The 57671-nt window shown below is 58.5% G+C and carries 47 protein-coding genes (2 of these 47 cut by a window edge); 14 read left to right on the top strand and 33 right to left on the bottom strand.

Annotation, left to right across the window (positions count from 1 at the left end; all coding sequences use genetic code 11):
- The 15 genes from DW732_RS07375 to DW732_RS07305 form a co-directional block, all read right to left on the bottom strand.
- On the bottom strand, positions 1-323 hold the 5' portion of the coding sequence (locus DW732_RS07375) for a helix-turn-helix transcriptional regulator (RefSeq protein WP_118099182.1). It extends 310 nt beyond the left edge of the window; 323 of the gene's 633 nt are visible here — the first part of the coding sequence; the start codon lies at positions 321-323; its stop codon lies beyond the left edge, outside the window.
- A gap of 31 nt (positions 324-354) precedes the next feature.
- Entirely contained in the window at positions 355-1038 is a 684-nt protein-coding gene (locus DW732_RS07370) for a DUF3990 domain-containing protein (protein ID WP_118099179.1), read from the bottom strand.
- A gap of 94 nt (positions 1039-1132) precedes the next feature.
- Positions 1133-1723 carry a ribosome biogenesis GTP-binding protein YihA/YsxC gene (gene yihA / locus DW732_RS07365; RefSeq protein ID WP_055252447.1) on the bottom strand — a complete coding sequence of 197 codons (591 nt, stop codon included), beginning with the start codon at positions 1721-1723 and terminating at the stop codon, positions 1133-1135.
- Positions 1724-1765: 42 nt separating this feature from the next.
- Positions 1766-2503 (bottom strand): 5'-methylthioadenosine/S-adenosylhomocysteine nucleosidase, encoded by a 738-nt coding sequence (mtnN, locus tag DW732_RS07360; protein ID WP_118099178.1) that lies wholly within the window; start codon positions 2501-2503, stop codon positions 1766-1768.
- A 79-nt stretch (positions 2504-2582) separates the two neighbouring features.
- Positions 2583-3701: a serine hydrolase gene (locus DW732_RS07355; protein WP_118099177.1), complete on the bottom strand. Its 1119-nt coding sequence runs from the start codon at positions 3699-3701 to the stop codon at positions 2583-2585.
- Positions 3702-4016: 315 nt separating this feature from the next.
- Positions 4017-4835 (bottom strand): pyruvate formate-lyase-activating protein, encoded by an 819-nt coding sequence (gene pflA, locus DW732_RS07350; RefSeq protein ID WP_118099176.1) that lies wholly within the window; start codon positions 4833-4835, stop codon positions 4017-4019.
- Positions 4836-5023: 188 nt separating this feature from the next.
- Positions 5024-5878: a DegV family protein gene (locus DW732_RS07345; protein WP_117743234.1), complete on the bottom strand. Its 855-nt coding sequence runs from the start codon at positions 5876-5878 to the stop codon at positions 5024-5026.
- 277 nt (positions 5879-6155) lie between these two features.
- Positions 6156-7598 carry a glycoside hydrolase family 32 protein gene (locus tag DW732_RS07340; RefSeq protein ID WP_158553143.1) on the bottom strand — a complete coding sequence of 481 codons (1443 nt, stop codon included), beginning with the start codon at positions 7596-7598 and terminating at the stop codon, positions 6156-6158.
- A 101-nt stretch (positions 7599-7699) separates the two neighbouring features.
- Entirely contained in the window at positions 7700-9151 is a 1452-nt protein-coding gene (locus DW732_RS07335; protein ID WP_118099175.1) for a PTS transporter subunit EIIC, read from the bottom strand.
- A gap of 45 nt (positions 9152-9196) precedes the next feature.
- On the bottom strand, positions 9197-10579 hold the full coding sequence (locus DW732_RS07330) for a family 43 glycosylhydrolase (RefSeq protein ID WP_118099174.1): 1383 nt from the start codon (positions 10577-10579) through the stop codon (positions 9197-9199).
- 184 nt (positions 10580-10763) lie between these two features.
- Entirely contained in the window at positions 10764-11774 is a 1011-nt protein-coding gene (locus tag DW732_RS07325) for a LacI family DNA-binding transcriptional regulator (RefSeq protein ID WP_225093894.1), read from the bottom strand.
- Between the two features lie 411 nt (positions 11775-12185).
- Positions 12186-12437 carry an autonomous glycyl radical cofactor GrcA3 gene (gene grcA3 / locus DW732_RS07320; protein WP_055252439.1) on the bottom strand — a complete coding sequence of 84 codons (252 nt, stop codon included), beginning with the start codon at positions 12435-12437 and terminating at the stop codon, positions 12186-12188.
- 85 nt (positions 12438-12522) lie between these two features.
- Positions 12523-14574, bottom strand: a complete 2052-nt coding sequence (gene pflB, locus DW732_RS07315; protein ID WP_117735726.1) for a formate C-acetyltransferase — start codon at positions 14572-14574, stop codon at positions 12523-12525.
- Between the two features lie 468 nt (positions 14575-15042).
- Entirely contained in the window at positions 15043-16059 is a 1017-nt protein-coding gene (locus tag DW732_RS07310; protein WP_118099173.1) for a 2-keto-3-deoxygluconate permease, read from the bottom strand.
- Between the two features lie 108 nt (positions 16060-16167).
- A complete protein-coding gene (locus tag DW732_RS07305) occupies positions 16168-16917 on the bottom strand; it encodes an SDR family NAD(P)-dependent oxidoreductase (RefSeq protein ID WP_118099172.1) in 750 nt (249 codons plus the stop codon).
- Positions 16918-17167: 250 nt separating this feature from the next.
- On the opposite strand from DW732_RS07305, the gene DW732_RS07300 reads away from it, so the two are divergent.
- The 6 genes from DW732_RS07300 to DW732_RS07275 all read left to right on the top strand — a co-directional run bounded on the left by DW732_RS07300 (position 17168) and on the right by DW732_RS07275 (position 25438).
- On the top strand, positions 17168-17617 hold the full coding sequence (locus tag DW732_RS07300; RefSeq protein WP_118099171.1) for a MarR family winged helix-turn-helix transcriptional regulator: 450 nt from the start codon (positions 17168-17170) through the stop codon (positions 17615-17617).
- Entirely contained in the window at positions 17614-19980 is a 2367-nt protein-coding gene (locus tag DW732_RS07295) for an ABC transporter ATP-binding protein (RefSeq protein ID WP_118099170.1), read from the top strand. Before DW732_RS07300 ends, DW732_RS07295 begins: the two co-directional genes overlap by 4 nt.
- Positions 19980-21836: an ABC transporter ATP-binding protein gene (locus tag DW732_RS07290; protein WP_118099169.1), complete on the top strand. Its 1857-nt coding sequence runs from the start codon at positions 19980-19982 to the stop codon at positions 21834-21836. The genes DW732_RS07295 and DW732_RS07290 overlap by 1 nt, the downstream gene beginning before the upstream one ends.
- A gap of 569 nt (positions 21837-22405) precedes the next feature.
- Complete coding sequence (locus DW732_RS07285) at positions 22406-23437, top strand: 3-deoxy-7-phosphoheptulonate synthase (RefSeq protein WP_118099168.1); 1032 nt, start codon at positions 22406-22408, stop codon at positions 23435-23437.
- Between the two features lie 377 nt (positions 23438-23814).
- A complete protein-coding gene (locus tag DW732_RS07280; RefSeq protein WP_158567377.1) occupies positions 23815-24465 on the top strand; it encodes a GNAT family N-acetyltransferase in 651 nt (216 codons plus the stop codon).
- A gap of 781 nt (positions 24466-25246) precedes the next feature.
- On the top strand, positions 25247-25438 hold the full coding sequence (locus DW732_RS07275) for a hypothetical protein (protein WP_055252464.1): 192 nt from the start codon (positions 25247-25249) through the stop codon (positions 25436-25438).
- Positions 25439-25474: 36 nt separating this feature from the next.
- On the opposite strand, the gene DW732_RS07270 is transcribed toward DW732_RS07275, so the two are convergent.
- The 5 genes from DW732_RS07270 to ptcA all read right to left on the bottom strand — a co-directional run bounded on the left by DW732_RS07270 (position 25475) and on the right by ptcA (position 31645).
- Positions 25475-26884 carry an APC family permease gene (locus DW732_RS07270; protein ID WP_118099166.1) on the bottom strand — a complete coding sequence of 470 codons (1410 nt, stop codon included), beginning with the start codon at positions 26882-26884 and terminating at the stop codon, positions 25475-25477.
- Positions 26874-27056: a hypothetical protein gene (locus DW732_RS07265; RefSeq protein ID WP_055252462.1), complete on the bottom strand. Its 183-nt coding sequence runs from the start codon at positions 27054-27056 to the stop codon at positions 26874-26876. Before DW732_RS07265 ends, DW732_RS07270 begins: the two co-directional genes overlap by 11 nt.
- 367 nt (positions 27057-27423) lie before the next feature.
- Positions 27424-28629 (bottom strand): agmatine deiminase family protein, encoded by a 1206-nt coding sequence (locus DW732_RS07260; protein WP_117794095.1) that lies wholly within the window; start codon positions 28627-28629, stop codon positions 27424-27426.
- Positions 28630-28999: 370 nt separating this feature from the next.
- Entirely contained in the window at positions 29000-30439 is a 1440-nt protein-coding gene (locus tag DW732_RS07255) for an APC family permease (RefSeq protein WP_118099165.1), read from the bottom strand.
- A gap of 132 nt (positions 30440-30571) precedes the next feature.
- Positions 30572-31645 (bottom strand): putrescine carbamoyltransferase, encoded by a 1074-nt coding sequence (ptcA, locus tag DW732_RS07250; protein WP_055252459.1) that lies wholly within the window; start codon positions 31643-31645, stop codon positions 30572-30574.
- Between the two features lie 329 nt (positions 31646-31974).
- On the opposite strand from ptcA, the gene DW732_RS07245 reads away from it, so the two are divergent.
- Positions 31975-32940, top strand: coding sequence for a response regulator transcription factor (locus DW732_RS07245; RefSeq protein WP_158567376.1), 966 nt, complete (start codon positions 31975-31977; stop codon positions 32938-32940).
- Between the two features lie 141 nt (positions 32941-33081).
- Here the strand turns inward: DW732_RS07245 and DW732_RS07240 are convergent, their stop codons facing one another.
- Together DW732_RS07240 and DW732_RS07235 are read right to left on the bottom strand one after the other, a co-directional pair.
- On the bottom strand, positions 33082-35304 hold the full coding sequence (locus DW732_RS07240; RefSeq protein WP_118099163.1) for an ABC transporter permease: 2223 nt from the start codon (positions 35302-35304) through the stop codon (positions 33082-33084).
- Complete coding sequence (locus tag DW732_RS07235) at positions 35294-36079, bottom strand: ABC transporter ATP-binding protein (protein ID WP_118099162.1); 786 nt, start codon at positions 36077-36079, stop codon at positions 35294-35296. Before DW732_RS07235 ends, DW732_RS07240 begins: the two co-directional genes overlap by 11 nt.
- Before the next feature lie 249 nt (positions 36080-36328).
- On the opposite strand from DW732_RS07235, the gene vsr reads away from it, so the two are divergent.
- Positions 36329-37306: a DNA mismatch endonuclease Vsr gene (gene vsr, locus DW732_RS07230; protein WP_118099161.1), complete on the top strand. Its 978-nt coding sequence runs from the start codon at positions 36329-36331 to the stop codon at positions 37304-37306.
- Between the two features lie 705 nt (positions 37307-38011).
- Here vsr and DW732_RS07220 read toward each other — a convergent pair.
- Positions 38012-38869 (bottom strand): class II fructose-bisphosphate aldolase, encoded by an 858-nt coding sequence (locus tag DW732_RS07220; protein WP_022095149.1) that lies wholly within the window; start codon positions 38867-38869, stop codon positions 38012-38014.
- Positions 38870-39204: 335 nt separating this feature from the next.
- Between DW732_RS07220 and DW732_RS07215 the strand changes: the two genes are divergently transcribed.
- Positions 39205-40008 carry a DeoR/GlpR family DNA-binding transcription regulator gene (locus DW732_RS07215; protein WP_118099159.1) on the top strand — a complete coding sequence of 268 codons (804 nt, stop codon included), beginning with the start codon at positions 39205-39207 and terminating at the stop codon, positions 40006-40008.
- Between the two features lie 65 nt (positions 40009-40073).
- Here DW732_RS07215 and DW732_RS07210 read toward each other — a convergent pair whose 3' ends face one another.
- Together DW732_RS07210 and DW732_RS07205 are read right to left on the bottom strand one after the other, a co-directional pair.
- Entirely contained in the window at positions 40074-41234 is a 1161-nt protein-coding gene (locus DW732_RS07210) for an FprA family A-type flavoprotein (RefSeq protein ID WP_118099158.1), read from the bottom strand.
- A gap of 129 nt (positions 41235-41363) precedes the next feature.
- Positions 41364-42350 carry a LacI family DNA-binding transcriptional regulator gene (locus DW732_RS07205; protein ID WP_118099181.1) on the bottom strand — a complete coding sequence of 329 codons (987 nt, stop codon included), beginning with the start codon at positions 42348-42350 and terminating at the stop codon, positions 41364-41366.
- 383 nt (positions 42351-42733) lie between these two features.
- Here DW732_RS07205 and DW732_RS07200 point away from each other — a divergent pair, with 383 nt between their 5' ends.
- Entirely contained in the window at positions 42734-43939 is a 1206-nt protein-coding gene (locus tag DW732_RS07200) for a galactokinase family protein (protein ID WP_117735475.1), read from the top strand.
- Complete coding sequence (locus DW732_RS07195; RefSeq protein ID WP_199407117.1) at positions 43930-45558, top strand: UDP-glucose--hexose-1-phosphate uridylyltransferase; 1629 nt, start codon at positions 43930-43932, stop codon at positions 45556-45558. Before DW732_RS07200 ends, DW732_RS07195 begins: the two co-directional genes overlap by 10 nt.
- Positions 45559-45799: 241 nt before the next feature.
- Here DW732_RS07195 and DW732_RS07190 read toward each other — a convergent pair whose 3' ends face one another.
- The 7 genes from DW732_RS07190 to DW732_RS07160 all read right to left on the bottom strand — a co-directional run bounded on the left by DW732_RS07190 (position 45800) and on the right by DW732_RS07160 (position 51954).
- The gene (locus tag DW732_RS07190) at positions 45800-46735 is read right to left on the bottom strand and encodes a hexose kinase (protein WP_117743286.1); all 936 of its coding nucleotides are present in this window, start codon (positions 46733-46735) and stop codon (positions 45800-45802) included.
- Between the two features lie 53 nt (positions 46736-46788).
- On the bottom strand, positions 46789-47670 hold the full coding sequence (locus tag DW732_RS07185; protein WP_117743256.1) for an aldose 1-epimerase family protein: 882 nt from the start codon (positions 47668-47670) through the stop codon (positions 46789-46791).
- Positions 47671-47789: 119 nt separating this feature from the next.
- On the bottom strand, positions 47790-48314 hold the full coding sequence (gene lacB / locus DW732_RS07180) for a galactose-6-phosphate isomerase subunit LacB (RefSeq protein WP_117743257.1): 525 nt from the start codon (positions 48312-48314) through the stop codon (positions 47790-47792).
- A gap of 63 nt (positions 48315-48377) precedes the next feature.
- Entirely contained in the window at positions 48378-48806 is a 429-nt protein-coding gene (lacA, locus tag DW732_RS07175; RefSeq protein ID WP_117735479.1) for a galactose-6-phosphate isomerase subunit LacA, read from the bottom strand.
- A 307-nt stretch (positions 48807-49113) separates the two neighbouring features.
- Positions 49114-50127 carry a hypothetical protein gene (locus DW732_RS07170; protein WP_117743258.1) on the bottom strand — a complete coding sequence of 338 codons (1014 nt, stop codon included), beginning with the start codon at positions 50125-50127 and terminating at the stop codon, positions 49114-49116.
- A gap of 269 nt (positions 50128-50396) precedes the next feature.
- On the bottom strand, positions 50397-50735 hold the full coding sequence (locus DW732_RS07165) for a PTS lactose/cellobiose transporter subunit IIA (protein WP_055252615.1): 339 nt from the start codon (positions 50733-50735) through the stop codon (positions 50397-50399).
- A 214-nt stretch (positions 50736-50949) separates the two neighbouring features.
- Positions 50950-51954, bottom strand: a complete 1005-nt coding sequence (locus tag DW732_RS07160) for a LacI family DNA-binding transcriptional regulator (protein WP_117743259.1) — start codon at positions 51952-51954, stop codon at positions 50950-50952.
- Positions 51955-52311: 357 nt separating this feature from the next.
- On the opposite strand from DW732_RS07160, the gene DW732_RS07155 reads away from it, so the two are divergent.
- A complete protein-coding gene (locus DW732_RS07155) occupies positions 52312-54081 on the top strand; it encodes a lactose/cellobiose PTS transporter subunit IIB (RefSeq protein ID WP_118099157.1) in 1770 nt (589 codons plus the stop codon).
- A 66-nt stretch (positions 54082-54147) separates the two neighbouring features.
- Entirely contained in the window at positions 54148-55590 is a 1443-nt protein-coding gene (gene lacG, locus DW732_RS07150; protein WP_118099156.1) for a 6-phospho-beta-galactosidase, read from the top strand.
- A gap of 259 nt (positions 55591-55849) precedes the next feature.
- On the opposite strand, the gene DW732_RS07145 is transcribed toward lacG (DW732_RS07150), so the two are convergent.
- The gene (locus tag DW732_RS07145; protein WP_233539395.1) at positions 55850-56878 is read right to left on the bottom strand and encodes a LacI family DNA-binding transcriptional regulator; all 1029 of its coding nucleotides are present in this window, start codon (positions 56876-56878) and stop codon (positions 55850-55852) included.
- Positions 56879-57222: 344 nt separating this feature from the next.
- On the opposite strand from DW732_RS07145, the gene lacG (DW732_RS07140) reads away from it, so the two are divergent.
- A protein-coding gene (lacG, locus tag DW732_RS07140) for a 6-phospho-beta-galactosidase (RefSeq protein WP_006234822.1) crosses the window boundary here: on the top strand, positions 57223-57671 show its start. 1000 nt of this gene lie beyond the right edge of the window; the window shows 449 of its 1449 coding nt (coding positions 1-449); its start codon is at positions 57223-57225; the stop codon falls past the right edge of the window.

The following is a 57671-nucleotide window of genomic DNA, read 5'->3' as shown; positions in this document are numbered from 1 at the left end:
AGCACATCGAATGGAACGACATGCAGCAAATCTTCGAAAGACTCTCCTAGGCGCCACTGCAGGTATGCCAGTATCCAGCCCGCCCAATATTCCGGCGTCTTCTCAAATCGATAGGCGCAGTCCGGTATAGGCCCGTTTTGATAGCCCGACCTTTCGGCGATAAGCGCGAACAGCTCAACGCCCGATTTTCCCGACACTACCCATGCGTTGCCGCGTTCGAACTCGCGAGCTACGCCGCTCAGGCAAAAGAGTTCAGCAACTTCCGATCCTTCTGCTCCGTAATCGTTAACGGCATAGTCGAAGCAATCCCCGAGGTTGTTCATTGCGTCCTCAAGGTAATAGACGGGATATGTCCTACTCGGCCCACGATCCGTTAACTCTTGGATCATTTAAATCAACCCTCCCTGACATCAAATCCCTAATGTCAACACCCTCGGTGTCAAATCCGTTTACCGTATCCAGGTACTTACGTCGAGCGTTCTGTTCTCGCTCAAATCGTTTGGGATAAAACTCAGCTCCCGAGGCCTGCTTCCAATCGCGAAACCTGATCGCCGAGAACGCGCGCTCACTCATAAGCGCATATTGAATGCCCAAATCCCCCAAAAACATAATGCGCTGCAATTGCCTGAGCGAAATCATGCCGTTAACGAACTGTCTTGCAAACGAAAAGTAGGAATCGTCAGCGCGATAGCCTCGAATAACGTCATAAGGAGATGTATCAATTAAGCAGTTATCAAGTAGATAGCGAAGCCCCTCGCGTGCTGCTGGCGTTGAAACATTGAACTCTCTGTTATTCGCCAGAATTGCAAGCCAGTTGAGAATCGAGAACTCACCTGATTCCAAATCCAAAATCGCAAGGCCATCTAAATCAAGCTCATATCGATTGGCAATGCCATCAGACTCGATCCGGCATGCCCATTCCATTGCCATTTCCTCATGAGGCGTGCAATAAAACCCGCGCCCATAGTCATTGAATTGCCTACATTTATCCAACGATGGATGCTCGACGACAACCTCCGACCCGTGCCATAGCTCCATAGCAACCTCCAAAAAAATATCACCTCAGTGATAGTTTACCAATAACTATCACTGAGGTGATATAGATAAGAGCTTTTGAGGGGTTGTAGCTCGATTAGAGGCAGGCCTCGGCAATGCGGCGCTTGAGTTCGTCGATGCCGGTACCGGTCTGGGAGCTTGTGATGATCACGTTTTCAGCCGGAACGTTGAGCTGCTTTTTGATAGCTGCTGCCTGGCGGGCCTGCTGGGTGCGGCTGAGTTTGTCGGCCTTGGTGAGGCAGACGATAAAGTTGAACTCGTTGCCCTGCAGGTAGTCGATCATGTCATGGTCGAGCTTGCTCGGGTCATGGCGAATATCCACCAGCGACACAACCAGGTTAAAGCTGCGCTCGGAGTCGAAGAAGTCGCCGATGAGCTCGGCCCAACGATCGCGCTCTGCCTTGGAACGACGGGCGAAACCGTAGCCCGGCAGGTCCACAAAGTGCACGTCGTCGGCCTCGAAGAAATTGATGTTGCTCGTCTTGCCCGGCGTGCTCGAAACCTTAACCAGGTTCTTGCGGCCAAAGAGCTTGTTCATGATCGACGACTTACCCACATTGGAGCGGCCCACAAAGCTCACCTCAGGACAGGTGGACTCGGGAATCTGCGAAACCTTGCCGTAGCTGGCAACAAACTTGGCAAGCTGGTAGTTAATGGAATCGGCCATGGATACTCCTTGGTCGTAGGTTCTTACAATAGAGATGCACGATTACGCAGCAGCGATGCGGCGGACGATATCGAGCGTCATACCGCTCGCGGTGCGGGCGTACTCGTCCAAATCGAACTCGCGCTCGCAAAACGCGTCATATGCCTCGTCACAATTATCGCTGATAGCGCGCAGCACCAGGCAATCGACACCATTCTTGGCCGCGATGTGCGCAATTGCCGCGCCCTCCATCTCGACGCAATCGGCATGCGTGGCCTCAATCGCAGCGTTACGCATGGCGTCACCCGTTACAAAGCGGTCACCCGTGGCGATAGTGCCACACAGGAACTGCTTGGGGTCCTTCTCCGCAGAATTCTCATCCGCCGAGGCATCCACAAATCCATGCTCGGCAAGCACGGCGGCGGCAACATCAGCCAACGCCGGCGCCGAGACAAACTCCTCGAGCCCCGGCGCGGACTCGGCGATGAGTGCCGTATCGGTATCCAGATAGCGCAGGCACTTGCCTATAACCACGTCGTTAATATGCAGTTTAGGGTTAAGGCCACCCGAAATGCCCGAAAACACAACGGCCTGCGGGGCGTATTTGCTGATGAGATGCTGCGTTGCGGCAGCGGCGTTCACGGTACCCATGCCAGCGGTCGTGGCAACCACCGTCAGACCGTCGAGCTCACCGCTTACAACGGTCAAACCCGCCTCATGCGACACATGAGCGCTGTTCAGTTCTTCTTTAATCTGCGCAACCTCTTTTTCGAGTGCGCCTATGATCGCGATGGTTGCCATGCCATCCCCCAAATCCGTGCAAATTGCTTATCCACGGTATGGTACCAGCATTTTGGTTCTTTCACTTTTTACGAAGTCGCTAGGCCAACGAGGACCGCACATCATAGAGCACCTTTGCAATCGCGGCCACAGCCTCGCTCGACTGGTCGCTCCACGGCATCGACGTCATGATGCTCATAACGTACCTATGGCCGTCGACGTCGATCAGTCCGGCATCGCATGTCGAATAGTAACCGTCCTCGCTGATCCAACCCGCCTTGTTGCGCACCAAGGCCTGATCGTCCGCAATGCCATCGCGAATAAATGAGCGCGATGTTGATGCCAGAAGGCCCGACAACCACTGTGAAGTCTCGGTATCTGCGCTCAGATACTCGCTCATCTCGCGCCATAACTTGGCCGAGGTGCGCGGGCAATAGGTGGGAAAATCACTCATCGGATCCAGTGTCGTTTCGTCATCAACACCCAGATTGGCAATCCAATCCTCATAGCCATCATGGTCAAACGCCACGCGTAACGCGATAAACGAATCGTTGTCCGAGTTAACGACGGCATTCTCGATAAGGTCGCGCACCGTCTGCCAGCCCATGCTGTCACCACCATACGTGGCTAAAGGCCAATCGAGCGACACCTGCCCCGATTCGACCAACGTCTCGCAAGTATAGAGCGCATACAGCGCCTTGTAAGTGCTCGCTCCATACACCTCGACATCGGCGTTATACGTCGCGCCCTTACCGCTCGACAGATCGTAAAACACCACGCCCACATCGCCCAGCTCCTGCGCCTGATCAAGGGCATCTTGGAGCGCGGCGAGGCTCTCATCCTCCAGGGCGGGGATCTGGTCATCAACCAGTGAGAAGGTCTGCACGGTATCGCCTGAGGGGATATCGTTAAAGTCCGCCTTCGAAAGCCTCGTCTTGAGGCTCGCTGTCGACAGGGTTTGACTTGCGGTGACTTTAGATTCAGAGACCTTTTTGTTTTGCGCCTGTACCGTTGACGCATCTGAGTGTGTCATTCGCTCCGACGCGTAGGTTTTGGCGGTAATTCCGAGGATAATAACTGCCGACGTTAGCATTCCAATGGCGGCAATCTTCCTCACGCGGATGCGAGCGTCAGCAAGGCCACGCGAAGGCGTGCCCTTCGTCTCATATCTGCTGCCATGTTGCGGCACATACTCGTCCCGCGATGCGATGTTTCGCACGTGGTCTCCTGACTGCTACCGTTTATATACGAGCAGCATGATACCGAGCAGGCATTTCTTTCCAAAGATATTCAGCGGCGTTTAAGGTGTCTTTAAAGAAACCACAAGCGTTTTTATCCAAATGGCACGATTCTGTTGCGCATCTCTGCCCAAAACGCAGTTGCGGTGAAATAGTTCCTGTTTGGGCGGCATAAGCCGATGCACAAGAACTATTCCACCGCAACTTGACGGGGCTCTTTGGCAATCAACTTGGTGCCCGGGGGCACTCATTTAAGTCTGTCCCCAATGAGTGCCCTTGGGAGCGAAAATGGCTCGCTAGCCGATGGCGATTTTGAGTTCGGCGCGGCGCTTTTTCATGCCCGTCATGACGGCGTTGCGCAGCTCGGGCATGCGCGCGGTATCCATCTGGGGCACGCCCTCAAGCTTATAGGGAATGCCCAGTTGCTCGTACTTGGCGACACCCATGGTGTGATACGGCAGCATTTCCAGGCCCACCACGTTGTGCCATGGAGCGATCAGACGACCGAGCGCCTCGCACTCCTCCACCGTGTCGGTAATGCCGGGCACCACCACGTGGCGGATAACGACCTTGATCTTGCGACGTGCAAGCTCATCGCCAAACGCCAAGATGCGTGCGGGATCGCAACCGGTCAGCTTTTTATGCTCAGCCGGATCGGCATGCTTGATGTCGAGCAGCACCATGTCGGTCTCGTTGAGAACGGCATCGAACTTCTCGGGATGGTTGGGATCGAACGCATAGCCGCAGCTGTCCAAGCAGGTATGCACGCGGCCATCGGGGTTGTTGTGCATTGCACGGAACAGGTCGGCCAAAAACTCAGGCTGTAGGAGCGGCTCGCCGCCGGACACCGTAATTCCGCCGCTGCGATAGAACTCGTGGTTACTCTGGAACTCATCCATGAGGTGCTCGACGGTCACCATCGTGCCGCCGTTGACCGACCAGGTATCGGGATTGTGGCAATACGCGCAGCGCATGGGACAGCCTTGGACAAACACCACAAAGCGGATGCCGGGTCCGTCGACCGTTCCCATCGTCTCGATTGAATGCACGCGGCCAAGGGCAAACGCAGAGTCCTCGGGACGAGCGTCCACACCCTCAAGCGTCATTTCTGCCATTCGCGCTACCTTGCCTCTCCTTGGGTGCAACCAATTAAAATGCCAGAGCCATTCTAGCCCATACGCATGATGGTGAAATGGTTTAGCGGTCAATTGGATTGTTCTATTTGACCCCACGCAAGAGCGGCGGGAGGGTTATCGCAACCCGCCCGCCGCCGTGGCAATAGAAATCGATAGACGCCAGGCCTTTACGCCTTGAGTGTGAGCACCGCGCCGAAGGCGGTCGGGCCGCAATGGCTCGAGATGACGCCGCCGACCTGAGTCCAGGTAACGTCCTTAAAGCCCAGGCCGTGCGCATAGACTTCCATGTCGTCGCGCAATTCCTCGGAAAGGCCTACCGAATACGCCAGGCCAATATGCGAGTAGTCGATCTCGCCCTTCTCTACCATGTGATCAATAAAGGCACGGGCGCACTTGAGCATAGAGCCGCGGAACTTCTTGGTCGCCACGAACTTACCACCCGTCACCTCAATGCAGGGCTTAATCTTGAGCAGATGGGCGCCCAGGAACGCGACGTTGGACAAGCGACCGCCCGCCTTAAGGAAGGCAAGGTCCGTAGGAACAAAGCCCAGCAGCACGCGGTCCATGACGGAGTTCGTAAATGCAAAGATTTCGTCGACGGTGACATCGGGGTGAGCCTCGATGTATTTGGCGGTCTCGACGACAACGAGCGACTGGCCCACCGAGACAAAGCGCGTGTCCATGGAGAACACGTAGTCGCGCCCCTGAGCCGCAATCTTAGAGGACTGATGCGAACAGGTCGTGGCCTCGGAATATGCAAGATGCAAAATAGTCGCGTCGGGTTGCTCGGCATGGATGCGGTCGTACACATACGCAAAATCCGCTGGCGAACAGCCACTGGTCTTGGGCATCACACCAAACTCGTTGCAGCGCGAATAAATCTCGAGCGGATCGATCGAGCCGTCCTCGACGGTCTCGTCACCAATCGTGACATGCATGGGCACGCGCACGATGCCGTAGCGCTCGCAGAGCTCTGGCGTCACATCCGACCCAGACTCAACCACGATTACATACTTGCCCATTCTTATCACGACCCATCTCGACGTTGGTTTTTTAATATATGACGCACGTCCACCGTCCTGCTGTAGAACGGCCTCCAAGCGCCAAAGAGACGCCGTCCCTTGCACACAACAAAGGACAGCGTCTCCCTGGAAAACTCCGTGCTTATCTGAGATTCTACACGGTTTATTAAGGAGTGTTACTTATTCCGCAAACGGTCGCTATACGCGATAAGCGGTAGCTGGCCGCGGCAACTGCGACACATTCCGCCCAACAAGTCCAATCGTGCTCCATGCACGGTTAATGAGCGAGGCGGTAGAAATCCATCGACGCCGCACCCTCGGCGTTCAGCGCCATCGCCGGAACCGCCGGCGAATAGGTACGGCTCGTAAGTGCCGCCTCGCCACCGTTGGCAAAAATCTCGACCATCGTAGTGTCCGAAAGCACGCGCAGGTCGCGAAGTTCGCCGAGCTCGATCGACCTCTGGTCGCGTCCATAGCCTTCGTCGCCCATATCGAGGGCAAGCATCCCGTCCGTATAACGCACAAAGACACCCTTGCGGATTTCGAGCTCGATCATCTTGGCTCCCTCGCAGGAAACCACGACATCAAACAGGCGTCCCGGCTCCTCAACGGTCTCACCGCCTACAGCACGAACGCAATCGCCGCGCATCCTCTCAATCTCGTGCGCCGGCCACTGGCAGAGCTTGCCGCCGCGCATGCTCAGCTCTCTCGGCATCGTCAGCGCGCACTGCCACCCGCGCGCCGCCGTCGGGCTTTCTGTCGTCGCATCGGGGCAACCCGACCATCCGATCATCAAACGCCGACCCGCAGCGTCCTCAAAGGACTGCGGGGCATAGAAATCAAAACCGGCATCGACCATCGGGGGCATGCCCTTCCCGACGATTTTAAAGCTCGGCGCCTCCCAATCGGCCTCGATGGGGAACCACACGCACTGATGCGGATTGCGGTAACGCCAACCATCGGCAGGCACACCCTGCGGACAGCAAACGAGAATAAGCTCGCCATCGAGCTCAAACAGATCGGGGCACTCCCACATAAAGCCAAACTTCTCGCCCAACTCAATGCGCGTCGCATAGCTCCAGTCCTCAAGATTGCGCGAGGTATAGACAAGCACGCAGCCACGGTCGTCTTTCGTACGAGCGCCCAGAACCATGTAGTAGATACCGTCGTGTTCAAGGATCTTGGGGTCGCGCACGTGCGTACCGATATCGTCGGGGTAATCGACCGGCCCAACAGCTATGCGCTTCTCGCCCAATTCGTCGGGATTCTCGGCAACCATATGAATCTGGTTTTGCTCACGGCCCGTCAACACGTAGTCGTAATCATCACGGTCAAAATGCTTAACGTTGCCGGTATAGAAGTAGTGAATCTTGCCATCACGTACAAAGGCAGAACCAGAATACGCTCCACTCGAATCCAAATCGGAATCGGGGAACAGCACGGGACCGTGATTCTCGTACGTCACAAAATCCTTTGTCGCCAGATGGTTCCAAAGCACTGGACCGCCATGCGCAGCATCGAACGGATCGTATTGATGATAGATGTGATACGTATCACCAATCTGAACCAAACCATTGGGGTCGTTGAGCCAGCCAAGCTCAGGCTCCACATGGAACAAAAGCCTATCGGGGTCGGACGCGATGCGAGCCGCCGTCTCATCCTGTCCGGCACGCCACTGCTCATAGTCCGCACGCATCACCTTGTTTTTTTGATTAAACATCGCCATTGACCTTCTCGTCTATAGGAAAGGACGCTCGACTCACACGAGCCGAACGCCCTTCCCCAAATGGACTTATCCGCACATTACGCTGAACGGCTCAACTAGAAGCTAACGTCGAAGCCAGCGCCAGCGCCCTCTTCATCGGTGGTCGGCACGCCTTTTGCCTTGTTGTAGGCAAAGATCAAGACGATCGGCACGATGAAGGCGATGAGATTGCCAGCCACATACCACACGAGCGTCTCGGGCGTAACGATGAGCAGGCCAAGCACGCCGGTCAGACCCTGACCGATGGCGCGCACCTCAAAGAGCTTCACGAAGGCACCGCCGCAGCCTGCACCGATGCAAGCGCAGATGAACGGGATGATCGAGTAGCGCATGTTTGCAGCAAAGATTGCGGGCTCGGAGATACCGACCAGCGTCGGGATAAAGGACGACATGCAGATGTTGCGCTCTTTGGAATGCTTCTTGTGAATGAGGTACATGCCGATGGCGCCGCCGCCCTGGGCGATGATGGAAACCGACCAGATTGCCTGGATGTAGTTGAAGCCAGTCGTGGCAACGAGGTTTGCCTCGATACCCTGGATGAACTGATGCGTACCGGTAACGACGAGCGGCTGCAGGAATGCGGCAAAGACAAAGGCACCGAAGACGCCCATCCTGTTGTACAGGATATCGATTACGCCGGCGAGGACGTCGCCGATCAGGTTGCCGAGCGGGCCGAACACGGTGAACAGGGCGACGTTAGCAAGAATCAGGGTAACGGTCGGAACAAAGACGAACGAAACGACCTCGGGGATGTACTTCTGGGCAATCTTCTCGACCTTGGCCATAAACCAGGCAGTCAGGATTGCAGGGAACACGCCGCCCTGGAAAGCAACCATGGGAATGGAGAGCGGACCGAAGTTCCAGTACTCAGCACCCGTCGGGTCCATAACGAACGTGTTACGGTTCATAAGGCTCGGGTGAACCATGACGATACCGACGAGGATGCCCAGGATCGGGTTACCGCCAAAACGCTTGACCGCGCTGTACATAACCAGGACAGGTAGGTAGTCGAAGGTGGCGGCGATAATGGCAAAGAAGCTTGCGAGGTTCTTGAGGAACTCGCTGTGATCGGCGAGGCTGCCCTCCATGCCAAAGAGGCCGTTGGCAACGATCAGCGACTTAAGGCCGATGATGATAGCAGCGCCGACGAAAGCGGGAATGATGGGGATAAAGATGTCCGAGAATACCTTGAGGACCGAGAAGAACTTGCCCTTCTTGTCCGCCTCGGCGCCCTTGACCTCGGAAGCGCTGATCTCCTTAACGCCCGTCAGAGCCATAAACTCATCGTAAACCTTGTTGACGGTACCGGTACCGAAGATGATCATGAGCTGGCCGCTGTTGTACAGCACGCCCTTGACGCCATCGATGTTCTCGAGCTCGGCCTTGTTGTACTTGCTCGTATCCTTGAGCACCAGACGCAGACGCGTAACGCAATGCGTGGCGCCCTCGATGTTCTCCAGACCGCCGACGTTATCGACGACTTGCTGAGACACTACTTTGTAGTCCATGTTCCTCTCCATTCCCTTACGAAATCATAAGACGTTTTGATGCCATTACAGAGACGCGATCGTTGCATTTGCGCACTTAAGCGTACCGTCGGTGACCGTCAGCGCCACACCCTGGCCCTGCTTATTGCAGAATCGAGCGTTAAGCGCAACATCATCGACAAAGATGGTCGCGATATCGTCGTCAACGACCAGGCGCACATGATGAGTGCCCTCGCCCTTAAAGAACAACGGACGCTCGAGGCCCATGTTGTTGACCTGGAACCACGGATACTGGGGGGCCGCCGTAAACTCGAGCTTGCCCTCACGCAGGTTGGCGCGGAACTCATAGGCAAGACCGGACTCGGCGTCCTCGGCAAGCTTCACCGAGAAGCCGGCAGCGTCACCGGCGAGCTCGATGTCGGCATCGAGCATATAGGTGGAACCGGCATCCGCGGCGAGCACCTGCTCGACCTTGCCCGACTCGCAGGAGAGCTCAAAGGCCTCGACTGCCTTAGCCTCGCCAAAGGCGCCAAGCATGCTGTCAGGAAGCTTGGTGCCGAGCGTTCCGTCGGCACGCTGAACGATCTCGAGGGGCATAAAGGTGCCACCCCACAGGTAAGAGCTGGGGTCGCCGCCCTCGTCACGCGTAGGAACCCAACCAAAGAGAACGCGGCGCTCGCCGTCAAATGCGGTACGCGCGGCATAGTACGCGCGGCCATCGAAGGAATCGTCCGCAGGAGTGATCCAAGGACCGTTGATAGAGCGAGACATGCGGTAACGGGTCTTGTTGCCATCACTGTACTCGGAGAACACCAGATACCACCAGTCGCCCATCTTAAAGAGATCAGGCATCTCGAACATGGTGTACAGGCCCGGATTCCACCAGTCGCCCTGGAACTCCCAGGTATCCAGGTCCTTGGAGGTGAACTTGACCAGACGACCGGTCATCAGACGCTTGTCCTCGCCCACACGCGCGCCGAGGATGAGCATGTACTCTTCGTTCTCCTCATCCCAAAGCACAAAGGGATCGCGCCAGTTGCGGTCATCGTAACCCTCCTGGGGCGGAAGCAGCGTCTCGGCGATGTTCTTCTCCCACTTGACGGCGTCGTCACTCGTTGCGTGAAGAAGAACCTGCTTCATCAAGCGTGCCTTGACCTTATCGCGATTGCAACCAGTGTAGAGCGCATGGTACTTGTCGCCCACCTTAAACACCGTGCCGGCATAAACATACTGGTCGACTTCCTCGTCGCCGCCACGCTCAAGGCTCTCGCCAAAGTCTTTGTAATTGACGAAGTCCTTGGTTGTCGCGAGTGCCCAGCCAAACGGCTCTCCGAAAGGTCCGGGGTTTCGCGTGTCACGCTGATGATAGAGATAGAACGTGCCGTCCTCGCCGTACGGCATGATGTCGCCTACCCAAATTCCCTCAGGCTGGTAATACACCTTGTGCATCCGAGACTTCCTTTCTCACGAGATACTAACTCGGTACAACTGCAAGATATGTCAATCGTTTTCATATGTCAAACGTTTTCACACCAATACGTCTTTTCGCAGTTCCAGTCGTCGGCAAACGGTTGACATATGCCGGCGAACGGTCATCAGAGGTGTTTGAGGAATTCTTTTGGCACGGGATGAACTACGCGGTTTTACCCTCAATGAGTTCAACGGGGAGCTTGATATTCGATTCGGGCTTTTCGCCGTTAATAAGAGCAATGATGGATTGCGCCGCGAGCTCTCCGATGCGATCGATATCTTGGCGAACGGTTGTTAAGTCAGGCATAAACGTCATAGTGCGGCGGGCACCATCCGCGCCCACGACCTTAATATCGCCCGGAGCGCTCAAGCCGCGCTGCTTCATCACGTTAAGACAGATAGCCGCCATCGTGTCGTCTCCCGCAAAGATGCCGTCAATATCGGGGTTCTCATCGAGGATCTTCGCAACGACCGCGCTCTTTTCGTCGTCGGGCTTAACGAACTCGACCTCACGGACAAGCGCGGGCAAACCGGCCTGCTCAACAACATCGAGGTAGGCATCGGTACGCTTATTGGCAGGCATGCGCATGCGGCTATTGCTGCGCAGGCACAGGATGCGCGAACACCCGTCATCGATCAGGCGACGCGTGGCAAGTTCGCCGATACTATAGCTGTCGCTCGCAATCTGAACAGAGGCCTCGCCAAGGTCGCAGTCGATACCAACCAGACTCAAACCCATCTCGGCATACGCCTCGGCACCGATATTAAGCGAGTTGACGATGACGCCATCAACCATATTGCGTCGAAGCATGTCGATATAAGAGCGCTCAAGCTCGGGTCGATTGGCGCTATTGCACAGCAGCATCTTAAAACCGTTTTCGGCCAGGGTATGCTCAATGACTTGAACCACTTGGGCATGAAACGGACTGCTGACATAGGGGACGATCATACCGATAAGATTCAGGCGACCGTTGAGCATGGCACGGGCGATATCGTTGGGCGTATAGTTGATGCGCTTCATCGCGGCATGGACCTTATCGCGGGTCTCTTGGCTAATATAGCCGCGATTATTAAGCACGCGAGATACCGTAGTAGGCGAAACCCCCGCCACCGCCGCAACTTCCTTGATGCCAGGCTTAGCCGTATCCTTAGAACGAGCACTCTCGCGAGCCATAGCACCCTCCCCCATCAACATGTCATACGTTTACATACGAACAAAGCATACCCCAACAAGAGCGGGAAGACGGTAACAGTACAAGTAAGTAAACGACTCATCCAAATAATTAGGAGAGTTCCGCCTAAAGGGTGACTACACAGGACCCAGCCAAGGCTGTTTGGGCTACCTCCCAAAATATTCCGCAGGACGCAAAGAGGCTCGCCGCACGAAGTGCGCAGCGAGCCTCTTTGCATGTCCGAGGACACCAATTTTGATTTAGCGTGGTTCCCTAAAGGGCGACAACGCAGGAGACCCGGCAAGGCCGGGAGCACTTTGTCTCGCAAACATTCCGCAGCCGCGAAGCGGCGAGGACGTTTGAGAGGCAAAGTGCGTAGGCCTTGCCGGGTCTCCGGTGGGAGTTGAGTCCCTTTAGAACTTGTTGTGGAAGGTACGCGAAATGACCTCGTCCTGCTGCTCCTTGGTGAGCGTGTGGAAGTTCACGGCGTAGCCGGAAACGCGGATGGTCAGCTGCGGATACTTCTCGGGGTGAGCCTGAGCGTCGAGCAGCGTCTCACGGTTAAAGACGTTGATGTTCAGGTGGTGGCCACCCTTCTCGGCGTAAGCGTCGAGCATGTGGACCAGGTTATCGGCCTGAGTCTCGGAAACTTCAGAAACCTTCATAATGTGTCTCCTTCGATTGATAGGCGCCGGCCGAAACCGGCGCGCCAATCAGTAATCGTTATTGTTAGTATAGCACTAACAATAGTTACTCGCCTAGCTGATCAAGGTCGATATCGCCAAAGAACACCTGGTCCTCCTTGCCGAGCGCACCCGGGATGATGGAGAAGGTGTTGGAGATGCCGTCCTGAGCATCGCGGAACGGGAGCTTGGAAACCGAAGACAGCGAGGCGATGGCGCCGAGGCTATCGCGCTTGTGCATGGGGTTAGCACCCGGGGCGAAGGGCTGGCCAGCCTTGCGGCCATCAGGCGTAGAACCGGTCTTCTTGCCGTACACGACGTTGGAAGTAATGGTCAGAACCGAGGTCGTGGGCACGGAGTTGCGGTAGGTGTCGTTCATGCGGATGTACTCCATGAACTGGTGCACAACGTCGTGAGCGATCTGGTCGACGCGGTCGTCGTCGTTACCGTACTTGGGGAACTCGCCCTCGGTCTCGAAGTCGACGATGATGCCATTCTCGTCACGGACGGGGTGGACCTTGGCGTACTTGATGGCGGACAGGGAGTCAGCCACGACGGAAAGGCCAGCGATGCCCGTAGCGAACCAGCGGTGCACGTGCTTGTCGTGCAGAGCCATCTGGATACGCTCGTAGCAATACTTGTCGTGCATGTAGTGAATGATGTTCAGCGAGTTGACGTACACACCAGCGAGCCACTTCATCATGTCGTTGTACTTTGCCACAACGTCATCGTAATCGAGCGTGTCGCCCTCGACGGCGCGGTACTTGGGGCCGACCTGCTTCTTGGAGACCTCGTCAACACCGCCGTTGAGCGCGTAGAGCAGGCACTTGGCCAGGTTGGCGCGGGCGCCGAAGAACTGCATCTCCTTGCCGATGCGCATGGAGGACACGCAGCAGGCAATGCCGTAGTCATCGCCGTGGTAGACGCGCATGAGGTCGTCGTTCTCGTATTGAATCGAGGAGCTGGCGACAGAAGTCTTGGCGCAGAACTTCTTGAAGTTCTCGGGCAGACGGGTCGACCACAGAACGGTCATGTTGGGCTCGGGGCTGGTGCCCATGTTCTCGAGCGTGTGCAGGTAGCGGTAGCTCATCTTGGTAACGAGCGTACGGCCGTCGACACCCATGCCGCCGATGGACTCGGTGACCCACTGCGGATCGCCGGTAAACAGGGCCTGGTACTCGGGGGTACGGGCAAACTTGACCATGCGGAGCTTCATGATGAAGTGATCCACGAACTCCTGGATCTGCTCCTCGGTGAAGGTGCCGTTGGCAAGGTCGCGCTCAGCGTAAATGTCGATGAACGTGGAGGTACGGCCGATGGACATAGCGGCGCCGTTCTGCTCCTTGACGGCAGCGAGGTAGGCGAAGTACATCCACTGGATGGCCTCCTGCGTGTTGGTAGCAGGCTTGGAGATATCGAAACCATAGGTCTCGGCCATCATCTTGAGCTCGCCGAGGGCACGGATCTGCTCCTGCAGCTCCTCACGATCGCGGATGTTGTCGGCAGTCATGACCGTCGGGGTGGAAGCCTTCTGGGCCTCCTTGTCCTTGATCAGGTAGTCGACACCGTACAGGGCGACACGACGGTAGTCGCCGATGATGCGGCCGCGGCCATAGCCATCGGGCAGACCGGTGATGATGTGGGCCGAACGGCAAGCGCGCATCTCGGGGGTGTAGACATCGAAGACGCCCGCGTTGTGGGTCTTGCGCTCGAAGGTGTAGCGCTCGACAACGTTCTCGTCGATCTTGTAGCCGTGCTGGCTAGCAGCCTGGCAAGCGATGCGGATACCGCCGTTGACGTGCAACGCGCGCTTGAGCGGCTTGTCGGTCTGGAGGCCGACGATGGTCTCCTTCTCACGATGGGCGTTATCGATGTAGCCAGCGGGATGGCTCACGATACCCGTGACGGTCTTGGTGTCCATATCGAGGACGCCGCCCTGCTCGCGCTCCTTGAGCAGCAGGTCGAGAACCTCGCCCCACAGCTCCTTGGTACGCTCGGTCGGGCCGGCGAGGAACGACTCGTCGCCCTCGTAGGGGGTGTAGTTCTTCTGGATGAAGTCTCGGACGTCAACCTCTCCCGTCCAGATGCCTTCCTTGAAGCCTTCCCATGCCTCCTGCATTGTGTAACCACGCTCCTAGTTACGTATTATGCGGCGCTCTCACACCGCTGCTTATTGAATTCTTGAATATTCGACCTGCATGACCGGCTTCATTCGCCTTTCATCGCGCGTTAGCGCAGGGAAAAACGTTTATTCACCTTGGTCTTGCAACCCTAAACCCAAGATTTCACCCGTCTGTGAAGGATAACATAGCCACCCCCTTCATCAGGGCTGTTATATGTTCCTTTTTTTATACCATTAGTCCTTTTTTGACAAATCCGCAGGAAACGCACGCGTCATCAGCTACCGTTCACCGAATTGTTTGATATTTCCCCTTGCCTTTATACGTCCTTCACTCTAGCTGTTATGCCAGCTTTAGCAGGGTAAAGTGTCCTAGAGACCCTTCAGAAACTGAAGGGCGGCCACGGGATTTTCCCCGCGGCCGCCCTGTGGCGTGGCTAGTTTTTTAGCTTTGATTGCCGCTTGGCATTAAGCGGCTGAGGCGGCGCTGCCGGTCGCTGCCTTGCTGTTGCTCTGCTGGCCCTGAAAATGCTTGTAGCACCAGCTGGTGACCAGCGGGGTCAAAATGGCCGTCACGATAGCGCAGGCTGCAACCTGAGCCGTAGCCGTCGCGAGCACCGCACCGCCGTACATGGCCTCGTTGACGCTAGCCATGGCAGCAGGCGTGGCCACATTGGCTCCGGCGCAGCTGGAGATTGCCGCACCTGCGACACCGGTGCCACCGGTAAGCTTATCGACCGCAACAACGGGGACAGCGAAGACCACCGAGCAGATCACGCCGAGCAGAATGCCGGGAAGACCGCCGTTGATAAGCTGACCAAAAGTCATGGTCGAGCCCATGGCAAAGAAGACGAGCACGATGATGGCGGAAAGTGCCGGTGCCATCATCTTCTTAAAGCTCGGGAAGAGGTTACCCAGAATAATGCCGACGACGATCGGCAGGATGGCGCCCACGAGCGACCAGCCGATCGGAGCCTGGCCGGCGGCGCCGAGCACGATCATCGTGACCGGAGGGCCGACAACCAGCGTAGTGATGGCGACGGCGCCACGCTCGGCCTCGTTGCCCATGGTGCCCATCAATCCAGCGTACATAGCGTTGTTGGCACCCGTGCAAGCGGCCAGCATCACCATGGCCGAGATGCCAAACAGGTTGTCGTTGAACACATAAAGGATGAGCAGCGACACGGCGACAACCACGATCTGCTTGACGGCAATGATAATGGCACCGCGGGCAGCGGCAGCAGGAGCGCTCTTAAACGAAATCGTCGCACCGACGATGAGCAAAAAAGCGCCCACAAGCGGGCCGGCGCCCTGCTGGGTCATACCGAGCGTAAAGCTGCCGAGCGTTTTAAACAGGTCGGGGAACAGCGTGTTGAGCAGGCAACCCAAAAAAAGCGGCACCAGGATATTGGCGCCCGGGATGGAGGACATCTTAAAGAACGGCTCTTTTGTTGCCGGCGCCTCCACCGCAGTCGATTCACTCATTTATATCTCCTTTTGATGCGTGTGACACGCGGCCACACGCTCCTGAGTCAGAAAGAAGGCGACGGTCCCGAGTCGCAGGAGCCGTCGCCGAATTATCGCCGCGGGGTATTACCCGTCCAGGACGATGCCGCCGTCGCAGTCGCCGATCTCGCCGTTCACGAAGCTGGCGAGGTCGGAAGCAAAGAACAGCACCATCTGTGCAGGCTCGCTAGCCTGGGCAGCGCGGCCCAGGGGAATACCGTTGATGATGCGCTGAGAGTTCTCATCAGAGAGAATCGAGGTCATGTCGGTAAGGGTAAGCGACGGGCACACGGCGTTGCAGCGGATGCCGAACTTGCCGCCTTCCTTGGCGACCGCCTTGGTTAGGCCGTTGACGCCGGCCTTGGAGCTTGCGTAGGCAGCAGTGCCGAGCAGGCCGCCGCCGATCTTGCCGGCCACGGAGCTCACGTTGACGATGGTGCCGGCGTGGGCCATCTTAAAGTGCGGGTACACGGCATTCATCATGGTAAAGGTGCCGTTGAGGTTGATGTCGATGGTGCGGCGCCACTCGGTGTCGTCGATCTCGTCGAACTTCTTGGTGCTGATGACACCGGCGCAGTTGATCAGAATGTTGGTCTGGGGCAGGTCCGCGAAGATCTGCTCGACGGTCTCGCGCGCCTTGGACGCATCGGCGACATCGAGCTGGTAGAACTTGTTGCCCTCTCCAAGCTCGGCCACCGCGGCCTCGCCCTTGGCAGCGTTCCTTGCGATGAGCGCGACGTGTCCGCCGCCCGCAACGATACCCTTGGCAATCTCGAGGCCAATGCCCTGAGTGCCGCCGGTAACGATCGCGGTTTTGCCCGTGAAGTCAAATGCCATGACTCCAACCCCCTTGATTCAGGTGTCTCCTTGCGGGAAGTTGGAGCATCGCGCGTGGCGTTACTTGAATCCCAATCGTCATGGTGGTGACAACCCCTCGCCCAACCGCGTGCATGATAATTCTTTGAAACGCTTCATCAATTGAATGATTTTAAGTCTTTATGCGCTCTTTATATTGCTCACCGCATGAGGCCCGCGTATGTGGGTATCATCTTCCACCGAAAATAGTTTCTAATGTTAGGGGTTTTCGGTGGAAGATACCGATTTCCATGAGCTTGGGCGTCGGCTCTTTACCGAGTTTGGCAGCATTCACCAGCGCATTTCGCGCTTTGCCGACCAGGCCCTGAGCGGCGAAATGGCCGTCATGCGCGCCCTCATGCTCGCTGGTGGTTCGCTCACACCGAGCGAACTCGCTGATCGTGCCTGGGTCTCGAGCGCCCGCATCGCCAATATCCTGCGCGCTCTCGAAGCCAAGGGCTGGGTCGAGCGCGAGCACTCAAAGACCGACCGTCGTCGCGTACACGTCACGGTGACCGACAAGGGATTCCAGGATCTCGAAATCAAACGTCGGGAATTCGAGAACCGCACCGCGGCTTTCCTCGAGCAGCTCGGCGAAACAGATACCCAAGAGATGGTGCGCCTTCTTAGACGCGCCAACGAAATTATCGACCGCAATCAAGAAAGGAGAGATGCCGAGTGAGGATTCTCAAGCTCTTTAAAGAGCATATTCTGGCACTGTTCACAGCTATCGTACTTATCGTAATCAGCTGCAATGCCGACCTAGCGCTACCTACGTATATGAGTGACATCGTCGATGTGGGCGTGCAGCAAGGCGGCATCGCCTCGCCCGTACCCGACACCATTCGCGCCGAATCGCTCGATGACCTCAAGCTCTTTATGAGCGCCAAGGATGCCAAGGCTGTGGAGGCCGTGTTTAGCAAGGCGAACAAGAACGGCATTCGAACGTACAAGGGAACAGAGGAAGAGCGCGCCGATGGCGGCAAGATTGCTGACATTATGAGCCTGCCCGAGACCGTCGTCCTTTCGCTCAACCAGGGCATCGATGCCAGCTCCATGGGCGACATGATGGGCACGTCCAGTGAGAAAGATAACAGCGCCGCCCAGGCCATGCCCACGCCCGAGCAAATGGCAGCGATGACGCCCGAGCAGCTCGCCGAAATGCAGCAGAAGGCCGCAGCGGCACAGAACATGCAAAAGCAGATTGATGCCGACGGCGGTAAGATCACCATGAAGAGCCTACGTCTGGGCATCGAGGGCGGTCTGGTAGACCAAAGCAAGCTCGTCGAAGGTGCCAACGAGATGGCGGACAAAATGGGCTCCATGTCGGGTTCCATCGTCACGCAGCGCGCCGTGACCTACGTGCAGGACGAGTACAAGGCACAGGGTATCGACCCCGCCGACGTGCAGAACTCCTACCTGGGCCGTATGGCGACCACGATGTTTGGCCTGTGCTTGGTGTCGCTTGTCGCCACCATCCTGACCGGCGCCGTGGCCTCGCGCACTGCTTGCTCCATCGCCCGCGACCTGCGCCGCGAGACCTTCAACAAGGTCATGCACTTTTCGCCGGCCGAGGTGGGCAAGTTTAGCCAGGCCTCGCTCATCACCCGCTGCACCAACGACATTCAGCAGATCCAGATGGCGGCGACCCTGTTCATCCGCATGTGCCTCATGGCGCCCGTCATGGGCATCGTCGCGGTCATGCGCGTCCTGGCCAACCACACCGGCCTGGAATGGACCATCGCCGTGGCCATCATCGCGGTCTCGGCCGTCGTCGGCGTGCTCATGGGCCTCACCATGCCCAAGTTCAAAAAGATGCAGAGCTTTGTGGACCGCGTGAACCTTACCGCGCGCGAGCTGCTCGACGGCCTTATGCCCATCCGCTCGTTTAACCGCGAGGAGCACGAGCTCGAGCGTTTTGACAAGGCATCACTCGATCTGATGACCACGCAGCTCTACACCAACCGCGCCATGAGCTTTATGATGCCGCTCATGATGCTCGTCATGAACTGCATCACCGTGCTTATCGTCTGGTTTGGCGCACAAGGCGTGTCCGACGGCGTGATGCAGGTCGGCAACATGATGGCGTTTATCTCCTACACCATGCAGATCGTCATGGCGTTTATGATCCTCACCATGGTTTCGGTCATCCTGCCCCGCGCCGAGGTCGCAGCCGAGCGCGTGGAAGAGGTCATCACCTGCCCCACAAGCATCAACGACCCCGTCTCGCCCAAGCTGCCCGCGGCAAGCGCGCCGCGCGGTGAGCTCACCTTCCGCGACGTGAGCTTCCAGTACCCCGATGCCCGCGCCGATGTCATCAGCGGCGTGAACTTCACCACGCACGCCGGCCAGATGCTCGGCATCATTGGCTCCACGGGCTCGGGCAAGTCCACGCTCGTGCAGCTGATTCCGCGCCTGTACGACGTGACGGGCGGCAGCATTTCGCTCGACGGTATCGACGTGCGCGATATGACCCTTTCCGAGCTGCGCCGTCGCATCGGTTACATCCCGCAGCAGGGTCGTCTGTTCTCGGGCACCGTCGAGAGCAACCTCAAGTTTGCCGGCGATATGGTGAGTGACGAGGATATGCGCCAGGCCGCATGCATCGCCCAGGCCGAGGACTTTATCGCCGAGCGCGAGGGCGGTTACGACTCCCCCATCAGCCAGGGCGGCTCCAATGTCTCGGGCGGTCAGCGCCAGCGTCTGGCCATCGCCCGCGCATTGGCCAAAAAGCCCGAGGTTGTGGTGTTCGATGACTCGTTTAGTGCCCTCGACTACAAGACCGACGCGCGCCTGCGCGAGGAGCTGGCCAAAAACGTTACCGACGCCGCGCTCGTGGTCGTGGCCCAGCGCATCGCGACTATCATGCACGCCGACCAGATTATCGTGCTCGACGACGGTCACGTGGTGGGCACCGGTACGCACGAGGAGCTGCTGCACAGCTGCCCGGCGTACCTGGAGATCGCACAGTCGCAGCTTTCCGCCGAAGAGCTGGGGCTTACCCAAGAAGAAATTGCAGCCGTCACGGAAGGAGGCGAGCGCTAATGGCAGACGAGACCAAGACTCAGATTCCCAAGCCCACCCGCCAGCGTGGTCCCATGGGCCGCATGGGCGGTATGCGTCGCGGCGAAAAGGCCAAGGACTTTAAGGGCACCATGAAGCAGCTGCTCGGCTATATCGGCCAACACAAGGTTGCCGTGTTTGCCGCCGTCGCCTTTGCCGTGTGCTCGGTCATCTTTAACATTGTGGGGCCCAAGGTGCTCGGCCAGGTTACGACCAAGCTGTTCGAAGGCCTGGTTGCCAAGGTCAACGGTACCGGCGATGTCGACTTTAACTGGATCGCCAAGACGCTCGGCTTTTTGCTCTGCCTGTACCTGGCGAGCTCTGCCTGCAGCCTGATCCAGGGCTGGCTCATGACCGGCGTTACGCAAAAGATCTGCTACCGCATGCGCAAGGAGATCGCCGCCAAGATCGCCGTCGTACCGATGAGCTACTTCAACGGCCACAGCAAGGGCGACGTGCTCAGCCGCATTACCAACGACGTCGATACGCTCGGCCAGTCGCTCAACCAGAGCGTGACGCAGCTCATCACGTCCATCACGCAGATTATCGGCGTGCTCGTCATGATGCTGTCGATCAGCCTGCCGCTCACCGGCGTCACCGTGCTCACGCTGCCGGCCGCCGCGATTATCTTGATGGTGATGATTCACTTCTCGCAGCCGTACTTCCGCGAGCAGCAGCAGGTCCTGGGCACCGTCAACGGCATTATCGAGGAGGACTTTGCCGGCCAGAACGTCATTCAGGTGTTCGACCGCGCCGAGGCCTCAATCGAGGAGTTCGATAAGGAGAACGACCGTCTCTTTATTAGCGGCTGGCGCTCGCAGTTCCTGTCGGGCCTGATGATGCCGCTTATGAGCTTGGTGGGCAACATGGGCTACGTGGGCGTTGTCGTGGTAGGCGCACAGCTCGCACTGACCGGCAATGCCACGCCCGGTGACATCCAGAGCTTTATCCAGTACGTGCGCAACTTTACGCAACCCGTGCAGCAGCTGGGCAACGTGAGTAACACGATGCAGTCGATGGCCGCCGCCACCGAGCGCGTCTTTGAGTTCTTGGCAGCGCCCGAGGAGGAGCAGAAGGTCGACGCACAGATCCCCGAGAAGCGCCCTGGCCACGTGGAGTTTGACCATGTCAAGTTTGGCTACACGCCGGACAAGACCATCATCCACGACTTTAGCTGCGAGGCGCAGCCCGGCCAGACCATCGCCATCGTCGGTCCCACCGGCGCTGGAAAGACCACGCTCATCAAGCTGCTGCAGCGTTTCTACGATGTGGACGACGGTTCGCTACGCGTCGAGGGCATCGACGTGCGCGACTGGGACCGCGCGGCACTTCGCGGCGAGTTTGCCATGGTGCTGCAGGATACCTGGCTGTTTAACGGCACCATCCGCGAGAACATCCGCTACGGACGCCCCGACGCGAGCGATGCCGAGGTCGAGGCAGCTGCACGCGCAGCGCGCTGCGATCACTTTATCCATACGCTCGCCGGCGGCTACGACTTTATGATCAATGAGGAAGGCACGAACCTGTCGCAGGGCCAGCGCCAGCTCGTGACCATCGCTCGCGCCATTTTGGCCGACCGCCCGGCGCTGATTCTGGACGAGGCGACCTCCAACGTGGATACCCGCACCGAGGAGCTCATTCAGCGCGCCATGGATGCGCTGATGCAGGGCCGCACCAGCTTTGTCATCGCGCACCGCCTGTCCACGATCCGCAACGCCGACGTGATCTTGGTAATTCGCGACGGCGACATCGTCGAGAAGGGCACGCACGATGAGCTGCTCGCCCAAGGCGGCTTCTACGCCGACCTGTACAACTCGCAGTTCGACGAAGCGGCGTAAATTCTGCCGCAGGGAACGAATAACGCCCGAGAACGGGGGCGCAGGACAACCTGCGCCCCCGTTTTGTGTCCTTTGGGCCTCGAAACGCCTCCCCTGGAACCTGATTGACGCTCTCCCTCAAGACCCCGTGGGCAAAAAATGGCAAATATGAGTACTGTCACCTTTTTAGTAACAGCCAAAACTGCCCCAAACGACGTCTTTGCGGCCTAGATATGCCTTCAAATTGATCAAAACGCCCGGTAGCATGCTTCTGCGTGCCAACGTTAATGAACATATCTACTGTTGTGTCTAATATCTTATAAGGTCGATATGATACTAAGCTAGCAACAGTACTCATATTTGCCATTTTTTGTCCACGGGGTATGCCACAGAAGATCCAACTTGCTCCAGCATGTCGTACGCCGGCCCCCCCTTCCGGCGAGTGCCGACATTTCCCCAGATAAAACCGACCGAAATAAACCTGTCCCTTTTCGGTAGGTTTCGCTTGCACTTTAGCGTGCGACAGCGGATAATGCCGAGCATTCGAGAATTCGCCAATTGTTGCCGTTAATTGATAAAGGAGGCCCCGTATGGCCATGGAATTCAAACGCAGGCTGCCGATCCCCATGGAGATCCGCGAGGAAATGCCGCTTTCCGCCGAGCTTACTGCCAAGAAGCAGGCATTCGATGCCGAGGTCGCCAAGGTCTTTGCCGGCGAGGACGCACGCAAGGTGCTCATCATTGGCCCGTGCTCTGCCGATCGCGAGGACTCGGTGCTCGAGTACATGAACCGCCTGGCCAAAACCGCCGAGGACGTCAAGGACAAGCTCATCATCATCCCGCGTGTTTACACCAACAAGCCGCGCACCAAGGGCACCGGCTACAAGGGCCTGCTGCACAACCCCGACCCCGAGGCGCCCGATGACCTGCTCGAAGGCGTTAAGGCCATCCGCCACATGCACCTGCGTGTCATCGAGGAGACCGGCTTCTTTACCGCCGATGAGATGCTCTACCCGTCGAACTACCAGTACCTCATCGACCTGCTGAGCTATGTCGCCGTGGGTGCGCGCTCGGTTGAGAACCAGGAGCATCGCCTGGTATCGAGCGGCATTTCGGTGCCTGTGGGCATGAAGAACCCCACCGCCGGCTCTACCACCGTAATGCTCAACTCCATTTACGCCGCGCAGGCGCACCAGAGCTTCATCTTCCGTAACTGGGAAGTCGAGTGCGATGGCAACCCGCTCGCACACGCCGTCATGCGTGGCTACATCGGTCTCGACGGTCGCACCTACCCCAACTACCACTACGAGCACCTCGAGCGCTTGGCTGAGCGCTACACCGAGCATGCCGGCTATGCCAACCCGGCGGCGGTCATCGACTGCAACCACGACAACTCAGGTAAGCGCCCGCTGGAGCAGTACCGCATCTGCAAGGAGGTGCTCGACAGCTGCCGCCGCAACGAGTCCATCTCCAAGCTGGTCAAGGGCTTTATGATCGAGTCCTACCTTGAGGACGGCAACCAGCCGGTTGACGGCGGCGTCTTTGGCAAGTCGATTACCGACCCGTGCCTGGGCTGGGAAAAGACCGACTACCTCATCCACGAGATCGCGGAGCGTGTTTAGTTACGCGGGCCGCATTTGAGACAATCTGACGTTCAACTTCAAGGGCGCGACCAGAAGGTCAGCGCCCTTTCGTTTCACGTCACCTTGTCTCAAATGCGACCCGCTCGCTGTCCGTCCTCTACCTGCGGCGTTGCCTTGCTCCGGATGCGGCAGTTGGGGACGTTCCTTTCCTGCCGGCAGTCTGGGACATTCCTTGGGGTAGTCGTTGGGGACGCTCTTGTTTGACTAGTCGTTTAAGAACGTCCCCAATGACTATCCTCGTGATCCCTTTTCCTCCGCCCCCGAAGGATCGGGGCTCGTCTGCCGAATGGTTGCTGCAGCGGCGGTGCGCCCATGTCACACTCAAAGGTGGCCTGACCCTACCTGGAAGGAGCCCCATGAGCCTTGACAACGTAACCCTGCGCGCCGCGACCCTCGACGACCTTGCCGGCATCGCCGCCATCTACAACCAGCTGTGGTGCAACACGCTACGCAACCGCGGCGACGTCGAAGCTGCCGATTTCTGCGCGCGCTTCAACATCGCTATGCAGCTGCAGCGCTCCCCCATCGCGCTTGTCGCCGAGGCCGAGGGCCGCATTATCGCCGCCTGCTGCATCGGCATCTTCGAGGACGGCAAGCCGCGCACCAATCCCGCATGGGAGCCCTCCTACGACGAGATGCTCGCCCAGGCAACCGAGATGGCAAAGACCGCCGATGCCAAACTCGAGGGCTCGCTCTTTGGCGACAGTCGCGAAAAGGCCACGGCCGACCGCTTTGCCGCCACGGGCAACGAGTATGCCCAGGGCCAGCTCAACCTGATCATCATTGTGCCCGAGTGGCAGGGCAAGGGACTCGGCCGCGCGCTCATCGACCTTGCGCGCGCCGAGCTCGGCAAGACAGGCTGCACCAAATTCTTCCTGATGAGCGACTGCAACTCTGACTGGCAGTTCTACGAGCACCTCAACATGAAGCGCATCCTGGAGGATCACAGCCAAGACACCGGCGATGGCTTTATCGTCTACATGTACGGAGGCGACACGCAGGATTAGCCTGAGTGCCGCCTCATGGCTTTCTCCAAAACAGCCCAAACCAATCAGCCACGCCAAAAGGGACATGCCAAAAAGGGACAGGTTTATTTTGGCAGGTTTTATCTGGGCAAACGCCAACCGCCGCGAGGAAGTTGCCTTCCCTCGCGGCGGTCTTCTAACAGCCAAAACCAAGTGAGTAGACTTTTTGCAGGAGGCCGAGCACACCCCAAATCGCCACAGCGCTGACCTGCGGTTTTATTGAGCACTTGTCGTGATGTGCTCGGCAGATCCAAAAAAGCCTACTCACTTGGTTTTGAGGCGCTCCAGATAGGCAAAAAAACGCCGCGAAAGGGGTCCGATCCTCTTCGCGGCGGTTGTTCGCGCTGGTTTTGAGGCGGTTTTGCTTGCTTGCTACTCGCTGTAGCGGGCAGCGATGGCAGTTCGCACCATGCCGGCGCTCATAAGGCAGGCCCCCGACGACTACAGCAGCACACGCCATAATCTGACAGTATCATTTGCCATAATCTGACAGTATCATTTGCCATAATCTTGCAGTAGTGTTTTCCATAATCTAATAGTAGCCCAGTTCAGAGGCGTTATTGGATGGTAACCTATAACCGTTTTAGAACGTCCCCAACGACTGCCTGGGAGCGATAACAGGTATTATCTGGTCAAACCCCAAATCCACCACAAAGGTGCCTGTCCCCTTTGTGGTGGTTTGGAGCTCTCCGCGGCGGGATGTTAGACTTGCGGCGTACACATTCGCGCTAAAACACGGGTCGCATGCAGGAAAGGAGATGCCATGGCGCCTATCGCACTGCTCAAAATACTCGTTGCCCCTGCCGCCAAGGCCATCGTCCACCTGAGCGACTCACTTACCTACAATGACGTCCCCTGTGTCGTCGAGGAGCGTTCGGACAGCTGCCCCTACCTGGGCCACGTCCCCTACTTTGCGCCTAAGCTCGTTTCCGATCCCGAGCACCGCGAACAGTAATCCAAGATGCACCAAGCGCTGCGCAACTCGCGGCGCTTACTGTTTTGGTGCAAAGTAACCTGACCCCCGTGCACCAACGCCGGGATTGTCGACGCTTCGGCCGCGGCGCGATATGAGGCGCGAAACCTCGCCCAGCAACACACCAATCACCACGCCCACGAGGATCGGCAACTTTGCCATCTCGGCAGGTGAGCTGTTGAGCGGCACAATCGTAGCAACAATCGAAAGCACGAGCTCCACCACGGGAATCGCAAGCGCCACCGCAAGCACCTTGCCCTCGAAAGGCGCACGGAACACACGCGAGCGATTATCGTGCTTGCGCAGGCGCCAAAACGCTGGGAACATCGGGATATAGCTCATGAGCAGAAAGACGACGTTCATCGAGAAGAAGACCCAAAAGACGTCGGAACCCTCACCCAGCGGAATCTGGAGCAGCAGCACCAGGCTGGCAAAACAGCCGTTAATGAGCGTCGAGCCGTTGGGCATGCCGGTCTTTTTGGACACCAACGCAAAGGGACGCGGCATGTTGCCATGGCGCGCGGCATAGCTCGCTACGTTGTTGACGCCAAAGCTCCAGCAGATCATATTGGCGAACAGCGTCACCAAAAAGGCCACGCCCACGACCATCGTCAGCGGGTGGGTGCGCCCCACCATAGCGGCGACTGCGTCCACAATGCCCGAATCGAGTGAAAGCTGCTCGGTGGGAACCGCGGCTCCAATGCCAATGCCGCAAATGATGTAAATTGCCGCAATGGCCACGCCACCGGCAATAACCGCCTTGGGGATATCGCGCGACGGGTTCTTCATCGTGCTGGCAAAGGTCGCGACCACTTCGAAGCCCATAAAGTTGAACAGGATAATCGATAGATACGTCAACGAATTGGTGTCGCCCAGATCTGGAATGAAGGTCTTAACCGACATGTCGTTGGCAAAGCCGTTATTGCAGGCAAACCAAATGCCGACGATTCCCACCACAGCGGTAATGAGCACCTTGATGACGGCGCCGCCGTCCATGACCCAATCGGCCTCGGCCACCGGCTGCATTGCCATGACCGTGACGCCCCACACAAAGGCAATCTCGATGGCAATTCGGATCCCGAGTGAAAACTCGATACCCCACACCGCATTAATGACACTGGGGAACATGCAGGCGATACTTGCCACCCACAGCGGAAAGTTAACCCAGTAGCACCAAGAGCAACGGGCGCCCCAACGGTCGCCCAGGCCCAAGCGAACCCAATCGTACAGGCCGCCCTCGGAATCAAACGCCGTACCCAGCTCGGCCACCACCAGACCATAGGGAAGCAAAAACGTAATGATAAGGAAGATCCACCAGAAGAACTGCACGTTGCCCATGGCAGATGCCGGAGCCGCTGCCTCGATGGTAAACACGACGCAGATAACCGAGAGGATGACCTCGAACAGGGAGAACTTTTTACCTGCCATGGCGCGCGCCCCCTACAGCAAAAAGGATGGCATCTGTACCGAAGGCGCAGCCCAAGGTAGGGTTGCAGGCCGCGTCACCGGTACAGGTGCCATCCCAAAGAGAGGAGAGGATGCAGTTGTTGGACCAACGCTCGCGGAACAGACGCGTGTAGATGACGATACGCTGGTACATAGATACTCCGATCAAAACGGCCGCGTTCGCGACCGGGAACTTTCGGCAATTGAAGACGCGTCTGACCTGGGATATCCAAGCGAACAATTGGCCTAACCCGCAAAAAATCCCAGGCCAGACGCGTATTCAATCAAAGAAAAAAGGCACTCCGATGTGGAGGCAACGGAGTGCCCAAAGAAAACCCAACCGACCAATACATAAAGCAGCAGCCCATCAATGCCCCGAGATGGGATGACACGCCACCTGTCCGATTGATCGGCTGGATTTCCGAGGTGCGGCAGATTGCCCTGAAAGAGGAGGGCATTGACCTTAAGGGTCATGCCCGACGATTGGAGGGCAAGGTGCCGTGCCTCGGGAAGACAAACAGTTACGCCGAGGGCTCCTGCTGCGTAATGCAGTGGATATTGCCGCCGCCGAAGACGACCTGCTCGGACTGAACGCCGACGCACTTGTAGACGCCCTCGCCCCAGACCTCGTCATAGATCTTCTGGAGCGTGTCAACGGCCAACTGGTCGTTCTCGTCGCCGTACTGCGGGACGATAACGCCGTGGTTGGTGACCAGGTAGTTCATGTAGGAGGCGATCAGCGGCTCGTCGGGAACGCGCGGCTCGGCGTTCTCGTCGGCGTCGATGGTGTCGCAGGAAGCCTGGTCCATGAACAGCGGGTTCACGGGCATGCAGAGCTTGTAGACCTTCATCTTGCGGCCCTTGGCGTCAACGGCGTTGGAGAGGGTCTCGTAGGCAGCGTGGCACTGCTCGTAGAACGGATACTCGGGATCGTCGGTCCAGATGCAGGCCATGACGCCCGGGGCGATGAACGTGGCGACGTCATCGATGTGGCCGTTGGTCTCCTCGGGGTCGATGCCCTCCTTGACCCAGATGACCTTCTCGACACCCAGGTAATCCTTGAGGTGCTCGTCCATGTAGGCGCGAAGCTCCTCGCTCCAGGGCTCGAACTTCTTGTGGTACTTGGGCCAGATGGACTCGGGGTCCTCTTCCTCCTCCAGAACCGCAGAGCAGGTGCGGCCCGGGGAAAGCAGGCACTGGTCGGTCACGACGAGGGTGCCCTCGCCGTCGACGGTGATGGACCCGCCCTCGAGGATCATGTCATCGGGACGATAGCGACGGCAGCCGGAGAGCTCAGCCATCTTAAGGGCGATCTGCTCGTCCTTGTCCCACGGGAAATAAAGGCCGTCGACGAGACCGCCGTAGGCGTTGAAGTGCCAGTGGTTGGCGCGCTTCTCGCCCTTGCCGTTGATGACGTAGGTGGCGGCGGTGTCGCGGAACCAGGCGTCGTCGGTGGTCATCTCGATGACGGTGACGTTCTCGTCGTTCTCGAAGACGGCCTTGCAGTTGGCGTAGTCGGCCTGGTTGGCGCACATGGTGACCGGGGTGAACTCGGCGATGGCGCGGGCGATGGCGGCATACTGCTTCTGGGCCGGCTTGGCGCCGTGGGCCCAGGTGTCGGTGCGGTGGGGCCAGCCCATCCACACGCGATCCTGCGGGGCGAACTCGGCGGGCATGAAGAAGCCGTCGGCCCTGGGGGTGGACTCGGACTCGGTGATCGTACGCATAAGATTTCCTCCAAACCGTAGCGATCGCTTGCCGCGGGCGGGTTACCCGCGGCCTAAAACCAAGAGATAGTGGGCGCCCGTCCCCCGGCAAAGGTCGGGGCGCCCGGTACCGGTTTTCACGGAGTCGCACCGGCGAGCGACGACGTAGCCAAGTGCGCGGAGACATACGCACGAAGGATACGAAAGAGAGAGGTTGGGGCGGGCGGTGGTTACCGGAGCTATCGCTCGCACCCGCCCCAGGAAATAGTGAGCAAATTTGCCGCTTTGGGCACGCCTCCAAAGAGGCCGGAGTGCCCAGAGTCGGGAGCGACAAGCCCGACGAAGCGCACGTTGGTACGCGAGGAGGGTCGGAGTCCCAGAACCGGGTGCTCTAGTTCTCCTCGGCCTCGGCGGCCTCCTCAGCGAGACGCTGGGCAGCCAGCTCGGGGGTGAGACCCTTGTACTCGGTCTCGCGGCCCTTGGCGCTGACGACGCGGACGACCTCGCCGATGAGCACGAGCGCGATGAAGATGACGATCATCGGGACCTTGTCGCCAATTTCAGCAGCGGAGAACGGCACCAGCGTTGCAACGATGGCAAGAACCAGCTCGATGCAGGGGATGGCCAGCATGACCTTCATCATGGCGCCCTTGAACGGGAACGTGAAGATGCGCTCGCGGTTGGGGTCGTTCTTGCGAAGGTTGAGGAACGCCGGGAACATCGGGATGTAGGTGAGCAGCAGGAAGACGACGGAGGTGCCAAAGAGCATCCAGAAGACACCGTTGGAGATGGCGTCGATGGGAACCAGCTGCAGGCACAGCACCAGGGAGGCAACGACGGCGTTGACCAGGTTGGCGCCGTTGGGCATATCGTCCTCAGAGACCATCGAGGCGAAGACCCTGGGCATGTTGCCGTGCTCGGCAGCGTAGCGAGCAACGGAGTTAACGCCGAAGGACCAAGCGGCCATGTTGGCGAACAGGGTGATCAGGAAGGCGATGCAGATGACCTTAAAGATCATGGAGTCGCCCACCATGGTCTGGACTGCGACAATCATGCCGTAGTCGGGGTCGATGGAATCGGCCGGCACAGCAGCGCCGATGCCGAAGCCGGCGAACAGGTAGATCACAGCGATGGACAGGCCACCGACGATGATAGCCTTGGGGATATCGCGAGCGGGATCGGCCATGTCGTCGGTCATGGTGCAGATGACCTCGAAGCCCATGAAGTTGAAGATGATGATCGACAGGTAGCCGAGAGCGTTGGTGTTGGTGAGCTCGGGCAGGAAGGTGGCGGCGGACATGTCGTTCGCAAACCCGTTCTCCATGGCATACCAGATGCCCAGGGCTCCGACGATAACCGCGACGGCGACCTTGATGATGGCGCCACCGTTGAGGACCCACTCGGAGTCGGACGCCTTGGAGCGGCCCATGAGGTAGACGACCCACACAAAGGCAAGATCGATACCCATCTTGGCGATCAAATTGAACTCGACGCCAAAGACCATGCCCAAAATGTCGGGGAACATAGTGGCCAGCGAGGCAATCCACAGCGGGTAGTTAACCCAGTAGTAGTACGAAATGCGGGCGCCCCATTTGTCGCCCAGGCCATCGCGTACCCAGTCGTAAATGCCGCCCTCGCCGTCATAGGTGGTACCGAGCTCGGCAACAACCATGCCATAAGGGAGCAGGAAGGTCAGGATCAGGAAGATCCACCAGAAGAACTGCTGGTTGCCAATGGCAGCAGCAGGAGCGGCGGCCTCGCAAACGAAGACGACGCAGATGATGGTCGAAATGACCGTCAAGAAGGAAAGCTTTTTCTTTCCGTCGCTCATGATGAGCTCCTTCGCTCAGTCTTGGACAGATCCGAGGCCCAAGGTACTAAGGCAATTGCTTAAGCCTCGGTGAGCGGGCGACAGGAGACGAGTATCCGCCGCCCGCAAACGTACTTTTAGCGGCCTTGAGGCTTAGAGCTGCTCGAGAGCCTTGAGAGCGGCGTGGAGCTCAGCCTTGGCGGAGTACTCGACACCCTCGTCGTTGAGCGGGGTGCGCTTGCCCAGGGCGGCAAGGAGAGCGCGGATGGAGTGCTTGCGGTTCTCGGCCTCAACCCAGCACAGGGAGCGCTCAGGGTCGTCCATGACCTCGTCGACGACCTCCTCGTTGCGGGTGGCCGGCAGGCAGTGCATGAACTTGGAGTTGGGGCCGGCAAAGTTCATCATGTCCATGGTGACCTGATACTTGGGATAGAACACGTCCATGTAATTCTCGCCCGAGACCTCCTCGTCGTACAGGCCATACCACACGTCGGTGTAGATGAAGTCGGCGCCCTTGATGCACTCGATGTCGTCGGAGATGACGATGGAGCCACCGGAGACCTTGCAGTTCTCCTCGGCGATGGCCATCATCTGCTTGCCGAACTCGGCGCGCTCCTCAACGGTGCCAACGTGCAGGCCGCCGTCGGGGACCTGGTGGCCCTTAGGTCCAAACTGGACAAACTTCATGCCGACCTTGGAGGCGATGAACATGAGGGAGACGCAGACCTGGGTGGCGTCACCGATGAAGGCCAGGGTGCAGTCCTCGATCTTCTTACCCTCGGGGAGGTTCTCGAGCATGGTCATGAGGTCGCCCATCTCCTGCGTGGGATGGTTGAACTCGGACATGCCATTGATGACGGGCACAGCGGAGCCCTCGGCGAGGCCGACGACGTCCTTGTGACGGTCAACGCGAGCCATCATGATGTCGAGCAGCGAGCCCATAACGCGAGCGGTGTCGCCCAGGGACTCGTGACCGCCGAGCTGGATGGTGCCAGGGCCATAGAACTGAGCATGGCCGCCGAGGTCGGTCATAGCGGTCTCGAAGGAAAGACGGGTGCGGGTGGAGACCTGCTGGAAGATCATGCCAAGGCTCTTGTTGCGGAGCAGGTGCGGATAATAACCGTCAACCTTGATGGCCTTCTTCATTGCCAGGCCAAGATCCTCGATAGCCAGGATCTGCTCTTTGGTGAAGTCATTGGTGTCGATGAAATCCTTAGGCAGTGCCATGTCAATTTCCTTTCCGCCGGTCTTGCCGACTATTACTATGAGACGCTCGAACATCACGCCTCGTGTTGACAAGACCATCATTCACCCGTATGCAATTTTTACCTAGTTTATTCGGGATTAAAGACCGTTCACGGAGTTACACCCCCTCTAATCCAATATAAACCCGCAGGTAGCGAGCTTGCAGGGGGTTTAGTATCTAGAACCGCGAACGGTATACGGCTATGCTGTAACTCGGCGCCTAATCCGCAATGGAACGAAGGGTTGAGACGTCTATATCCCACAAGATATACAGGACTCGACCATAGATAAATGAGATGGGACGGTGGCAGATGAACACTCTGATGTTCTTCTATACCCTAGCGATACTCGTGATCTGTATTGTGACGGCAGTGCTTTCGCTTGCCGCCTATGCCTCGTCTCGTCGACGGTTCTTTATCTATGGCAGCGGCGTTTTTATTTGCTATGCCATCGAGATGACCGAGATTTTCTTTTTTGAATACACGCTGCAAAACCAGAGTTTTCCGGCCAGCGACTATTACTCAATTACCATGCCTGCGTTGCGGACCCTTGTGGCGACCGCTTCACAAGCTTTTATCTGGCTCATTGCCATGGACTTGCTCGACAAACATTCAAAAAAGCAGTTTGTTATTCCCGTCGCAACGTTCTTCCTGAGCGAGCTGCTGATCATTGTCGCTGTCCCCTACGGCCCCATGCATCAATGGCTCTACTACACGATGCGTCAGGTATTCCTTGTATTTGTGGGGCTCTATATCTTTTGGACGGCGCATAAAAGCACGCAGGTCGAGCTTAAGGCGCGCGTCAACAATCAACGAAAGCACCTCATTATCGGCGCCATTCTGGTCGGGTGCATCGTTGCCGAGGACTTCTACAACATCTTGGTCGTCCCCATGAGCCTGGCACCCTCCTGGCTGCAGCTGTACCTATCCGAGCGCAACTTTAGCGAGAATATCTTTGCGTGCTACTTTGCGATCCTGCTGATTATCTATGCCTATCACGTGCTTTCGATTCGCATGCAGGAGGCACCCGAGGAAAAGAACGTCAGCGATCTTGATCGACACATCGAAGAGCAGATGCCCTTCTACCGCAACGCCTACAGGCTCTCCAACCGCGAGGCCGAGGTTTTGCGTCTGGTTGTGCTGGGCAAATCGAACCAAGAGATCGCCGACGAGCTATTCCTTGCCGTAGGCACCGTCAAGACCCACATCCACAACATCCTGGTCAAAACCGAGCAGCAAAACCGCACGACGTTGATCCTCCACTTCTGGAAGCGATAAAGTTATGCAGAAAAAACCACCACAAAGGGGACAGGCACCTTCGTGGTGGTTTTTGATTGTTTCGCCACGAAAGAATCACCCTGACGCCAGAACCACCACGAAGGTGCCTGTCCCCTTTGTGGTGGTTCTGGGTTGGACGAGCTACTCGCTGTAGCGGGTGGCGATGGCAGCCTGTACCATGCCGGCGCTCATGAGGTAGGTCACCAGGAAGTAACCACCATAGGCTGCCAGGAATATCGCACAGGTAAGGCCCACCGTGCCGCCGATGCTCATGTTGCCAAACGTGCTCACCAGCTCGATGATCACCTTGAGCGCCACAAAGGAGTGCGCCAGGCCCACTGCCAGCGGGAACAGGAAGAATACCGCTTGCTGTGCCATCACCGAATGGCGAATCTGGCGGTCGTCACAGCCGATCTGTGCCAGCACACGATAGCTGCGACTGCCGTCGGCCACATTGGAGAGCTGCTGGATCGACAGAATCGCCGCGCATGCAACGACCAATACAAAGCCGATGTAGATGGCTAGGTAGCTAATAAGACCGTTCATTTGCGCTGCTTGCGCGTACATCTCGGAGCGTGTGATGAAGATTCCCCACGATCCCGGCTCCTTGCCGTCAACGAGCAGATTGTCCAGCACAGTGTATTTAATACTCTCGTCTGCCTCGGTCGTATCCATCCCCTGTTTGTAGTTAACGAGCAGGCTACTGGAATACGGCTGCAGATTGAGTTGGGACAACAGCTCGTCGGCAACGACGACGGTACCCACGTTACTGCCCATCGCCGAGTTGGCGATGGCCGCCGTGTCCTCGTCCGACTTATCGGTTGCGGGCTTGAGCGTATGCCCGCCCAAGGTAAGGGCATGGCCGCCAGCCATATACTTGGTGTACAGGTCGACCAGCTCACCGCCCATATCACACGTAAGCAAGTACTGGTCGCGGCCAATGTTCACCGGCTCCTCGCCCATCATCTGGCGCAATTTGTTGTACTGACTTGCCGGCGTCACAGACAGGCCTGTCATGTCGGCGTTGCTGCCCTCGAACGCCTTGGGGAGCTTTTCGCCCATGGTCTTGCACATCTCACTTGGGATCACCGAAGGATTCGAGCCGCCAAGCGGGTAACTCAGATACGAATCGATCTGCACATGCTCACCGGCAACATCGGCGATATTGACCTTCTTGCCGGTCTCGTCGTTGTTGTCCGCCGACTTGTCCTTACGATCGCCGTGCCATGGATCGCCGTGCCATGCGGAGTACAAATCGACCGTACTATCGGCCAGCACCATGCGATCGGCCTCAGACGGATTGACGTACTCTTTGTAGTAGTCGAGCGTATCGGGCGTGTAATAGACATACGTCTGCGACATGTCGGCCGGATTATAGCGCTCCAGGTTCTCGTTCATCACGCTGGCAATCGACATACCGCAAGTCACAGAAGTAATGGCAGGGAACAGAATCATCGCGATGACGCCCATCGAAAAGCACACCGTGTTGACCTTGGCCGCAAGCTGGCGCACGGTAAACATGTTGAGACCGCGCCAATACACGCCGCGCAGGCTCTGCAGCAGCTTGATGAGCATGCCCGAGAGTCCCCAGAACAGGGCAAAGGTGCCCACGGTAACCATAGCGGTCGTAATACCAAACTGGTTCATGGCCTCTTGCAGCTTGCTGTCCGTCGCGGTTAGCGGGAACCCATCACGTAGCAGACGGTAATAGGCCACGCCCACCAGCACCACGCCCACGGCAAAGATGGCAATCGCGAGCCAGGGGTTACGTGTCTTGATGGTCTCGTTGCGACGCTCGGCACCCATAAGCTCGATGAGTTTGGTACGACGCACGGCGCGGAGGTTCAGCAGTAGCGTGAGCACAAACATTACGAGCATGCAGGCAAGGGTCAGATTGAACGCATGCATCGAGAAAAAGAAGTGGAAATTGGCGATCTGCGTCTTAAAGAGCGAGGCCGTAAAGAACGTCATGAGCTGGGAGAGTCCCACACCCAGCACAATGCCGGCGACAAAGGCCACCACCGAGACAATCACCGTCTCGAGCGCCATGATCGTGGCGACGCGCCCGCGCCCCATGCCGAGCACCTGGTACAGGCCAAACTCCTTTTTGCGGCGTTTCATGATGAAGTTATTGGCGTACACCATCAAAAAGGCCATGACACCGGCCAAAAAGTACGTCAGGTCGCCGAGCATACTGCCCATAACCTGCGCCAAGCCCTCTTCATCAATTCCGGCGATGTCGACCTGCATCGAGATGGTGTTAAAGGCATAGAAGACCGTGACGCCCAGGGTGAGCGTCAAAAGGTAGACGAGGTAGTCGCGGCCGGCGCGGCGGACGTTGCCCCAAGCGAGTTTACAGAGCATCGGAGCCCTCACCGCCCATCATGGCAACGACCTCCATAATGCGGTCGAAGAACTCGCGGCGGTCGGTGTCGCCGCGGCGCAGCTCGGTGAAGATCTTGCCGTCGCGGATAAACAGCACACGGCTCGTGTAGCTGGCGGCAAAGCTATCGTGCGTAACCATGAGCACCGTGGCGCGCAGGCGGCGGTTGAGCGCCTCCAGGCTCTCGAGCAGCAGGCGGGCGCTCTTGGAGTCGAGGGCGCCGGTGGGCTCGTCGGCCATGATCATCGTGGGGTCGGTGACGAGCGCGCGGCAGGCGGCAACGCGCTGCTGCTGGCCGCCGGACATCTGGTAGGGGTACTTGTCGAGCACTTGGCTGATGGACAGGCGCGCAGCCACATCCTGCACGCGGATCGAGATCTCCGCCGAGTTCATACGGGCGATGGTGAGCGGCAAGGCGATGTTCTCGCGCGCCGTGAGCGTATCGAGCAGGTTGGAGTCCTGGAAGATAAAGCCAAGCTCCTCGCGGCGGAACTGCGAAAGCTTGGCCTGCTTCATGCGCGTCACGTCCTGGCCGTTGATGCGGATGGTGCCACTCGTGGCGCTATCGATGGTCGACACGCAGTTGAGCAGCGTCGACTTGCCCGAGCCCGAGGCGCCCATGATGCCGACGAATTCGCCACGGTTGACGGTAAAGCTGACGTCGTTGAGCGCGCGGGTCACGTTGCCCAGCGCTCCATATACCTTTTCGAGATGCGCGACCTCCAGTACCGGGGTTGCCGTTTGCGTGGTTTGCATACCGAGTCCTTTCTTGCGATTAGTCTACGGCATCTATAGTCGCAAGAAGCCGAGTCGGCTACCATCGATATGGCTTACGCTTGCCTTACCGTTGCGTAAGGTAAGGGTAGTCTTTTTGGGACGGGGCTTTTTTAGCTGCCCCATCCGAAGCTTTTGAGGCATGAGGGCGCATTTGACATAGGGCAGCTAAAAAAGCCCCGTCCCAAAAAGACTACCCCGTCATGTAATGATGTTGAGAGAGGACTCCTGTTGAAGACTGTTCATGTTGCCGCTGGGATCATTCGCAAGGATGGATCTGACGAGCTACTTGCTGTGCAGCGCGGCTACGGCGACATGCAGGGACTTTGGGAGTTCCCGGGTGGTAAGCTCATGCGCGGCGAGACACCTGAAGACGCCGTGCGCCGCGAGCTCATGGAAGAGCTGCAGGTCAAAGTCACCAACCTGCGTGACTTCTACACCGTTGAGTATGACTACCCAGATTTCCACCTCTCAATGGAGTGCTACTACTGCTCGCTCGCCGATGAATCCGATGAGCCTCAGAAGCACGACCGCCAGCTCGATATCCGCTGGATTCCGCGCACCTCGCTTGCCACGGTGGAATGGATGCCCGCCGACAAGGGGCTCATTGATGCCCTGATTGAGCTGAAGGAAGATCGGCTTAAGGCTAACGGCACCGCTAACGACGGCGATGCCACCGCGGCCGACGAGCCTGCCACCAAGCCTAAGCGCCGCAGCAAAAAGCGTCCCAAGCCCGGCCTGCTGGACGGCATCGACACCTCGGACCTTTCTGCCGACGAGCGTGAGCTCGTGCGCCGTCGTGCCGCTATAAAAAAGTCCATGAAAGGCAACAAGCGCGCCAACACCAAGCCCGAGCTGCTCGTACGTCAGCGCCTGCGGGCAGCAGGCCTCACGGGTTATCGCCTGGAATGGAAGGTGCCCGGCAAGCCGGATATCGCCTTCCCCGGGCGCAAGATCGCCATCTTCGTCAACGGTTGTTTTTGGCATCGTTGTCCCAAGTGTAATCCCAGTCAGCCCAAGCGTAACGTTGAATTTTGGGAGGCAAAGTTTCGCCGCAACGTCGAGCGCGACCGCGCTGCCGTGGCAGCACTCACTCAAATGGGCTGGACGTCCATAACCATCTGGGAATGCGATCTCAAAAAAGACCGCATCGACGCCACGATGGAAAAGGTCATCGAGCGGGTGCGCGCCGCAGAGCCGCAGCGCTAGGAACGAGCCGTCCACACACCCCACACAGGCGAGCCACATCCACGTCACAAACCTTAGAAAGCCCTTAAGCCCAAAACCTTTCAAGAGTGTTACTAGATACCTCTGACCTGCGGTTTCATTGTTATATCAAACCTGGTTAAGCCTTTCTTTAGCGCTTCCTTATCTGCGCTCGCGGCATAATGTAGCCAGCGCGCGGGGCCTAGCAGCAAACCCCGAGCGCATTCTTTTGGTGGATATCGAGGAGGCCGCAAAAGCATGCATTCTTCCAATGACGCAGCACAGCAGCCATCCCTAAAACATGCAAACCTATTCTCCTTCCCCCCGACACAGAGAAACAGCCTCCTCGACTCCTCCACCACAAAAGCCAAACGCTCAACCGACCAAAGCCTCAACTTGCAGACGTCGTTCGAAAAGCTCCAAGCATCCCTAGACAAAACCTTCCCCAACCAAGCCCGGGCATACTAGCCCCCCATCAACAAAGTAGCCCAAACGCCCCACCCTTCCAGCCATAACGCCACAAGGGCGACGACCTCGAGTAAGTCAACCTGGGAGGGACGAGGGCTTAGCTCCCCAATCTTTCCGCAGGGGGCAAAAAGCCTCGCCGCACGAAGTGCGCAGCGAGGCTTTTTGCATGCCCGAGGACGATTGGGGAACTAAGCCCTCGTCCCTCCCCGAGATAAGTAGCGAGTCGGAGTACCCTTGCTGTTACTCTGCTTTGCCCACAGAGTTGAGGTTGGTCATGCGAATCTTAACCAGCTCGGTGATCTCACGCATGCCCTCCTTGGCCGGCTTCTTAGGATCGAAGCAGGCGGGGTTCTCGGCCATGTAGGCCATGAAGCCCTTGGTGTAGGCCTGACGCAGCTCGGTAGCGTAGTTAACCTTGCAGATGCCGTTCTTCACAGCCTCGGCAACCTGCTCATCGGGCACACCGGAGGTGCCATGCAGAACCAGCGGCACGTCGACGGCGTCGCGGATGGCCTTGACCACGGACTGCTCGATGTGCGGATCGCTCGTGTACACGCCGTGGCTGGTGCCAACACCAATAGCGAGGGAGGTGCAGCCAGTGCGCTCGACGAACTCCTTGGCCTCGGCCGGATCGGTGTAGGGGCTCTCACCCTCAACCGCGGGGCCGTCGTCCTCCTTGCCGCCAACCTTGCCAAGCTCAGCCTCGACGGGCACGCCCATAGCGCGGCCAGCGTCGGCGACGGACTTGGTCAGGGCAATGTTGTCCTCGAAGGACTCGTGCGAACCGTCGATCATGACGGAGGTGTAGCCCGTGCGGAAAGCCTGCATGCAGCGGTCATAGCCATCGCCGTGATCGAGGTGCAGGGCAACGGGCACAGAAGCGCGCTCGGCGGCTGCCTTGACCATGCCGTAGAAGTAGTCCAGACCAGCGGTCTTGATGGTGCCCGGGGTGGTCTGCATGATGACGGGGGACTTGGTCTCCTCGGCAGCGGCCAGAACGGCCATAACAAACTCGAGGTTCTCGACGTTGAACGCGCCGACGGCGTAGTGGCCGGCCTGAGCGTCCTTGAGCATCTTTTCGGTGGTAACAAGTGCCATGAGCGTTTGCTCCTCTCCCTCGCCCGCATCTGGACATCGGGCGTACGTGTCCGCAAGGCGTTTTACCTTGCGTTTTGCTGCCCCCATTGTATGGAAATCGTTCGTGTTACATGTATGAGATATCACCGGAACGCAGGTCAGGACACCCGTTTTTGAAAAGCAAACGGAAGGGATTCGGACCAAATTTCTCTATCCGACACTGAAGTTTTCACGCGAATCGTCTTTCTTTTATAGAAAAGATAAGTAATCGAAAGGTGTTTTCTTACTAAAAAAGAAAATGAACGAAAATGGACTCAACACAATTCCTGCAAATTTCAGACGCGGATGGAGCAGCTATGGCCCACGTAACAACTCGAGCATTCGCCGACGAGCGACGCGCCGCCATTATGGAAATGCTCGAGCATAACGCCTCCGTTCAGGTGGCAGACATCGCCCAAACCTTTGGCGTATCCTCCGTCACCGCCCGCGCCGACCTGGACGCGCTCGCCGAATCCGGCAAGCTGCGTCGCACGCATGGCGGCGCCGTGTCGCTCCACAAACGCCTAACTGTCTCCACGCAAGATCGCCGCATAAACATCAATGTCGCCGCCAAGCAGGCTATCGCACAAAGTGCCATTGAACTCGTCGGCAACGGTGACACCCTGCTCGTCGACTCGGGCACCACGGCACTCGAGTTTGTCCGGCTCCTCGATCAGCGCGACGGCATCACCGTCATCACGGCCGACATCACCATTGCCGATTACATCGACGAAAGCATGCCCTCGGTTGATGTCGTCATGCTGGGAGGGGCACTGCGCAAAGGCCATCGCTATCTATATGGCCCGCTCACCATGCAGACACTTCAAACGGTTCACGCAGACCTTGCCGTCATATGCCCCGGCGCCTTTGTCCCCCGCTGCGGCTTTACGACTGACTTTCCTCAGATGGCCGAGACCAAAACGGCCATGATTGCCGCAGCCCGTCAAAGCGCCGCCCTCATGGACGCCAGCAAGGTCAACGGACGCGGCATGTATCGCTTTGCCGAACTGACCGATGTCGACACCGTCGTGATGGATTGCGACCCCGACCATGCCGTTGCCACCTCAATCGCCGAGATTGCCGATGACGAACGCCCGAACCTCATCATCACCAGCGCATAAACAAAAACCACCACAAAGGTGCCTGTCCCCTTTGTGGTGGTTTGAGCGTTAAAAGCGAAATATCGCTATTTGGAAAGCTCGTCGGCGAGGGCTTCGATCTGGGCGCGCGAGGCGTCGTTGAGCGAACCCAGCACGGTCACCTTGTTCTGCGTCAGGGTGATGTCCTTCATGCCCTCGAGCTCCTTGGTCATAACCTTGGCAGCAGCGGGCGCCCAAGAGCCGGCCTCGACAAGCGCCACCGTGCGGTTCTGGTAGGCATGCTCGGCGAGCGTGTGGATGAAGGTGCTCATAAACGGGAAGATCTCGCCCTGATAGGTGATGGAAGCGAGTACCAGACGGTCATAGCGGAACGCATCCTCAACGGCCTCGGCCATGTCGTCGCGAGCCAGATCAAAGACGGAAACCTTCTGGCCGCGAGCCTCAAGCGCGGATGCGAGTTCCTCAACGGCGACCTTCAGATGGCCGTACACGCTCGCGTAGGCAATCGTGATGCCGTCGTCCTCGGGCTGATAGCTCGACCAGGTGTTGTAGGTGTCGAGGTAATAACCCAGGTTCTCGGTCAGCACGGGGCCGTGAAGCGGGCAGATAATCTGAATGTCCAGATCGGCGGCCTTCTTGAGCACGGCCTGCACAAACTTGCCGAACTTTCCCACGATGCCAAAGTAGTAACGGCGCGCCTCGCAGGCCCAGCCCTCAGGATCCTCGATGTCGTTGGCGCCAAACTTGCCAAAGCCGTCGGCACTAAAGAGCACCTTGTCGGTGGCCTCGTAGGAGAAGAGCACCTCGGGCCAGTGAACGTTGGGGGCGCCAACAAACGTTAGGCTGTGGCCGCCCAGGTCGAGCACATCGCCCTCTTTGACGACCATCTTGCGCTCGGGGAAATCGGTGCCAAAGAAGTTGACCATCATGCGGAAGGCGCCCATGCTTGCCACGATCTGTGCCTGGGGATAGCGCTCCATAAAGGCGGCAATGCCGGCGGAGTGATCGGGCTCCATATGATGGACGACCAGGTAGTCGGGCGTACGGCCATCGAGCTCGGCCTCGAGGTTGCCGAGCCACTCGTCGACAAAGCCAGCGTCGACCGAATCGGCGACAGCGATCTTTTCGCCCAAGATAACGTAGCTGTTGTATGCCATACCGTTCTCGGACACGTCGTACTGGCCCTCGAACAGGTCGATGTCGTGGTCGTCGACGCCGATGTAGCGGATATCCTTGGTGATCTCCATCAGGCAAAACCTCCTAGATAGACAAAAGAACCCGTCTATCATAGCACTCGGCTGCATCCCAACAGCCATCTGCCGGCATCCTTATCGATTGTTATTGATGTTCAACATATCACCGTTGACCTGCGGAAACTATGCGCGCGGTGCCGCCGTACTATGTCGAACGATAAGCTGGCCGGGAATACGAATGGCAACGGTTTTGCCCGCCGTACCCGCCTCGGGAACCGCATGCTCAAACACCTCTCGTCCGCGCTGATGCAAGTCGAATCGAACGGTCGTGAGCTCGTTATGCGCGACAAAGTCGTCGAGTGAGTCATCGACGCCCACCACGCTCACGTCCTCGGGCACGCTCAAGCCGCTATCGCGCAGCGCGGCGATGGCGCCGTTTGCCATCTGGTCGTTTGCCGCGTAAATCGCCGTCATGGTGCGGTCGTGCTCGGCCAGGTACCTGCCGGCCTCGTAACCGCTGTTGGCAGACCAGTCACCCTCGAGCGGCTCTACCGGCTCGATGTGTTTACGCTCGAGTGCATCCTGCCAGCCGGCGCGACGAAACTGTTCGTCGACTGAGAACGACGGGCCACCAATATAGCGAATCTGCTCGTGCCCCAGCTCAAACAGGTGATCCATGAGCAGCAGCGAGCAGCCGTAATGGTCGGAATCGACCGTGGTCACGCGCGGATGTGCGTACATGGTAACGATGACCGTGCCGATACCCGGCAGTGGATCAAACGTCTCAAAATCGGGCGCCATACGACTCATGCCGATGATGATGCCGTCCACCGGCAATGCGGCCATACGACGCGTGGCCTCGGCAAGCGAAAACTCCTCGGTCTTGGACATCTCGACCAGCGTGATGGCGCAACCGCGCTCACGGGCCGCACTGGCAATGCCGTCGATCATCGTCAGGTTACCGAACTTGGTGACATCGTTGACGCACAGACCGACCGAATGGTAGCGGCCGTCGCGCAGCGAGCGACCGGCATAACTCGGACGAAAGCCGAGCTCTTGCATGGCGGCCTGCACGCGCTGGCGCGTCTGTTCGTTAACGTTGGGCAAGCCGTTGGCGACGCGCGAAACCGTCTGCTGCGAAACGCCAGCAGCGCGGGCGACGTCGGCCATGGAGACCGGACGCGTACCTGTATCGTTGGACGGGCGCCTTGCCACAGGATCACCTTCACCCTTGCGAGATCTGAATAGCGTGAATGCCGGCCCGGGCAGAAACACACCCCGCGCCGAAGCCCGCTATCGTCGGACGCATGCTAACGTACTCTACTTTTTCAATCCGCAACTCTTCTGCTCTATAAGTCCATACGGCAATACCGTTCACGGCTGAATTTCTACCGATTACCAGATTCTCAAAAAGTGATAAGCGTTGTGTTATGAGTACGTTAACATAGCCCGTAACGTGCGACATCGTAGATGCTGAATTTACGCCGCTTCAGATTGTTAACGTACTCACTACGACGCAAAGCTCGTCAGTATGCACCAAGGAAAGGACCCTTATGACCGCTCCCGACGAAAAGACACTCGCCACGCTCACCAAGCTGTTCGAGGATGAGTTTGGCCCCATCGGCGATCGCCAGGTGCTCTATGTGCACGCGCCCGGCCGCTCCGAGATCAGCGGCAACCACACCGACCACGAAGGCGGCCACGTTATCGCCGGCTCGCTCGATGTCGCCGTCGACGGCATCGCCGTGGCAACCGATTCCAACAAGGTCCGCGTTGCCGACGAGGGCTATCCCACGTTTGAGATCGCGCTCGACACGCTAGACGTTCAGGAGTCCGAAAAGGGCACGTCCGCGAGCCTCGTCCGCGGCATGGCCCACGAAATCGCTGCTCTGGGCGTTGAGCCCCAGGGCTTCGACCTCGCCTTCACCTGCTCCGTCCCCTCGGGCGGCGGTCTTTCGAGCTCCGCTGCTGTCGAGGCGGCATACGGTCGTGCCATGGAGACGCTCTGGGGAGCGCCCGCCATCGAGCCCGTCGCGCTCGCCCAGATGAGCCAGCGCACCGAGAACAATTACTACGGTAAGCCCTGCGGTCTTATGGACCAGGCCGCCGTGTGCTTGGGCGGCCTTGCCTACATGGACTTTGAGGATCAGGCTCAGCCTAAGACCCAGAAGCTCGAACTCAACTTTGAGGATCACGGCTATGCGCTCGTGCTCGTTAAGGTCGGTGCCGACCACGTGGCCGCCACCGACGACTACGCCGCCGTTCCGCGCGAGATGCAAGACGTCGCCGCCGAGTTTGGCAAGGCACGCCTGTGCGAGGTAAACGTTGCCGATTTTGACGCCAAGCTCCCCGAGCTGCGCGCCAAGCTGGGCGACCGTGCCTGCCTGCGCGCCGTTCACTACTGGTACGAAAACGGCCTGGTCGATAAGCGTTGGGCGGCCCTTAACGCCGGCGACATCGACCAGTTCCTGGTCCTGACGCGCGAGTCCGGCGCCAGCTCTGCCATGTACCTGCAGAATGTCGTTGCCAAGCTGGGGTCTGAGCAGCCTTCCATGTATGCCCTGGCGCTGGCCGAGCACGTGCTCGACGGCCGCGGCGCCGTTCGCATTCACGGTGGCGGCTTTGGTGGCACCATCCAGGCCTTCGTGCCGCTCGACCTGGTCGACACCTTCATTGCCAAGATGAACGGCTGGCTGGGCGAGGGCTCTGCCCGCCACTACGCAATTTCTGACAAGGGGGCTTACGCGGCATGGCTGTAATGACCGACGTGCGCGAGGCCGCGCAGAACCTGATCGAGTACGCTATCCACCGGTCGATGATCGGCCAGGACGATCGCATCTGGGCATACAACACCATTTTGGAGTGCATCGGCGCCACGGGCCCGGCGCTCGATATGACCTGGGCGCTCCAGGCTGAGAAACTCTCGCTCTTGCACCCCGATACCCTGCCCGACTTTGACCTGGAGGGCACGCTCGCCGCGCTTGCCGAGGCCGCCGTTGCCAACGGTGCTGCCGAGGACACGGCATCGGGGCGCGACCGCATCGCCATGCGCATCATGGGTATGCTCATGCCGAGGCCTTCGGTTGTAAACGAGGAGTTCAACGGCCGCATGGGCGTCAACGAGCCCCGCGCCGCGACCGACTGGTTCTACGGCCTGTGCTGCGACGCCGGCTACGTGCGCCGTGCCGCCATCGCGCGCAACATCAAATGGAGCACCCCCACCAACTGGGGCGATCTCGAGATAACCATCAACCTGTCCAAGCCTGAGAAGGACCCGCGCGATATCGCCGCGGCAGGTGCCGCCAAGAACACGGGCGAAAAGTATCCCGCCTGCCAGCTCTGCATCGAAAACGAGGGCTACCCCGGACGCTCCGCCGCAGCCGACGGCGGCGCTCATCCTGCACGCCAGAACCTGCGCATTATCCCCATCTCGCTCAATGGCGATCGCTGGGGCTTCCAGTACAGCCCGTACGCGTACTTTAACGAGCACTGCATTGCCATGAGCTCCGAGCATCGCCCGATGCACGTTGATCGCAAGGGCCTGACGTGCCTGCTCGACTTTGTGGACCTGTTCCCGCACTACTTTATTGGCTCCAACGCCGACCTGCCCATCGTGGGCGGCTCGATTCTGTCGCACGACCACTTCCAGGGCGGCGCGCACGAGTTCCCCATGATGCATGCCACCGAGGTCTCACAGTTTAGCGTGCCCGGCTTTGACAGCGTTACGGGTGCTGTGCTGCAGTGGCCGCTTTCGGTGCTTCGCCTGCGCTCGCATGACCGCGCTCAGCTGCTCGACGCTGCCGAGAAGATTATCCTCGCCTGGCGCGAGTGGACCGATGAGTCTGTGGGCGTCATCGCGCACACAGCCGATGGCATGGCGCACAACACAGTGACACCCGTCATCCGCCGCGTCGACTCCCGCGGCAATGCCGGCGGCAAAATCTACGAGGCCTACCTGGCGCTTCGCTGCAACATCACGACCGACGAGCATCCGTTGGGCGTGTTCCACCCGCATGCCGAGTATCACCACATTAAGAAGGAGAACATCGGCCTGATCGAGGTTATGGGTCTCGCCATTCTTCCGCCGCGCCTGGTTCCCGAGCTCGGTGCTGTCCGCGAGCACCTGCTGGCGGCCAAGGCCGATGCCAGCTACGACCTTGCCGGCGCGCTCGAGGGCGATAGTCTTTGCCGCAGCCACGCCGCATGGGCCGAGGATGTCTATGCCCGCCGCGCCGACGAGCTTACGGCGGACAACGCCATCGATATCCTGCACGAGGAGGTCGGCGTGGTGTTTGGCCACGTGCTCGACAACGCCGGCGTATTTAAATGGGATGAAGCCGGCCGCGCCGCCCAGCAGCGCTTTATCGACTCACTGTAATGATCCCTTTCGGACGAAGGAAAACGGATCATTTCGTCTTCAAGACAATGGCGCCCGCCGGCAACACCGCCGGCGGGCGCCATTTTTGCGTGTAGTCATTGGGGACGCTCTTAAACGACTAGTCAAACAAGAACGTCCCCAACGACTAATGACTCGAGCGTGGAAAATCTCCCACTTTGAGCTCGTATGGGCACCAAAAGCAGGAGATTATCCACGCTCATTCTATTAGGAGTCGCAACCGCTACAACTCTACGACCTCAACGCTGTTGTAGACCTCGTCCCAGCGGTCCATGACCAGGTGGCCGGTCTTGGGATCCATGGCGTTGAGCTTGCCGCAGGTATTGGCGGTCTTGAGCACCGTGACGTCGTCGGCACCAGCAGCAATGGCATGCGCAAAGCCGGCGATGGTCGAGTCGCCGGAACCCGTCGCGTTCACAGCCGCAATCGCGGGCGTCTTGGCGCGGAACGCGCGGCCCTCATGGAAGCCCACCGAACCGGCAGCGCCCATCGAAACGACAACCCAGGGGATACCGGCAAAACGGTCATCGGCGGCAAGCGCCTCGCGCAGAGCATCGACATCATCGGTCGTGAAGGACGTGCTCAGCAGACCGTTGATCTCGGTCAGATTGGGCTTCACAAGCTCGGGCTTAGCGTCGGACTCCAGCGCGGCCTCCAGCGATGCACCCGAGGTATCGAGCAGCACCTTGGCGCCCGCCTCCTCGGCGATCTTGACGAGCTTGGCATAGTAGCCAGCATCGACGCCACGCGGCAGCGAGCCCGAAAGCGTCACAACGTCCGCCTTCGCTGCAAGCTCGGCAAACTTGGCCGTAAAGGCCTCGAGCTCGGCCGGGGCGATCTGCGGGCCGCTCTCCAGCAGCTCGGTCTGATTGCCCTCGTGCAGAATATTCAAGCAAATGCGCGTCTCACCGGCGATGGGCACAAAGTCGTTCTTGACGCCGTCGGCATCCATAAGCTCGGCCATATAGGCACCCATGTGGCCGCCGAGCAGACCGGTCGCGAGCACATCGTCGCCCAACTGCAGCAGCACACGGCTCACGTTGAGGCCCTTGCCGCCAGCGGTCTTTTCGGGCGTCACACGGTTAACATCGTCGATGATCAGCTTGTCGAGCTGATAGCGCGTATCAATCGACGGGTTCATGGTAACGGTCAGAATCATGTTGAACTCCTGTTCCGGGGCGGCATGACCCACCCCAAACATACGATAACTCGTTAAAGGATCTCGATCTCAAAGCCGCGGGTAACAGTCTCCCCCGGCTTGGCCACCAGGCAGCCACGCTTGTGCTCCAGGATATCGTCCTCGTCGGAGCAGGTGGACAGACCACCCCACGGTTCAACAGCCACAAAGTCGCCCTCTGGCTTGCTCCACACAATCAGGAACGACATATCGGGGAACGTCAGGCGCACGCCCTTGTCCTCGGTTTTCTTGGTCAGCGTAACCACGCGGCTCTCGAGCACGTCGAAGATGGTCTCCGCGAAGTCAAAGAGTTCATGGGTAAGCGGCAGGTTCTGGCCGATCATGGGGTTCTTGCTGCGATGCTCAACATCAATCAGGCCCGTCGAGGGAACGGCAGTACAGAGCTCGGTGGCCTCACGCTGTTCAAAACGAAGCTCGTAGTCGTCATAGGACTCGCCCTCGTCGAGCGGACACTTAAAGCCGGGGTGACCGCCCACAAAGAACGGCATGTCCTCGGTGCCCTCATTGGTCACCTCGTACGACACGGCCACCTTTTCCGAATCAATCGTGTAACGAGCAACGATCTTAAACGGATACGGGTACTGCTCGAGCAACTCGGCATGGTCGGTAGAGCTTAGGCTCAGCGCAACCATGTTGTCGCTCTGTTCCTCGAGCTTCCACTCCTGTTTGCGCGCAAAGCCGTGGCGGGCGAGGTTTACCTCGCGGCCACCCATGGTCGTTGCGTGACCGTCACGAAGGCCACCGCAGATCGGGAAGCAAATGGGTGCCTGGCCCGACCAGACCGCCGGGTCACCCCGCCACAGGTACTCACGGCCGTTTGCCGCAATAGAAGTGAACGACCCGCCCGCCGTGCTCAACGCCACACGAATCAAGCCGTTATCAAGAACAAACTCCATAGGAGCCTTCCCTTTCGTACGACAGCCCGCCAAGTCAATAGGGCTGATAGAAAACCGGCCCGCGCCCCCTCACAGAAACGCGAGCCGTCAACGGACTAGTAAATTACGCCGGATACCCGCTAGTCATGGTATTCGCCACGGTCCCACTTCTCGAGGAACTCGTCAAAGAAGTGCGGGTCGGCCTGAGCCTCGGCGTCGGCCTTATTGCAGGCATCGATCTTGGCAATCAGGGCATCGTGCTCGGGAGTCTTGTCGTAGGGCTCCTCCAGGAAAGCAAGCATGATATCGGCCATCAGGAACTCGCCGGTGATCTTGCCGCCAAAGCCCACGATGTTGGCGTTGAGCTCACGACGGGCATACAGGGCAGAGGTCATGTCGCGAACCAGGGCGCAGCGGGCGCCGGGAACCTTGTTGACGGCGTTGGTGATACCGATGCCGGTGCCGCACAGGGCCACGCCAAAGTCGGCCTTGCCGCTGGCAACAGCCTCGCCCACGGCCTTACCGTAGATGGGATAGTGCGTACGGGAGTGGCTGTAGGTGCCGCAGTCGAGCACCTTGTAGCCAGCCTGCTCCAGGCGGTCGGCCAGATAGATCTTCTCGTCCGTAACGATATGGTCGCAACCGATTGCGATGGTCTTCTTCATCAGAACGTCCTTTCGTCTGAATTCACAAGTTGAGGTAGAAGTTCGAGTTCTCGGTGGCTCTCGTTAGGCCATCTTGTTGAGCATGTCGACACGGATCTGGTGACGGCCGCCGGCGTACTGGGCGCGCAGGAACTCGCGGGCGATCTTCTTGGCGACCTCGGTGCCCACGACGCCCGGGCCCATGGTGACCATGCGCGAGCCGTTGTGCTCGCGGGTCATGTAAGCGGAACGCTCGTCGGAAATGTTGGCGACGACCATGCCCTTGATCTTGACGGCAGCCATATAGGAGCCGACGCCGTACTTATCGAATGCGAAGCCCTGGGAATCCTTGTGCTCCAGCAGGTCCTTGGCAACGGCGGTCGCGGAATCGACAAGGTCCGCGGCAGGGGTCTCGGAATAGTCGACGACTTCGTGACCGTCGGCGATGAGCATCTCCTTGATGGACTCCTTCATCGACATACCGTCGGCATCGGAAGCGATTACAACCCTCATGACATCCTCCTTGAGAGATACGCAGATGCGTAGTTTCTGTTTGGAAGTGTTGAATCGCGTTCAGGTCCGGGCATCTGAATGTGCGGTTCTTCACTGTTCATGTTTATTTGAACACATTCGAACATTAACTGCAACAACTATTTGTTTATCTTTGTTCTTTTTTGAACAAATACCATTCACGGGTGATTGCTGACCGTTTGGGTCTGGCGCGGACGTAGCGACCATGTGTCCAACAAACAAAAGGGCGGCCGAGAACGTGTCTCGGCCGCCCTTCGGCAGTATGCCCCGGTTTATACAGCTGTTTTAGCTACACGGACTGCCCACCCTTCTTGGCATGCTTGGACGGAGCGCTCAGAAAGCGCCCCGTTAAGTAGTTCGCCGGACCGGAAATATCGATCCCCAGCAGCGTGTGCCCCAACCACAGAAACGCCGCGAGCACCAGCAACGGAATAACACACGAGGTCACGATCATCACGATAACGCCTTCGATCAGATCAGTCACCTGCTGCACAATCTCATCGGTCATCTGCTTGGCGCCGCTGGTCACCGATGTGACAAGACCCGAGGCACCGTCGGCAAGCTGCTCAAGCACGTTCTTGGGCTCTGTGGACTCGGTCTTTTTCTTGCTTGCTTTGGAATTGTCGCTATCCGCCACGTCTGCAGCGTCGGCCGCCTTTTGCTCGGCCGCCTCGATGCTCACTCGATACGTTTCGTCGACCCTTTGCGATACCCACACGCTTGCAGGCACCAACGCCATGCCGATCATGGCGACTACCAGCACGCGGGTCGCCACGCGGCGCAGGACGGCACTCGTGCTCCAGCGTCCGTGAATGCCAAGCGAGACCGCAAAGAGCACCAGAGCAAACGGGATCAGGATGCCCAGGCCCACCGACCACAAGATGGTCAGCAGATATTTCTCGAGGTAGAGCACGGCAAGCACAATGCCCAAGTTGCCCGAAAGCTGGGCGAGCTGCTCGGCGACCGGCGTTCCCGTATCGCCCGGCAGCGCCGTAATGCCCGCAGACAGCGCCACGCACGAGGTCGTGAGCGCCAAAACGTTGCCCTTCTTTTGATCGATAACCTCGATGGTGGAGTCCCAAGTTTTGGTATCGGCGAAATGCGGACGAGCTACAAAGCCCAACAGCAGCGCCAGTACCACGAGCGCAACGATAAAGCCAATCTGCAGCTTTTTGTTTGCGCACACGACATCGGACAGGCTGGGCTGCAGCTCGGTTACTGTCGTGTGCTCGGTTATCTGGACAGAACGCCCATGAGCTACCTCGTGCGCGTCTCTTTTTTGTATTGACCCGTTATCCGGCATTTGGATACCTCCTCAGTCCGGCCTGTATTGCGGATGGAAGTATACCCACCCAGCGAAAAACCGAACGGAAGGGCGGCAGAGCACCCCAAGACTGTCCCCAACGACTAGTCGTTTAAGAACGTCCCCAATGACTAAAGGAGTGGCCCAAACTGCCGGCAGATAGGGAACGTCCCCAACTGCCGGATGCCGCAACTTGGAGGAGGACGGAAAAAGCCCTGTCGCGGGTTTGCGGCAGAGCTTTTGGAAGGGGACTTGATTGTGAGGACTCGTTAGGCGAGCTTGGCCTCGAGCTCGGCGATGCGCTTGTAGGCATCGATGGTAAAGCGGGCCTGCTTCTCCAGAATCATGGTGGTCATGAGGGTGTCCTGGGCGTGAGCCATGATGAAGGTCATCTCCATCTCGCCGCCGCCGGCCTCCTGCGACAGTAGCTTGGTCTGCGTGTCGTGAGCGCCGATGAGTGCATCGCTGGCATCCTTGTGCAGCTGCTCGGCCTTCTCAAAATCACCCTCGCGAGCAGCATCGAGCGCTGCAAGCAGATCGGTCTGGGCGTCACCTGCGTATGCGACAATCTCGAATCCAACCATCGAGATTTCTTCTTTGGTTGCCATATTGCGTTCCTTTCACATATGAACCAATGGAGAGCATCGCGTCCGGGCATACGCGCTGCGTTGTGTATGACAGAAACAATAACATTCAAACAAAAAAGAACAGCGCAAAACGTGATTTCGAGCTATGAACGGTCGCTTTTCGCCCGTGAACGGTTTTTAAACCAATCTGAACAATATCGAACACAATTAGCGGCAACCCAAACAGACCTACGCCCTAGCGTACATCGCGCACCGTATCACCCTCGACGAGCACGCCCGGAAACAGCATGTGCTCCACACCGGGCGCAACGCCCTCGGCGCCGACAATCTTGTCGACCGCCCACATGCCGACGCGCTTGTTGTCAAAGCGCACCGTGGTCAGGCGACGGTCGGGCACGATATCGCCCAGGCTGTCATCAACACCCACCACACTCACGTCCTCGGGCACGCGCTTTCCGCGCGACTCGAGCCCGCGAATGCAGCCGTAGGCCATGGCGTCGTTGGAAGCATAAATGGCCGTACAGGTCGGATCATCCGCCAGGGCCTGACCTGCGGCATATCCGCTCTGCGCCGTCCAATCGCCACGGATAAGTCGCGGTGGCTCAATGCCATGCGCACGCAATGTCTCGCGCCGGCCTTCCTCGCGCCGCATGCCCGAAAGCGAGCGCTCGGGACACGAGATAAAGTGCACGGTCTTGTGCCCCCGCTCCAGCAAGTACTCGACCACCTGGCGCGAGCAATCGAACTGGTCGTTATCGACCGTTGAACAGAGCGGGTGCTCCAACATCGTAACGAGCACCGTCTGCATGCCGGGCAGCGGCTCAAAAGTGCCAAAGTCTGCCGGCATGCGATTCATGATCACAACCATACCGTCCACTGGCAGTGCGCTCATGCGCGACGATGCGCTCTCGAGGGTATACGGATGCCCGTCTACTTTAGTGAGGGTGATGGCATAGCCGTGTTTGTCGGCAGCGGCGGCAAAGCCCTCCATACGGTCGAGATTGCCGGTGCCGGTAATGTTGAACATGGCGACGCCGACGGTCTTAAACTTACCGCGGCGCAGCGATCGACCGGCAAAATTGGGGCGATACCCCAGCTCGCGCATGGCGGCACGCACGCGTTCCTTGGTCTCGGAGCGCACGCTGGGCGAATCGTGCACGGTGCGCGAGACCGTCTGCTCCGAGACGCCCGCGAGGCGCGCTACGTCTTTGACGGATACCGATATTTTAACAGCGGCCATAGGTCGATCTTTCTATGTCAACGATGCCATTGGTGGCACCTTGCGCAGTCATTTTTAACGCCTTCAAGTATATCCAACGCCTCCCCCACCATACGCTCACCACCCAAAACCTACCGTTCACCGACATTTTTGCTTCCCCGAACGGCTTTTGTCGCCCAAATGTTAACGTTGCCATTGTGCAAACACAGAGCCACCGGGCGGCTCAAACGTTTACGCGTAAGGAATCGACGGTTCGCAGGCACAGGAACCACCGGTTCACTTCTTTTTTTGTGTCACAAAATGGCAACGTCAACATTTTGGCAACCGAAAGCTAAAAGCTACCATCGTTGCTAACCCACCGACTCTTAGGAGCATTGCATGGAGCAACTCATCGCCATCATCGAAAAGGGCCAGCCCTTTTTCAACGCGATCGCCCGCAACAAGTACCTCAAGGCGATCCGCGACGGCTTTATCTCCGTCATCCCCATCATCATCTTCTCGTCCATCTTCTGCCTGGTAGCCTCGGTCCCCAACATCTGGGGTTTCTACTGGCCCGATGACATCAACAACGCCCTGTGGAAGTGCTACAATTACTCCATGGGCATCCTGGCCATCGCCTGCGCCGCCACCACGGCCAAGCACTTCGCCGACGCTCAGAACCGCGATCTGCCCAAGAACAACCAGATCAACTTCATCTCGTGCATGTGCGCGGCCATCATCGGCTTCTTGCTCCTTTCGAGCGATACCATCGCCACGAACGCTGTCAGCGGCTTCAACACCACCTACCTTGGTTCCAAGGGCCTGCTGACCGCTTTCATCGCTGCGTTTGTGACCGGCATCATCTACAAGTTCTTCATTAAGCGCAACATCACCGTCAAGATGCCCGAGCAGGTTCCGCCCAACATCTCGCAGACCTTCAAGGACATCACCCCCTTCTCCGTCTGCATCACCGTCTTTTGGGTTTTTGACATCGTCTTCCGCGCTGCTTTTGGCTTCTGCTTTGCCCAAGGCGTCATCCAGGTGTTCCAGCCCCTGTTCACCGCTGCTGATGGCTACATCGGCCTCGCTGTGATCTACGGCGCCATGAGCCTGTTCTGGTTCGTGGGCGTCCACGGCCCCTCGATCGTCGAGCCCGCCATCGCCGCCGCTCTCGTTGCCAACATGACCGACAACCTAGCTGCGTTCCAGGCCGGCCAGCACGCTTCCGCTGTCCTGACCCAGGGTGCCCAGTACTTCGTCGTCTGCATGGGCGGCACCGGCGCCACGCTCGTCCTGGTCTTTATGTTCTGCTTCCTGGCCAAGTCTCAGGAGATGCGCGCCGTCGGTAAGGCAGCTATCGTCCCCGTGTGCTTTGCCGTCAACGAGCCGCTGCTGTTCGCCGCGCCCATCGTGCTCAACCCCGTCTTCTTTGTCCCGTTTGTCTTTGCCCCGATCGCCAACATCTGGATCCTCAAGATCTTTATCGACTTCTTGGGCATGAACGGCTTTATGTACACCCTGCCCTGGACCGTCCCCGGCCCCATCGGCACCATCATGGGCCTGGGCTTCCAGCCGCTCGCCTTTGTGATGCTCGCCCTTATCCTGGTCGTCGACTTCGTTCTGTACTATCCGTTCTTCCGTGCCTATGACGCCCAGAAGTGCGCCGAGGAGGCCGAGATCTCCCAGGAGGAGCTCGCCGCCAAGAACGCCGAGAAGGCCGCCAAGCTCAACGATGCCTTCCAGGGCAAGGCTGACGCCAAGAGCGTTGCTGCCGGCGCCGCTGCCGAGGCCGTGAAGGCTGACGCCGCCCCCGCTGCTGCCACCACCGAGGCTACGGCCGCCAGCGACCTCAACGGCAAGCGCGTGCTCGTGCTCTGCCAGGGCGGCGGCACCTCGGGCCTGCTCGCCAACGCGCTGGCCAAGGCCGCCAAGGAGCGCGGCATCGATCTTGAGACCGCTGCCGATGCCTATGGCAACCACGTGGACATGCTTCCCGACTTTGACCTGGTCGTCCTGGCTCCGCAGGCTGCCAGCTACCTGGCCGACCTGCAGAAGGACTGCGAGCGCGTGGGCAACAAGTGCGTCGCCTGCCGTGGTAAGCAGTACATCGAGCTCTCCCAGAACGGCGACAAGTCTCTCGCCTTTGTGAGCGAGCAGCTGTCGAAGTAAGCAACGCTTAGGGCCAGCCAGCTATCCAAGACAGGCTGGCCCTTCGATTTAAACGATTGGATCATCATGTCCGTTAACCCCGCCAGCGTCACCAACCCGCCCGCGCAGTTCCCCGAGGACTTTGTCTTTGGCGGCGCCACTGCTGCCTACCAGGTAGAGGGCGAGACCCGCACCCACGGTAAGGGCAAGGTCGCCTGGGACGACTTCTTGGAGGCCCAGGGCCGCTTCTCTCCCGATCCCGCCTCCGACTTCTACAACCAGTATCCGGTGGACCTGGAGCTGTGCGAGGAGTTTGGCATCAACGGTATTCGCCTCTCCATCGCCTGGAGCCGCATCTTCCCCGAGGGCACCGGCAAGGTGAACCCCGAGGGCGTGCAGTTCTACCACGACCTATTTGCCGAGTGCCACAAGCACCACGTTGAGCCGTTTGTCACGCTGCATCACTTCGACACGCCGCTGCCCCTCTTTGAGAAAGGCGACTTCCTCAACCGCGAGACCATCGACGCCTTTGTGGACTTTGCCACCTTCTGCTTTAAGGAATACGCTGACCAGGTGACCTATTGGTTCACCTTTAACGAGATCTGGGCCGACGCCTCCAACACCTACATCGAGGGCACCTTCCCCGGCGGCGTCAAGGCGCACCTGGCCGAGGCTTTCCAGTGCGAGCACAACATGATGCTCGCCCACGCCAAGGCTGTACTGGCCTTCCACAACGGAGGCTTTAAGGGCAAGATCGGCGTCATTCAGTCGCTGGAGTTTAAGTACCCGCTCAACGAGAACGACCCCGCCGACATCAAGGCCGCCAACAACGAGCACGTGCTGCAAAACCAGTTCCTGCTCGACGCCACCTTCCGCGGCGACTATGCCCCCGACACCCTCGAGTGCGCCAACCGCCTGGCTGCCGTCTCGGGCGGCACCATCGAGATCCTGGACGAGGACCTCGAGATTATGCGCGAGGCAGCGCTCTACAACGACTACCTGGGCGTTAACAACTACCAGTGCCGCTTCCTCAAGGCTTACGATGGCGAGAACGACCTGCACCACAACGGTACGGGCGAGAAGGGCACCGGTCGCTGGCGCGTCAAGGGCATTGGCGAGCATGTGAACAAGCCCGGCATCCCCACCACCGACTGGGACTGGATCATCTATCCCGAGGGTCTGTTCGATCTGCTCGTCTACATTAAGCAGCGCTACCCCAACTACAAGCAGATCTTCATCACCGAGAACGGTATGGGCTACAAGGACCCCTACAAGGACGGCTTTGTGGACGACCAGCCGCGCATCGACTACATCGAGCAGCACCTGCGCTGGCTGCTTAAGGCCATGGAGGTGGGCGTCAACGTGGGCGGCTACTTCCTGTGGAGCCTGCAGGACCAGTTCTCCTGGACCAACGGCTACAACAAGCGCTACGGCTTCTTCTACGTAGACTTTGAGACCCAAAAGCGCACGCCCAAGGCGAGCGCCTACTGGTACAAGCACGTGGCGCAGACCCGTCGTCTGGACTTGTGACTGGCGGGGTTGCCCGCTCACACAACCTGTCCCCATTTCTCAGCCGGGGGGCGGCACGTCACACGGCGCGCCGCCCCCGGCCTTTTTGTGCAGGTCGGAAGCCGTTTGTCTCAATCTGTAACATCTAGCCGAGTTTTTGGGTCCTAGCTGTTACAGATTGAGACGAACAGGATTGCTCTTTCCGAAAAATCTAAATCTGTAACACGTAGCCCGCTTTTGACCGTCTACCTGTTACAAATCGAGACAGACGGAGTAGGACCTAACCCCGTATGTCCCTAACAGTCGAGCGTTCGACCAGCGTGCTCGGCACATGAATCGCCTCGATAGACGAGCTCTCTCCAATCGCCGCCTCAAACGCAAGCTTACCGACACCGCGCAAATCAAATCGCAGCGTCGTCAGCCGATTGTGAGGAACAAGTCCCTCGAGTGCGTCGTCGATACCAACCACGCTCACGTCGTCGGGCACGGACAGGCCCGCGTTCTCGAGCGCGGCGATAACGCCCAGCGCCATCTGGTCATTTGCCGCAAGCACGGCAGTCGGCGTCTGCGACCCGCCGGCAAGCACCTCGGCCGCAATCCGCTCGCCCATGGCGTACCCACTGTCCGCACTCCAATCGCCACGCAGCATCGGAGCGGCATCGACATGAGCACGACCCAGCGTATCGCGCCAACCGGCCTCACGAAAACGCGAGGAAATCGAGTTTTCCGGACCCGCCACAAACCGCATATTCGAGTGACCATGTTCCAGCAGATAATTGGTCAACAGCTCGCACGAACCATACTGGTCGGAGTCGATCGTCGTGCAGCGCGGATGCGCATACATGGACAGGATGACCGTTCGCACTCCCGGCTGGGGAACAAACTCCTCAAAATCGGGAGCCATGCGGTTCATGTTGAGAATCATGCCGTCGACGGGTCGCTCGACCATGCGGCGCGAGGCATCGGCAAGTGCATAGGGCTTGTCGCCGCCCATCTCGATCATAGTGACGGCAAAATCGTGCTCGCGCGCCGCTTGCATGATACCCTCGAGCGTCGCCAGGTTACCGACACGTGTGATGTTGTACATGCACAGGCCAATAGAACGATACGACCCGCCGCGCAACGCCGTTCCAGCAAAATTGGGACGAAAGCCCAGCTCTTCCATGGCGGCCAGCACACGCTTGCGCGTCTTTTCCGTCACGTTGGGCATACCGTTGACCACGCGAGACACAGTCTGGCGGCTCACGCCAGCGAGCGCCGCAACCTCTGCCGCGCTCGCCGAACGACCATTCCTTGTCCGCTGAGCCATGCCTTCCACGCTAACCTGCTTCCCAACTATTCCCCGCGCCCATGGCGCATCGTACATACATTGATAACGTGCTCATGATACCCGAGCCATATACCACAACATGAAAACTTCTGTCAATCAAAACCGCTTACCGAACAAATACAACCGTTCGCGGCTGTTTAAAGTTGTTTTGTTTCTATACATCCCAGCCGGATGTTAACGTGCTCATTGTCAAATGTTCACGTGCTCATTTTGATTCTAATCATTTTAAGATAGTGTTTATCGGGCTTTTTCACCGCTGAACGCTAACCAGGGAGCCTCCTGAGCACAAACGCACAATATCGAACAGCGAGACGAGAGGGTGTATGCATATGTCTTTGCTAAACCGCGTACAGCAGCTGCCGAAGGGCTTTGTTTGGGGCGCCGCAACCGCCGCGTACCAAACGGAAGGTTCCACGAAGGTGGCAGGCAAGGGTAAGACCATGTGGGACGATTACCTTGTCGCCCAGGGTCGCTTTTTGCCCGACCCGGCCAGTGATTTCTACAACCGCTACGAGGAGGATATCCGCCTTTCTGCCGAGCATGGGCTCAACGCCATCCGTGTGTCCATCGCCTGGACCCGCATCTTCCCCAACGGCGACGATGCCGAGCCCCTCGCCGAGGGCGTTAAGCACTACCACGAGCTGTTCGCCTGCTGCAAAAAGTATGGCGTCGAGCCCTATGTGTCCCTGCATCACTTTGACTCCCCCGCCGCCCTGTTCAACCAGGGCGACTGGCTCAACCGCAAGACCGTCGACGCCTATGTGCGCTATGC

Source organism: Collinsella sp. AM28-11LB (assembly GCF_003469895.1).
GTDB lineage: Bacteria > Actinomycetota > Coriobacteriia > Coriobacteriales > Coriobacteriaceae > Collinsella.
The sequence above is the reverse complement of the archived record's forward strand: the minus strand, read 5'-3'. Positions and strand labels throughout refer to the sequence as shown.

Excerpts from the sequence above, each read along its gene's own strand:
- lacB (WP_117743257.1), bottom strand. The coding sequence starts at position 48,314 with ATGAAGAAGACCATCGCAATCGGTTGCGACCATATCGTTACGGACGAG.
- DW732_RS07155 (WP_118099157.1), top strand. The coding sequence starts at position 52,312 with ATGGAGCAACTCATCGCCATCATCGAAAAGGGCCAGCCCTTTTTCAAC.
- DW732_RS07210 (WP_118099158.1), bottom strand. The coding sequence starts at position 41,234 with ATGGAGATCACCAAGGATATCCGCTACATCGGCGTCGACGACCACGAC.
- DW732_RS07330 (WP_118099174.1), bottom strand. The coding sequence starts at position 10,579 with ATGCACAAGGTGTATTACCAGCCTGAGGGAATTTGGGTAGGCGACATC.
- DW732_RS07270 (WP_118099166.1), bottom strand. The coding sequence starts at position 26,884 with ATGGCAGGTAAAAAGTTCTCCCTGTTCGAGGTCATCCTCTCGGTTATC.
- DW732_RS07280 (WP_158567377.1), top strand. The coding sequence starts at position 23,815 with ATGAGCCTTGACAACGTAACCCTGCGCGCCGCGACCCTCGACGACCTT.
- mtnN (WP_118099178.1), bottom strand. The coding sequence starts at position 2,503 with ATGGCAACCATCGCGATCATAGGCGCACTCGAAAAAGAGGTTGCGCAG.
- DW732_RS07190 (WP_117743286.1), bottom strand. The coding sequence starts at position 46,735 with ATGATTCTGACCGTTACCATGAACCCGTCGATTGATACGCGCTATCAG.
- DW732_RS07195 (WP_199407117.1), top strand. The coding sequence starts at position 43,930 with ATGGCTGTAATGACCGACGTGCGCGAGGCCGCGCAGAACCTGATCGAG.
- lacG (WP_118099156.1), top strand. The coding sequence starts at position 54,148 with ATGTCCGTTAACCCCGCCAGCGTCACCAACCCGCCCGCGCAGTTCCCC.
- DW732_RS07245 (WP_158567376.1), top strand. The coding sequence starts at position 31,975 with ATGAACACTCTGATGTTCTTCTATACCCTAGCGATACTCGTGATCTGT.
- DW732_RS07200 (WP_117735475.1), top strand. The coding sequence starts at position 42,734 with ATGACCGCTCCCGACGAAAAGACACTCGCCACGCTCACCAAGCTGTTC.
- DW732_RS07345 (WP_117743234.1), bottom strand. The coding sequence starts at position 5,878 with ATGGGCAAGTATGTAATCGTGGTTGAGTCTGGGTCGGATGTGACGCCA.
- lacA (WP_117735479.1), bottom strand. The coding sequence starts at position 48,806 with ATGAGGGTTGTAATCGCTTCCGATGCCGACGGTATGTCGATGAAGGAG.
- DW732_RS07325 (WP_225093894.1), bottom strand. The coding sequence starts at position 11,774 with ATGGCTCGCGAGAGTGCTCGTTCTAAGGATACGGCTAAGCCTGGCATC.
- yihA (WP_055252447.1), bottom strand. The coding sequence starts at position 1,723 with ATGGCCGATTCCATTAACTACCAGCTTGCCAAGTTTGTTGCCAGCTAC.
- grcA3 (WP_055252439.1), bottom strand. The coding sequence starts at position 12,437 with ATGAAGGTTTCTGAAGTTTCCGAGACTCAGGCCGATAACCTGGTCCAC.
- DW732_RS07215 (WP_118099159.1), top strand. The coding sequence starts at position 39,205 with ATGGCCCACGTAACAACTCGAGCATTCGCCGACGAGCGACGCGCCGCC.
- DW732_RS07370 (WP_118099179.1), bottom strand. The coding sequence starts at position 1,038 with ATGGAGCTATGGCACGGGTCGGAGGTTGTCGTCGAGCATCCATCGTTG.
- DW732_RS07305 (WP_118099172.1), bottom strand. The coding sequence starts at position 16,917 with ATGGCATTTGACTTCACGGGCAAAACCGCGATCGTTACCGGCGGCACT.
- DW732_RS07145 (WP_233539395.1), bottom strand. The coding sequence starts at position 56,878 with ATGGCTCAGCGGACAAGGAATGGTCGTTCGGCGAGCGCGGCAGAGGTT.
- DW732_RS07340 (WP_158553143.1), bottom strand. The coding sequence starts at position 7,598 with ATGTTTAATCAAAAAAACAAGGTGATGCGTGCGGACTATGAGCAGTGG.
- DW732_RS07290 (WP_118099169.1), top strand. The coding sequence starts at position 19,980 with ATGGCAGACGAGACCAAGACTCAGATTCCCAAGCCCACCCGCCAGCGT.
- DW732_RS07335 (WP_118099175.1), bottom strand. The coding sequence starts at position 9,151 with ATGGACTACAAAGTAGTGTCTCAGCAAGTCGTCGATAACGTCGGCGGT.
- DW732_RS07265 (WP_055252462.1), bottom strand. The coding sequence starts at position 27,056 with ATGTACCAGCGTATCGTCATCTACACGCGTCTGTTCCGCGAGCGTTGG.
- DW732_RS07275 (WP_055252464.1), top strand. The coding sequence starts at position 25,247 with ATGGCGCCTATCGCACTGCTCAAAATACTCGTTGCCCCTGCCGCCAAG.
- pflB (WP_117735726.1), bottom strand. The coding sequence starts at position 14,574 with ATGCAGGAGGCATGGGAAGGCTTCAAGGAAGGCATCTGGACGGGAGAG.
- DW732_RS07185 (WP_117743256.1), bottom strand. The coding sequence starts at position 47,670 with ATGGAGTTTGTTCTTGATAACGGCTTGATTCGTGTGGCGTTGAGCACG.
- DW732_RS07235 (WP_118099162.1), bottom strand. The coding sequence starts at position 36,079 with ATGCAAACCACGCAAACGGCAACCCCGGTACTGGAGGTCGCGCATCTC.
- ptcA (WP_055252459.1), bottom strand. The coding sequence starts at position 31,645 with ATGGCACTGCCTAAGGATTTCATCGACACCAATGACTTCACCAAAGAG.
- DW732_RS07255 (WP_118099165.1), bottom strand. The coding sequence starts at position 30,439 with ATGAGCGACGGAAAGAAAAAGCTTTCCTTCTTGACGGTCATTTCGACC.
- DW732_RS07285 (WP_118099168.1), top strand. The coding sequence starts at position 22,406 with ATGGCCATGGAATTCAAACGCAGGCTGCCGATCCCCATGGAGATCCGC.
- DW732_RS07160 (WP_117743259.1), bottom strand. The coding sequence starts at position 51,954 with ATGGCCGCTGTTAAAATATCGGTATCCGTCAAAGACGTAGCGCGCCTC.
- DW732_RS07165 (WP_055252615.1), bottom strand. The coding sequence starts at position 50,735 with ATGGCAACCAAAGAAGAAATCTCGATGGTTGGATTCGAGATTGTCGCA.
- DW732_RS07220 (WP_022095149.1), bottom strand. The coding sequence starts at position 38,869 with ATGGCACTTGTTACCACCGAAAAGATGCTCAAGGACGCTCAGGCCGGC.
- DW732_RS07240 (WP_118099163.1), bottom strand. The coding sequence starts at position 35,304 with ATGCTCTGTAAACTCGCTTGGGGCAACGTCCGCCGCGCCGGCCGCGAC.
- DW732_RS07205 (WP_118099181.1), bottom strand. The coding sequence starts at position 42,350 with ATGGCCGACGTCGCCCGCGCTGCTGGCGTTTCGCAGCAGACGGTTTCG.
- DW732_RS07170 (WP_117743258.1), bottom strand. The coding sequence starts at position 50,127 with ATGCCGGATAACGGGTCAATACAAAAAAGAGACGCGCACGAGGTAGCT.
- DW732_RS07260 (WP_117794095.1), bottom strand. The coding sequence starts at position 28,629 with ATGCGTACGATCACCGAGTCCGAGTCCACCCCCAGGGCCGACGGCTTC.
- pflA (WP_118099176.1), bottom strand. The coding sequence starts at position 4,835 with ATGGCAGAAATGACGCTTGAGGGTGTGGACGCTCGTCCCGAGGACTCT.
- DW732_RS07310 (WP_118099173.1), bottom strand. The coding sequence starts at position 16,059 with ATGAGTGAATCGACTGCGGTGGAGGCGCCGGCAACAAAAGAGCCGTTC.